Source organism: Paenibacillus sp. P46E (genome assembly GCF_001909095.1).
Classification (GTDB): domain Bacteria; phylum Bacillota; class Bacilli; order Paenibacillales; family Paenibacillaceae; genus Paenibacillus_AQ; species Paenibacillus_AQ helianthi.
The window spans coordinates 1-57,671 of record NZ_LVYZ01000036.1; the positions used below are offsets into that span (position 1 = coordinate 1).

The 57,671-nt window shown below is 48.2% G+C and carries 44 protein-coding genes and 1 pseudogene (1 of these 45 running past the window's edge); 24 read left to right on the plus strand and 21 right to left on the minus strand.

The features are described 5' to 3' along the window. The first annotated feature begins 55 nt into the window (after positions 1-55). Both A3849_RS11990 and A3849_RS11995 read left to right on the plus strand, forming a co-directional pair. Positions 56-2,221, plus strand: coding sequence for a glycoside hydrolase family 3 N-terminal domain-containing protein (locus A3849_RS11990; RefSeq protein ID WP_074111634.1), 2,166 nt, complete (start codon positions 56-58; stop codon positions 2,219-2,221). 52 nt (positions 2,222-2,273) lie between these two features. Then, positions 2,274-5,660 (plus strand): GH36-type glycosyl hydrolase domain-containing protein, encoded by a 3,387-nt coding sequence (locus A3849_RS11995; RefSeq protein ID WP_074111635.1) that lies wholly within the window; start codon positions 2,274-2,276, stop codon positions 5,658-5,660. A gap of 124 nt (positions 5,661-5,784) precedes the next feature. Here the strand turns inward: A3849_RS11995 and A3849_RS12000 are convergent, their stop codons facing one another. Then, a complete protein-coding gene (locus A3849_RS12000) occupies positions 5,785-5,994 on the minus strand; it encodes a hypothetical protein (protein ID WP_074111636.1) in 210 nt (69 codons plus the stop codon). Further along, positions 5,994-7,010 (minus strand): tryptophan--tRNA ligase, encoded by a 1,017-nt coding sequence (gene trpS, locus A3849_RS12005; protein WP_074111637.1) that lies wholly within the window; start codon positions 7,008-7,010, stop codon positions 5,994-5,996. The genes A3849_RS12000 and trpS overlap by 1 nt, the downstream gene beginning before the upstream one ends. A 576-nt stretch (positions 7,011-7,586) precedes the next feature. Between trpS and A3849_RS33960 the strand changes: the two are divergent. Further along, positions 7,587-7,784, plus strand: a pseudogene (locus A3849_RS33960) (hypothetical protein); the annotation flags it as partial. Here the strand turns inward: A3849_RS33960 and A3849_RS12015 are convergent. Beyond that, entirely contained in the window at positions 7,740-9,005 is a 1,266-nt protein-coding gene (locus A3849_RS12015; RefSeq protein ID WP_074111639.1) for an MFS transporter, read from the minus strand. The pseudogene A3849_RS33960 and the gene A3849_RS12015 sit on opposite strands and share 45 nt — an antisense overlap. A 49-nt stretch (positions 9,006-9,054) precedes the next feature. Beyond that, complete coding sequence (locus A3849_RS12020) at positions 9,055-9,966, minus strand: LacI family DNA-binding transcriptional regulator (RefSeq protein WP_074111640.1); 912 nt, start codon at positions 9,964-9,966, stop codon at positions 9,055-9,057. Between the two features lie 199 nt (positions 9,967-10,165). Here A3849_RS12020 and A3849_RS12025 point away from each other — a divergent pair, with 199 nt between their 5' ends. The 7 genes from A3849_RS12025 to aroA are packed head-to-tail and all read left to right on the plus strand — an operon-like array spanning position 10,166 to position 18,747. After that, on the plus strand, positions 10,166-11,308 hold the full coding sequence (locus A3849_RS12025) for a DUF1611 domain-containing protein (protein WP_074111641.1): 1,143 nt from the start codon (positions 10,166-10,168) through the stop codon (positions 11,306-11,308). Positions 11,309-11,328: 20 nt separating this feature from the next. Beyond that, positions 11,329-12,468, plus strand: coding sequence for a DUF1611 domain-containing protein (locus A3849_RS12030; RefSeq protein WP_074111718.1), 1,140 nt, complete (start codon positions 11,329-11,331; stop codon positions 12,466-12,468). Positions 12,469-12,470: 2 nt separating this feature from the next. After that, entirely contained in the window at positions 12,471-14,483 is a 2,013-nt protein-coding gene (locus tag A3849_RS12035) for an alpha-amylase family glycosyl hydrolase (RefSeq protein ID WP_074111642.1), read from the plus strand. A gap of 45 nt (positions 14,484-14,528) precedes the next feature. After that, positions 14,529-14,963, plus strand: a complete 435-nt coding sequence (locus A3849_RS12040) for a hypothetical protein (protein ID WP_074111643.1) — start codon at positions 14,529-14,531, stop codon at positions 14,961-14,963. Between the two features lie 21 nt (positions 14,964-14,984). Then, positions 14,985-16,163, plus strand: a complete 1,179-nt coding sequence (locus A3849_RS12045; RefSeq protein WP_074111644.1) for a glycosyltransferase family 4 protein — start codon at positions 14,985-14,987, stop codon at positions 16,161-16,163. Between the two features lie 18 nt (positions 16,164-16,181). Further along, positions 16,182-17,420 carry a Coenzyme F420 hydrogenase/dehydrogenase, beta subunit C-terminal domain gene (locus tag A3849_RS12050; protein WP_074111645.1) on the plus strand — a complete coding sequence of 413 codons (1,239 nt, stop codon included), beginning with the start codon at positions 16,182-16,184 and terminating at the stop codon, positions 17,418-17,420. Continuing rightward, positions 17,377-18,747 (plus strand): 3-phosphoshikimate 1-carboxyvinyltransferase, encoded by a 1,371-nt coding sequence (gene aroA, locus A3849_RS12055; protein ID WP_256700745.1) that lies wholly within the window; start codon positions 17,377-17,379, stop codon positions 18,745-18,747. Before A3849_RS12050 ends, aroA begins: the two co-directional genes overlap by 44 nt. A gap of 78 nt (positions 18,748-18,825) precedes the next feature. On the opposite strand, the gene A3849_RS12060 is transcribed toward aroA, so the two are convergent. The 5 genes from A3849_RS12060 to A3849_RS12080 form a co-directional block, all read right to left on the minus strand. After that, positions 18,826-20,133, minus strand: coding sequence for a DUF5050 domain-containing protein (locus tag A3849_RS12060; RefSeq protein WP_074111646.1), 1,308 nt, complete (start codon positions 20,131-20,133; stop codon positions 18,826-18,828). A 216-nt stretch (positions 20,134-20,349) separates the two neighbouring features. Continuing rightward, positions 20,350-21,402 (minus strand): suppressor of fused domain protein, encoded by a 1,053-nt coding sequence (locus A3849_RS12065; RefSeq protein WP_074111647.1) that lies wholly within the window; start codon positions 21,400-21,402, stop codon positions 20,350-20,352. A 67-nt stretch (positions 21,403-21,469) separates the two neighbouring features. Continuing rightward, the gene (locus A3849_RS12070) at positions 21,470-22,609 is read right to left on the minus strand and encodes a toxic anion resistance protein (RefSeq protein WP_074111648.1); all 1,140 of its coding nucleotides are present in this window, start codon (positions 22,607-22,609) and stop codon (positions 21,470-21,472) included. A gap of 96 nt (positions 22,610-22,705) precedes the next feature. After that, complete coding sequence (locus tag A3849_RS12075; protein ID WP_074111649.1) at positions 22,706-24,394, minus strand: vWA domain-containing protein; 1,689 nt, start codon at positions 24,392-24,394, stop codon at positions 22,706-22,708. A gap of 14 nt (positions 24,395-24,408) precedes the next feature. Next, positions 24,409-25,191: a hypothetical protein gene (locus tag A3849_RS12080; RefSeq protein ID WP_256700746.1), complete on the minus strand. Its 783-nt coding sequence runs from the start codon at positions 25,189-25,191 to the stop codon at positions 24,409-24,411. A 330-nt stretch (positions 25,192-25,521) separates the two neighbouring features. Between A3849_RS12080 and A3849_RS12085 the strand changes: the two genes are divergently transcribed. The 4 genes from A3849_RS12085 (at position 25,522) to A3849_RS12100 (ending at position 29,174) form a co-directional block, all read left to right on the plus strand. Continuing rightward, positions 25,522-26,484, plus strand: coding sequence for an EamA family transporter (locus A3849_RS12085; RefSeq protein WP_178382665.1), 963 nt, complete (start codon positions 25,522-25,524; stop codon positions 26,482-26,484). 136 nt (positions 26,485-26,620) lie between these two features. Continuing rightward, entirely contained in the window at positions 26,621-27,400 is a 780-nt protein-coding gene (locus tag A3849_RS33315; RefSeq protein ID WP_083613470.1) for a hypothetical protein, read from the plus strand. 303 nt (positions 27,401-27,703) lie between these two features. Then, positions 27,704-28,438: a helix-turn-helix transcriptional regulator gene (locus A3849_RS12095; protein WP_074111650.1), complete on the plus strand. Its 735-nt coding sequence runs from the start codon at positions 27,704-27,706 to the stop codon at positions 28,436-28,438. Positions 28,439-28,532: 94 nt separating this feature from the next. After that, entirely contained in the window at positions 28,533-29,174 is a 642-nt protein-coding gene (locus A3849_RS12100; RefSeq protein ID WP_256700747.1) for a hypothetical protein, read from the plus strand. Positions 29,175-29,238: 64 nt separating this feature from the next. Here the strand turns inward: A3849_RS12100 and A3849_RS12105 are convergent, their stop codons facing one another. Continuing rightward, positions 29,239-29,616 (minus strand): PilZ domain-containing protein, encoded by a 378-nt coding sequence (locus A3849_RS12105; RefSeq protein WP_074111651.1) that lies wholly within the window; start codon positions 29,614-29,616, stop codon positions 29,239-29,241. Between the two features lie 242 nt (positions 29,617-29,858). On the opposite strand from A3849_RS12105, the gene A3849_RS12110 reads away from it, so the two are divergent. Continuing rightward, complete coding sequence (locus tag A3849_RS12110) at positions 29,859-31,448, plus strand: ABC transporter substrate-binding protein (RefSeq protein ID WP_306010702.1); 1,590 nt, start codon at positions 29,859-29,861, stop codon at positions 31,446-31,448. A gap of 140 nt (positions 31,449-31,588) precedes the next feature. Here A3849_RS12110 and A3849_RS12115 read toward each other — a convergent pair whose 3' ends face one another. The 5 genes from A3849_RS12115 to A3849_RS12135 are packed head-to-tail and all read right to left on the minus strand — an operon-like array spanning position 31,589 to position 35,816. Then, complete coding sequence (locus tag A3849_RS12115; RefSeq protein ID WP_074111652.1) at positions 31,589-32,506, minus strand: MBL fold metallo-hydrolase; 918 nt, start codon at positions 32,504-32,506, stop codon at positions 31,589-31,591. A gap of 15 nt (positions 32,507-32,521) precedes the next feature. After that, positions 32,522-33,547 (minus strand): ABC transporter substrate-binding protein, encoded by a 1,026-nt coding sequence (locus A3849_RS12120; RefSeq protein ID WP_074111653.1) that lies wholly within the window; start codon positions 33,545-33,547, stop codon positions 32,522-32,524. Positions 33,548-33,584: 37 nt separating this feature from the next. Continuing rightward, on the minus strand, positions 33,585-34,349 hold the full coding sequence (locus A3849_RS12125; protein ID WP_256700748.1) for an ABC transporter permease: 765 nt from the start codon (positions 34,347-34,349) through the stop codon (positions 33,585-33,587). Beyond that, a complete protein-coding gene (locus tag A3849_RS12130; protein WP_074111654.1) occupies positions 34,333-35,121 on the minus strand; it encodes an ABC transporter ATP-binding protein in 789 nt (262 codons plus the stop codon). Before A3849_RS12130 ends, A3849_RS12125 begins: the two co-directional genes overlap by 17 nt. Positions 35,122-35,150: 29 nt before the next feature. Beyond that, complete coding sequence (locus A3849_RS12135) at positions 35,151-35,816, minus strand: Crp/Fnr family transcriptional regulator (RefSeq protein ID WP_074111655.1); 666 nt, start codon at positions 35,814-35,816, stop codon at positions 35,151-35,153. Between the two features lie 218 nt (positions 35,817-36,034). Here A3849_RS12135 and A3849_RS12140 point away from each other — a divergent pair, with 218 nt between their 5' ends. From A3849_RS12140 to A3849_RS12170, 7 genes are all read left to right on the plus strand, one after another. Next, entirely contained in the window at positions 36,035-36,661 is a 627-nt protein-coding gene (locus tag A3849_RS12140) for a TetR/AcrR family transcriptional regulator (protein ID WP_074111726.1), read from the plus strand. A gap of 20 nt (positions 36,662-36,681) precedes the next feature. Further along, the gene (locus A3849_RS12145; protein WP_074111656.1) at positions 36,682-37,503 is read left to right on the plus strand and encodes a substrate-binding periplasmic protein; all 822 of its coding nucleotides are present in this window, start codon (positions 36,682-36,684) and stop codon (positions 37,501-37,503) included. A gap of 42 nt (positions 37,504-37,545) precedes the next feature. Beyond that, positions 37,546-38,190, plus strand: coding sequence for an amino acid ABC transporter permease (locus A3849_RS12150; protein ID WP_074111657.1), 645 nt, complete (start codon positions 37,546-37,548; stop codon positions 38,188-38,190). A gap of 19 nt (positions 38,191-38,209) precedes the next feature. Continuing rightward, positions 38,210-38,956: an amino acid ABC transporter ATP-binding protein gene (locus A3849_RS12155; RefSeq protein ID WP_074111658.1), complete on the plus strand. Its 747-nt coding sequence runs from the start codon at positions 38,210-38,212 to the stop codon at positions 38,954-38,956. 17 nt (positions 38,957-38,973) lie between these two features. Beyond that, a complete protein-coding gene (locus A3849_RS12160) occupies positions 38,974-39,408 on the plus strand; it encodes an OsmC family protein (protein WP_054940383.1) in 435 nt (144 codons plus the stop codon). A 319-nt stretch (positions 39,409-39,727) separates the two neighbouring features. Next, positions 39,728-41,791, plus strand: coding sequence for a methyl-accepting chemotaxis protein (locus A3849_RS12165; protein ID WP_074111659.1), 2,064 nt, complete (start codon positions 39,728-39,730; stop codon positions 41,789-41,791). A gap of 277 nt (positions 41,792-42,068) precedes the next feature. Beyond that, entirely contained in the window at positions 42,069-43,982 is a 1,914-nt protein-coding gene (locus A3849_RS12170) for a serine hydrolase domain-containing protein (protein ID WP_143191794.1), read from the plus strand. 277 nt (positions 43,983-44,259) lie between these two features. Here the strand turns inward: A3849_RS12170 and A3849_RS12175 are convergent, their stop codons facing one another. The 5 genes from A3849_RS12175 to A3849_RS12195 form a co-directional block, all read right to left on the minus strand. Next, a complete protein-coding gene (locus tag A3849_RS12175; protein WP_218619231.1) occupies positions 44,260-45,075 on the minus strand; it encodes a DUF975 family protein in 816 nt (271 codons plus the stop codon). 96 nt (positions 45,076-45,171) lie between these two features. Continuing rightward, positions 45,172-45,786 (minus strand): (2Fe-2S)-binding protein, encoded by a 615-nt coding sequence (locus A3849_RS12180; protein ID WP_083613471.1) that lies wholly within the window; start codon positions 45,784-45,786, stop codon positions 45,172-45,174. 342 nt (positions 45,787-46,128) lie between these two features. After that, the gene (locus A3849_RS12185) at positions 46,129-47,100 is read right to left on the minus strand and encodes an AraC family transcriptional regulator (protein ID WP_074111663.1); all 972 of its coding nucleotides are present in this window, start codon (positions 47,098-47,100) and stop codon (positions 46,129-46,131) included. Positions 47,101-47,524: 424 nt separating this feature from the next. Continuing rightward, positions 47,525-49,801 carry a preprotein translocase subunit SecA gene (locus A3849_RS12190; RefSeq protein WP_074111664.1) on the minus strand — a complete coding sequence of 759 codons (2,277 nt, stop codon included), beginning with the start codon at positions 49,799-49,801 and terminating at the stop codon, positions 47,525-47,527. A 1,418-nt stretch (positions 49,802-51,219) separates the two neighbouring features. Next, positions 51,220-55,026 (minus strand): endo-1,4-beta-xylanase, encoded by a 3,807-nt coding sequence (locus A3849_RS12195; protein WP_074111665.1) that lies wholly within the window; start codon positions 55,024-55,026, stop codon positions 51,220-51,222. A 787-nt stretch (positions 55,027-55,813) separates the two neighbouring features. On the opposite strand from A3849_RS12195, the gene A3849_RS12200 reads away from it, so the two are divergent. Further along, complete coding sequence (locus A3849_RS12200) at positions 55,814-56,728, plus strand: hypothetical protein (protein WP_074111666.1); 915 nt, start codon at positions 55,814-55,816, stop codon at positions 56,726-56,728. Between the two features lie 141 nt (positions 56,729-56,869). After that, on the plus strand, positions 56,870-57,418 hold the full coding sequence (locus A3849_RS12205) for a hypothetical protein (RefSeq protein WP_143191795.1): 549 nt from the start codon (positions 56,870-56,872) through the stop codon (positions 57,416-57,418). A gap of 158 nt (positions 57,419-57,576) precedes the next feature. Here A3849_RS12205 and A3849_RS12210 read toward each other — a convergent pair whose 3' ends face one another. Further along, positions 57,577-57,671 carry the end of a sulfurtransferase gene (locus A3849_RS12210; RefSeq protein WP_074111668.1) on the minus strand. The gene runs 793 nt beyond the window's last position, so only the last 95 of its 888 coding nucleotides appear in the window; its start codon lies beyond the right edge, outside the window — the gene reads right to left on this strand; its stop codon occupies positions 57,577-57,579.

The following is a 57,671-nucleotide window of genomic DNA, read 5'->3' on the forward strand; positions in this document are numbered from 1 at the left end:
TTATAAAAGGTGAAATACAAAAGAAACGTTTCGTTTCATTGGGGGGTAAGGAGCTTTGACTGAACATCTGTATAACAAATATGTGCAACATATGACCCTTGAAGAAAAAATAGCCCAACTGCTTCAGCTGGCAGCTCCTTTTTATGATGAACCGGGTGATGATTCAGAGATTACCGGCCCTATGGAAGAGCTCGGAATTGATTCCAACACCAAACGGGCTGCCGGTTCGGTACTGGGTATTGCAGGCGCGGAGAAAATGATGGCAGTTCAGAAGGAACACCTGGCCGGCAACAGATTGGGTATTCCACTGCTGTTCATGGCAGATATTGTCCATGGCTTCAAAACGATATTCCCTATTCCGCTGGCGATCGGCTGTTCCTGGGATCTTAAGCTTGCTGAACAAAGTGCTGAGGTTGCTGCACGTGAGGCAGCCGTATCTGGTCTGCATGTGACCTTTGCCCCGATGGTCGATTTGGTTCGTGACGCCCGCTGGGGCCGTGTGATGGAATCTACCGGGGAAGATACCTATCTGAATGCTGAGTTTGGGAAGGCATTTGTCCAAGGCTTCCAAGGAGACAATCTAAAGGATGACAAGTCCCGTGTAGCGGCATGTGTGAAGCACTTTGCAGCATACGGACTGGCCGAAGGCGGCCGTGATTATAACACTGTGGATCTTTCAGAACGTCAGCTGCGTGAATATTATCTTCCCGCCTACAAAGCGGCCATCGACGCAGGCGCCGAAATGGTTATGACTTCTTTTAATATTGTAAATGGCATTCCGGCCACAGCTAACCAGAGATTAATGCGTGGTCTGCTGCGTGACGAATGGGGATTCGAAGGGGTCGTGATCTCCGATTGGGCGGCGATTAAGGAAGTTATTGCCCATGGAGCAGCGGAAGATGACAAAGAAGCTGCTTTCAAGGCAATTCATAGCAGTGTTGATATTGATATGATGACCACAAGCTATGTGAATCATTTGCCGGAGCTTGTGGCTGAAGGGCTTGTCGATGAAGCCATGATTGACGAAGCCGTACTCCGGATTCTGAACCTGAAGGAGAAGCTGGGCTTGTTCGAGAACCCAATGCGCGGAGCTGACCCTGAGCTGGAACAGCAAATTGTGTTCAGTCAGGAGCATCGGTTGGTCTCCCGGAGACTGGCGGAGAAGTCGAGTGTATTGCTCAAGAATGAGAATGTTCTACCGCTTCAGGCTGACCAGCGGGTTGCCTTGATTGGTCCGTTCGCTGACAGCGGTGATATTCTTGGCTGGTGGTCCTGGACGGGGTCTAAGGAACTTGCGGTGAAGCTTGGTGAGTCCATGCAAAAGGTAAGCAGTGATCCCGGCAATGTGGTAATCGCGAAGGGATGCGGTATCGATACTCTCTCCGAGTCTGATCTTACTGAAGCGGTGAACGCTGCATCGGCAGCCGAGGTTATTGTACTGGCTCTTGGCGAAGCCTCGGACATGAGCGGAGAGGGGGGCAGCCGCAGTGATATCCGGCTTCCGGAGGCTCAGCTTGCGCTGGTCCGCGAGATGAAGAAGCTTGGGAAACCGCTGGCTGTTGTTCTTTTCAACGGGCGGCCACTTGATCTGCACGGAATCTTTGATGTGGCAGATGCGGTGCTGGAAGCCTGGTTCCCGGGCAGTGAAGGCGGCGCGGCGCTGGCGGATATTCTGTACGGCAAGGTGAACCCTTCCGGAAGATTGTCTATGTCTTTCCCTTATTCTGTCGGACAAATTCCTGTATACTACAATGCTTACAGTACAGGCCGGCCGAAACCTGAGGAAGAAACAGACAACCGTTATATTTCTCAATATATTGATATTCCCAATGAACCGCTGCTGCCGTTCGGTTATGGCCTAAGCTATACAACCTTTGCCTATGCAGATTTCTCTCTGTCGTCGGATACCATGACAGTAAGCCGTCCACTGGAGGCCAAGGTGACTGTAACGAATACGGGCAGCCAGGCCGGAACGGAAACCGTTCAGCTCTACATCCGTGATATGTCCGGTGAGACTGTGCGTCCGGTCAAGGAGCTTAAGGATTTCAGACAGGTGCAGCTGTCCCCGGGAGAGAGCAGAGAGATTGTTTTCCATATCGAGGAATCCCAGCTTCGCTATCACCACAGTGATTTGTCCTATACCAGTGATCCCGGCCGATTTACTGTATATGTCGGCGCCAGCAGTCGTGACACTCAGTCCGCAATGTTCCGGTTGGTATAATGTGTACATCGATAGCGGCATCTTACCTAATCAGATAAGGAAGTGAAATGAAATGACAATTGAATCTAGCACCAGGCTGTCGTTACAAAAGGGTAATTTAGCCTTTACATTTCTGGAGAGTGGTGATCTTTACCAGGCTCTGGGCGGCAAAATGATGATTAATCAGCTCCTGTCGAACAGCGTCGACGGTGCGCCGGGCAATTTATATGCAAGGCTTCATACTTCGAACGGAATTCAGGCATTTCCGCTGCTTGGCGTGAAATCAGCCAGCCGTTTCCGTAAGGACGGAGACCGCTTGGTATGGCAAGGCGATATTCCAGCAGAGCAGGTTGGACCAGGAGTAGAAGATGCTATACATTATCAGGTAGTCTTTTCCATGACAGATCTGGGAGCCTGGTTCTGGGATGTCTCCATCGAAGGCAGTGGCGTTCTTCTGGACGTGATCTATACTCAGGATGTGGGTATTGCGTCTCCTGGAGCTGTTACAAGCAATGAGGCTTATCTGTCCCAATATATCGATCATGCCGTATTTGAAAGTAAAGAGAACGGGTATATTGTATGCTCCCGCCAGAACCAGCCACAGGCCGGACAGTTCCCTTATCTTCAGCAGGGTTTGCTTGAAGGTGCTACGGGATATTCGACCGACGGCTTTCAATTCTTCGGTTTATCCTACAAGGAAACCGATCAGCCCGAGGCATTGTCCCAGGACAAGCTTGCCAATGAGATTTATCAGTATGAATTTGCCTACACAGCGCTGCAGTCAGCAAAAGTTCAGCTGGAAGGGGAAGTACGCTTCACGTTCTATGGACTGTTCCAGGAGGATCATCCGGCAGCAATTACGGAGCTTGAGTATAAAGAGACAGTCCAAAAGGCCTGGCAGCAGATACAGTCTCAGGGAAGCGTGTCTGCAGATGGAGAGTGGCTGAACGAGGTATCGGTTAAATCTCAGATCGGTGAACCATTGCAGACCCTTCCTTTGACAGGGGCTGAGCTCGATTTGCTGTTCCCTCATAAGTTCCAGGAGGAACGTGAGGATGGCAAATTGCTGGCTTTCTTTACTGACGGCTACGAGCACGTGGTGCTTAAGGATAAGGAGATGCTTGTCGAACGTCCGCATGGACAGATCCTAATGAGCGGTGATAATGCCCGGCTGAATCCTGAGGTAATGACTACAACCTCCTATATGTATGGTATTTTTAATTCCCAGGTAGTCGTCGGCAATACCAACTTTAATAAAATGATGTCCAATGCCCGCAGCGCATTAAACATCTACAAGACCTCGGGGCAACGTATTTATGTCTTTTCTGAAGGTCAATATCATCTGCTAACGATGCCTTCGCTGTTCGAAATCGGTTTTAACTATGTACGCTGGTATTATAAAACGGCCGGGGATACCCTGGTGATTACCAATTACACTACCATGAATGAGCCGGAGGTTAGACTGCAGGTCCGTTCTGCTGGCGGTATCGCTTACCGTTTCCTGATCACGAACCAGATCACCATGAATGTGGCTGAGTATGAGGTTCCCTATGAAGTGTCTCAGGACACAGCAGATGGAACGCTGACCTTCCGGGCAGCGAAGTCAGGCACCAGTGCGAAGGTATACCCTGAACTGGCTTACCGGATGCATCTGGACGGTGCGGCTTACGAGTTGGGCGATGAGTCCATCCTGGTAGAAGGCCGGGTTCAAGGCAGTGCATCCCTTGTGGTGATGGAGCTGCAAGAGAGTGCTGAATGGACCTTAACTCTGCAGGGACTGCTGGATGGCAAGGCTCGTCCACTCAGCTCCACTTCGGTTGAGACCGAGGCTAACCGGTACCGCGAGTTTTTGTCTGGAGTCATGAATGGGTTCAAGCTGACGGAAAAGGGGGGTACCGAAGGGGAGTTGTTCAAGGTAAATGCGCTGGCCTGGTGGTACACCCACAACATGCTGGTTCATTATTCCGTACCTCACGGTCTGGAACAATATGGCGGCGCTGCATGGGGAACCCGCGATGTCTGTCAGGGTCCGGTGGAATATTTCCTGGCCACCCACAAGTATGAACAGGTTAGAGAAATTCTGCTTACCGTGTTCGCCCATCAGTATGAGGATGATGGCAGCTGGCCGCAATGGTTCATGTTCGATAAATATACACATATTCAGCAGGAGGAAAGCCACGGGGATATTATTGTCTGGCCGCTGAAGGTGCTTGGCGATTATCTGCGGGCGACCCGGGATTACGAAGTTCTGGATGTGCAGCTTCCGTATACACGCAGACATCATTTTGACTTTACAGAAGGAACGGCTTCACTGCGGGAGCATGCGGTCAAGGAACTGGATTATATCAAGACGAATTTCCTGCATGATACGTTCCTCTCCTCCTATGGTGACGGGGATTGGGATGACACCTTGCAGCCGGCCAATGCTCAGCTGAAGCAGTACATGGTTAGCAGCTGGACCGTTGCATTAACGTATCAGACAGTGCTTGGACTATCTGGAGTACTGGCTGAAGTCGATGGTGCATGGTCCGGGGAGCTGAAGGAACTGGCGGAAGGAATCAAAGGTGACTTCAACCGCTATATGCTGGGAACCGATGTGATCCCGGGCTTCCTTTACTTCGAAGATCCTACCCATGCCAAGCTGTTGCTGCATCCCGAAGACAAGGAGACCGGCATCCAGTACCGGCTGCTGCCGATGACTAGAAGCATGATTGGCGAGTTGCTGACTCCTGAACAGACGGAGGAGCATTACAAGCTGATTCAAGAGCAATTCCTATGTCCGGATGGTGTGCGTCTCATGAATCACCCGGCACAATATGCCGGTGGTGTCAGTCTGCACTTCAAACGGGCAGAGCAGGCGGCGAATTTCGGCCGTGAGATTGGTCTGCAGTATGTCCATGCGCATATCCGTTTTGTTGAGGCGATGGCGAAGATCGGCAAACGGGATCAGGTATGGAAAGGATTGGCCGTCATTAACCCGATCGGTATCCGTGATGCGGTGCCAAATGCGGAACTGCGTCAGAGCAACTCCTATTTCAGCAGCTCGGACGGAAAATTCTCCAACCGGTATGAAGCACAGGAGCGTTTTGCAGAACTGCGTGACGGCTCGGTTCCGGTCAAAGGCGGATGGAGAATCTACTCCAGCGGTCCTGGGATCTACATGAATCAGCTGATCTCGAACGTGCTGGGTATCCGCGAAGAAGGCGGCGATCTGATCATTGATCCAGTATTGCCGGATGAACTGGATGGAACCCGTTTGGACTTCGACTACGGCGGCAAATCTGCTACGTTTGTCTACCATTGCGCACAAGGTGAACTAGTGTCGATTAAGGTAAATGGCCAGGAAGTTCCGGCAGAACGGCTGGCGAATCCGTACCGCCTGGGCGGACTGCGGATCAAGCGGGCTGATTTTGACCGGCTACGCAGCGCAGAAGGCACGCTAGTAGACATTTATATGTAAGCTTCATAGGAACAATATGCAATGCATTTTAAAAGCGGTCAGTGATGCTTGTATCCGTAACAGGATGACAAGAGGTCACTGGCCGCTTATTTTTTACATATAAGGATTTATATGTTTCACGCCATCAATCATCCTTCAGCTTGAAGAAGGGACTGCTTCTCAAACAATGAATGCAAGGATACGATTCAGTCGAACGATAAGAAGGTACCGCTTTTGCGAGATCGAAGTATTGCTCCGCATCCTGGGTTCTAAGGCTAGGAGTCTCAAGGGTAATCAGCTCGAAGTCGCAGTTGTTATCTAGCAAAAATACGGCAAGTTCCGGTAAACTCAGCATTAGTGCATCCCTCTTTCCATGGCGGAGAGGCCGAAATAATCAAGGCTCATCGCTTCACGGACTTCCTTCATCGTCGCACTGGCGATCCCCCGGGTGTACTTCGTTCCGGTTATTAGAATATCATCCACCAGGTGTGGCCGTGAGGCGTAAAAGGCCCGGCGCTCCCGCATGGGTGCAATCAGCTGCTCTAATGTCAATGTGACGCGTTCTTTGCAAGCTGTGCATCCCATGATCCCACGTTCACAGCCTTCGCGTATTTCCGTAAGCAGATCCGGCTCAAAAGCTTTATGATAAGCATAAATGGGGCAAATCTCCGGGTGTCCGGGATCATTTTTATGCACACGGGCGGGGTCTGTGACCGCTCTTTTTATTTTGTAGGCGATATCCTCCGCAGAAGAATCAAGTTCGATTGCATTGCCCAGACTTTTACTCATCTTAGCATTTCCGTCTGTACCAACAAGTCTCGGTGTATTGCTGATCATCGCTTGAGGTTCTACAAGTATTGGGTGATACAACTCATTGAACCGGCGCACAATCTTGCGGGCCAGCTCCAGATGCGGAAGCTGATCGTCACCAACAGGAATAATCGTTGCTTTGCAAATGGCAATATCAGCGGCCTGACTGACCGGGTACCCCAGAAATCCGTAATACAGCTCGTCTAGTCCGCGTCCTTTGGATTCAGCCTTAATGGTTGGATTGTGGCGCAGCGCATTGACGGATACGAACATGGAGAAATATACAGTGAGTTCAGCAATCTCTGGAATCATGGATTGAATGAAAATCGTAGACTTCTCCGGATCAATCCCTACGGATAAATAATCCAGAGTCATCTCGCGGATGTTGGTGCGAATTAGTTCCTGTTGTTCGAAATGGGTGGTCAGCGCCTGTACATCGGCCAGAAATACAAAGGATTCATACTGATCCTGTAAGAGCACCCGGTTCTGCAGACTGCCGGCATAATGGCCAAGGTGGAGCTTTCCGGTTACCCGGTCTCCTGTCAACACACGTTCTGTCATAAGTGAACATCCTCCTAAAATGGTTGTATACATATTTGTGAAGCTTGTGAAATTGAATTGTGAGCCGCCACCACCAGCCATCCTCCATGGCCATCACCCCCTTAAAAAACAAAATAACCCCGTCCGATAAGGACGAAGTTGTCGTTGTACCACCTTAATTGACTGCTCAGCCGCACTAAAGGTGCAGACTTTACAGTCTTCTCATTACGGTGCGGAGATGCTGTAACCCCTCATCCCGAGACCGTTCCCCTGATAACGGCGGGATTCCCGGCATTTCCCTACTGCACCCTCTAAGGATGGTTCGGAAAAGCAACTCCAAAGGCCATTCGACCATATCCTGGACACCGGTTCACAGCAACCACCGGCTCTCTGCAAGTCCACTGAGGAAATGTCTACTTACCCTTTTTCTGCGTTGTTTATTGTATATGGGGAATATTACCTTATGGTAGTTGGATTCGTCAAGCAGAGATGAAAAACAATAAGTTTGATTATGGATTATTCGAACATTATTAGTGGATAAGGAGGCAAATGATTAAGTTGTTATGGGATGGTGAATGAGAAGGTCATAACCGATTTTTTGGCAAAGTGATTGGAAACATTATATCGCTGCTTTTTATGTGGTACGCCTTCCATTTGGATTCACTGGTGATGCGGAATTTGACCGAGTTTATTCAAATCGTCTCGCTGCAGGACGAAAAAAGAACACCTACCTATCGGCGCAATATCACCTTATCTATAACTCCGGATGACCTTGAGCTTAGTAGAAGCATATAAAGCGAACAGGAGCAGCAGCAATCCAATGGAACCCATGACTGGACCGGGAGTGAAATGATCCGAGAGGTAGGAGACAATGGTCAGACCGATCGACGGAGCTACACTCATAACGGACCCCAGCACGCCGAAGACTCTGCCCTGAAGCTCTTCCGAAATTTCCAGCCGTAGAACGGTATTGATTAGCAGTGTGCAGAACGAGAATATGAATCCAATCAACAGAATGACAGGAATAGCTGCAGCCGCAGAAGGGACGAAGGATAACAGGATGTACATTGGGCCTAGACATAGCAGGCCGATCATAATCAATAAACCCCGCCGTTTGATTCGGGAACCGAGTATCATAATCAGGCCTGAGCCAATCATATAACCGAGCGGAATACAGGCTTCCATGAGTCCGAACTGGAACGGGCTGGACTTCCATACGTTGACGGCCATGACCTGGGTCAGCATCAGCGAAGGCATGAAGAATAACGTGAGCGTCGGAAGCATAATGATGACTGCCTTGGCAAAAGGAAACTTCCAGATATACCGCATACCTTCTCCAAGATCCTGAATAAATTTCTTCTTCTCTTGGTGCTCATGATTAACGCGAGTCGGCATCGGCAGGGAACGGACAGCAAGAACGAGAAGGAAGGAGACGAGAAATGTGAATCCATCGAATAAAATGGCGTCTGACGCACCAAAGGTTGCGACAAAGATTCCTCCTGCCGAAAAGCCTACCGTCCGGCAAATGTTCTCCGACAGATTAAGCATTCCAACGGCTTGCTGGACATGCTCTTTGCCAACAACGGTGATAATGGAAGACTGGTAGGCAGGAGACTGGAACAGGGCCGACACGGTGGTGAGCGCTGTAAGCACAGCCACAATAATGAAGGAAGAGGAAGGGACGGAGATGACCAAGGCGAGCACGATTACCAGCATGCAACTGATCAGATCTGTAATCAGCATAATCTTTCTACGGTTGGTCCGATCCGCGAACGTTCCTCCAATAGATCCGAGCAGTGAACTCAGCAATAGGTTAATGATCGTCAGTACAGCCATTAATTTGGCGCTGCCGGTGGTCTGGAGCACCCAAAGACTTAGAGCAATGCTATGAAAGGTATTGCCAAACAGAGAAATGGAAAAGGAACAGAGCAGCAGTAGAAATTTTTTGTTGGCCCAAAGTCCCGGGTAAGAGGGTGCAGCCGCAACCGCCTGTCTAGCCAAAACCGGATCGGACATAGTATTCTCCCCTTTCAACTTAAGCGTTTAAGTGAATCCGTAAAAAAAATTAGTCGACAAAATAGCAGTTATTGTCTTGCTCAGAATAGTCGGAATCGTGCAAAAGTTTAAGCATGAGTTCAAATGCGACTTCTGCCTTATCCCCTTGGAAGAGAAGCTTCTCCACGCTTTCACCCAGCATTTGCGGAGAATTACAGGTACAGATTACAGTCAGGTGCTCGAAGCCGCCTGTCTTCTCGACGTGGCTGCCAATGAATTCATTGATCACAATCGCCTGCTTGAAGCGGTGGTGATCCATTGCTGGACTCAAATCCTTTAGTTCGCGGATCTCGAAGACCGCCTCATCAGGCAGAGGAACAATGCTACGGATATAACGGGTTAGCAGCGAGTTGTTGAAGCTCTCCATAATCAAACAGACCTGCGACAGATCCTCCGGCAGAGCCTCTTCAAGCGCCGAGCGGTAATTGAACACCACCTGCTTGAACAGCTTATCTTCAATCATGCTGTCAATCAGAATCAGGGGAATACCCTCGACAAAGTGTCTGGAGATCGAGTAGAAGGATGCGTCCAGCACATCAATGAGAAACACGGCTTCCAGCTTGCGCTCGACAATAATGTCCAGCGAAGGGTTAGCTTCATCCAGTGAGTAGAGCAGCGTATGATAGCCGGCTGCTGTAAGCCGCTGCTCCAAGGCATGAATAAAGGCGAGCTGGGCATGAAGCTTCCAATAAGGCATATGCTCGGATTTGTGGACCAATACGCCTACGAGACCAGTTTTTTGGTTTGCAAGTGAGCGGGCTGCCAGATTCGGAATATAGCGAAGTTCTTCGGCCAGTTGCATAATCTGGCGCCGTGTTTTCTCAGGAATGGTCTGATTATCCACACGATTCAGCACATAGCTTACGGTAGCAACGGATACGTTAGCCCTGATGGCGATGTCCTTCATAGTTGTTTTTTTCAACAATCAAATCTCCTATTAGTCAATTTTCTAAAGATTAACATTAGAGCGGGTCAAGAGTCAATTCCGGATACGGAATGTCATGAAAATACTTTTATTTCTTTGTATTGATATAATATGTAAAATATTGTAGTATCAGCTTAATCGGTTAAGTCTATCGATTTTTGTCTATCATTTTCTCTATCATAGGAGGCGGTTATGCATGGACAATGTGGTGTTGTATCCCTTCAATAAGATCACGCAAGGGATGGTCAGATTCAGGGATTTGACGGATTTCAGGGTAGTGGCGGTTGTCGATTTTGTCCTGCATAAGGGTAAAGATGCTGCGGAGCTGGTTACAGGCAGAGCGGCGGGTATTCCGATTACGGACAACATCGAAGAGGTGCTTGAGGCTGCTGATACCTTGATTTTGAATGATCCGGGAACTTCGTTTGGCAATAACGAAAGCATATATGGCGAGCATAATCTCACTCAGCTGTGGAGAATGTTGGTTATCCGTGCCCATGAGCGAAAGCTGCGGATTATCAGTGTGCATGAAATTATTGACGGCCCCACCCTGGAATGGCTACTTAAGAATGGAATTACCATTGAGGTGGAGCCGCAAATCCCCGCAAGTCTGGAGCACCGGCTTCAAGCCGAATATGTATTTCCTTCCCCTGGTGATGAAGTAGCCACTTACTTATCTTATTTTGATGTAGACGCGCAGATAACCGCTTATAACCAGAATATTTGCAAGGTAGGGATATTCGCAACAAGAGGCTGCCTGGGAAAGTTTACTGCCCAAATGTCATTATTCAGAGAACTTAAGCAGGCTGGTGAGAAGGTCAAGGCGATTATAACCGAGCCTACTGCTTCACTGTTCAACCAACCGGGCGGGGATATTATGAAATTTATTGCCCGCAGGCCGCTGAATCAATACCCGTATTACATTCATGCAGCTGTCAGGGAGGCGGAGAGTGAAGGCTATGATTATGTGCTTTTGTCAGGGCAAGGTTCCCTGCTGCCGAATGAGAACTTCGTGATTGCAGCGACCAAGGTTTCTTATTTACGGGCTTTCCGGCCGGATCTGACGATCCTGATTGCGGGGTATGATGATGATGAGCAGATCAGAGACAGTCTCGATATTCTTCGCATATACGGCAATGCCGGCCGACCTTTCGCCATTCTGATCCCAGATAAATACGAAGTTGATTTTGGAGAATACATCTGGAAGACCCCTGAAGAAATCGAACGACGCAAGGAAGAGATCCGCAGCCGCTTTGAAGCCGAGCATGTCGAATCTGTGCTGGATATTGGCAGACTAGCCGCCAAGCTGTCCCAGTATAAGAAGACTGTCAGATTATGAACCGGGCGGAGGCAGCGAATATGAAGAGAGTCGTGCTGTATCCATTCAATAAAATAACGCAGGGTCTGGTTCGCTTTCGTGACCTGCTGGACGTGGAGATTGTGTCGGTGATCGACTTCGTACAGGAAGACGGACAAGATGCTGGAGAACAGGTAGACGGGAAACACGCGGGGATACTCATTCATAGGTCTATGGAAGAAGGACTGAATGGTGCGGACACTCTGATCCTAAACGATCCGGGCACTACTTTTGGCGGGAATAAGGGTGTATTCGCCGAGCATGATCTGGCCGGATTATGGCGCGAATTGGTCATGTACGCTTCAGACCGGGGCATAAAGATGGTTAGTGTGCATGAAATCTATGACCGGGATACGCTGAGCTGGATGGCCGAGCAGCAATTAAAGATCGAAGTGGTTCACAGTCCACGGGAGCATCTTCTTCAAGAGATAGACGAGCGTTACTCTACGTGCAAAACGGATATTGAGCGCTATCTGGAACAGTTCGAGCAGGAGGCGTTGATGTTTTCCCGCCCCCGGACGATTAAGAGGGTTGGGATTTTTGCCACCCGGGGATGCATAGGCAAGTTTACCGTACAAATGAATCTCTATCGGAAATTTCTGGCGCGGGGCATTCCGGTGACAGCCTTCATCACGGAACCAACCGGTTTCCTCTTCCGGCAGCCCGAAGGAGATATCTTCAAATTTCTGGCACACCGTCCGCTTCAGCAGTATCCGTATTATATAGATTCCGTTATTCATCAGGCTGAGCGCAGTGGGAGCGAGTGGATCATCATGGCGGGGCAAAGCTCCATCCTTCCTACTATGAATATTGCATTCAACTCTCTGAGATACGCGATGCTACGGACCTTTGACCCGGAGTTTGTACTACTGATTGCCGGTTATGATGATGACGAGCATATTCACGATGCGATTGAAATACTAAGAATCTACTCCAGGCGGCCACTTGCCCTATTGCTTCCAGATAAGATGGAGACCTCTTACGGGCAATATGAGATTTATCCCCAGGAACAACGAACCGCCCGCAAGCTTGAACTGGAACGGAAATTCCAAACTCATGTACTTTTTATTGAACAGGTGGAAGAAACCATGAACCTCATACTTGAAGCAGCGAATGCCGTCTCGGCCGGTTCAGGGATGTAATTATGCTGAATCCGGGCGAATGCATCTATCAGATTATCACCGACCGATTCTGCGAAGGCAATCCTGGCAACCGTCCACCGGCTGAGCTATTCAGTCCCGATTCAAGCAATCCGCGGAAATATCTTGGCGGCGATTGGGAAGGAATTATCTCCAGGATTGAGGACGGATATCTCACGGGAATGGGCATCTCTGCGATTCTGATCTCACAGCCGGCAGAGAACATTCATGTCTGCATGGGCGATGAAGCAGGCACGGCTTCCTATCATGGCTATTGGCCCAGAGATTTCCTCAGGCACAACCCTTATTTTGGTTCACTGGACACCTTCAGAGCTCTGGTGAACACTGCGCATGAGCATGGACTGAAGATCATCATTGATTTTACGCCCAATCATACATCACCGGCACTGGAACTGCAGCCTGCTTACATGGAGAATGGCGCATTGTACCGCGCTGGAGAGCTTGTGGCTGCATACTCGGGAGATATGGAGCGTGTGTTCCTGCATAATGGCGGCACTTCTTTCCTGAATGCCGAGGATTCGCTGTACCGCAACCTGTATGACCTTGCCGGACTGGATCAGATGAATCCTCAGGCAGATGAGCTTTTACGCGAAGGTATTGCTTACTGGCTGGATCAAGGGGTCGACGGGGTCCGAATTGACGCAGCCAAACATATTCCTCCAGGCTGGCTAACCTCATTCACTGGTTTCATTCATGCCAGAAAACCGGCGTATCTCTTCGGGGAATGGTTCCTGGAAGCACATGGAAGATCGCAGGATAATGCTGCGTTTGCCAATAACAGCGGGATGAGCCTGCTGCATTTCATGTTCACTCATTCGATGCGGGAGAGCTTTCACGGCGTAAGGGGTTTCGAAGCGTTCGCTGATATGCTGTGTGAATCATCTGGATGCTATAAGCATTTGTTCGATCAGCTTATTTTTCTGGATAATCATGATATGAGCCGGTTTACACAGGACTCGGACCCTTCGCTTACAGATCTGGCGCTTGTGCTGCTGTTGACTTCCGCAGGCCTGCCGGTCGTGTACTATGGAACCGAGCAGTACATGAGTGGAGGGGATGACCCGCTTAACCGTGCCATGATGAGTTCCTTCAGCAGAGAGACACCCGCCTACCGGATTATAGCGGAGCTTAATCGTCTAAGGGTAAGTAACCTTGCGATTGGTTATGGTAGTACGGAGCTGCTACATGTGAACACCAGGGTACTGGCATTTGAGCGTAGATACAGGGAAGATGTTGTTCTGGTCCTCCTCAATCTGGAAGAGAAAGAACATGTTCTGCCGCCACTGGTGACGTCCCTTCCGCAAGGCCCGTATTCCAGCATCCTGAGAGACGTGTTTGCAGATTGTGAAGTGGCTCCAGGAGCTGAAGGGGAGATACAGAATATGGTGATGGCTCCGCGGTCTGCTTATGTCTATGCGTATGAGTCTGATTCGGAGGAGACGGCATCCTTGCACTTCTACCCTAAAGCGGCGGCGCCGGGAAGCGAGCTAATTATTCAGGGAAGACATTTGGGTGACTCAGGCAGTCTGACGGTTGGCGGGTATGCAGCAACTGTTATTTCCTGGAATCCCGATAGGATCATTGCCAAGGTTCCGGCGATACCAGCGGGCACACATCACATACAAGGGCTGAGGAACGGGGAGACGGAGTTTCTGCTGACGGAAGAGCTGACCGTATGGACAGGAAAGCTGGTTACGGTAAGGCTGGTGGTCAAGAATATACTCACCGAATATGATTCACAGGTCTTTGTGACAGGGAATGTGTACGAGCTTGGAGCATGGGAAGTGGACAGGGCCGCAGGACCATTCTATAACCATATCGTCTATCGGTACCCCACCTGGTACTGTGACATTAGTCTGCCAGCGGATTGCGTGATCGAATGCAAATTTCTGCTAAGAAGTGAATCCGGTATCGTGCGGTGGGAGCAGGGAGTGGCCCATAGCTTGCATACGCCACCGGAGGGGGTATCCGAAATGATTGTGGAGTGGCAGGAGTAATGGCCGCCAAGAATTCATCCAATTGTACAAAAGGAGATGATGCGTTTGGATGAGAGATTGCAGTTTGATGGAGCGCGCCTGGTCTTCCAGACTACGCTGGGCGAAGACACAAGGAGCATGATTGCCTGGCATTTTAAAAGTGGATGGCATGAGCTGCAGCAGGCTGTCCGCCTTACCTCCCTCTCTGCCGACAATAAATTTGCACAGTTTCTGTTTCAGGTGGATAGGCCGCTTGGACAAGCGCTGGACATGCAAATTCCCAGGCCGGGAAACCGCTACTATTACGCAGATTTGGGGATAATCAAAAAAGTGCAAACGTTTGTACCGATTTTGAGGTCAAATATTTTATATATTTCTGAAGACCTCTTGACCGAGTCTGTGGACTGGCTATCCTTTCAAAGAGATCATTCCTCACCCCCGCTGCTGGAGCAAAATACATGGTGGGAATTCTTCACAGGTTATTCACTTATTGCACACTGAGAGATTTGGAGGGGGCAACCTATGCAATCAAGCGTATCTGTCTTAATCCTGTCCTGGGAGTATCCGCCTTTGGTGATTGGAGGGATTGCCCCTCATGTCTATGAATTATCCAGGCATTTGCAGGCTGATCAGACGGCAGTCCATGTAGTCACCAATACTGCGCCCGGGCGGCCTGTGCTGGAGGTGGAGAACGGCGTACACGTGCACCGTGTGAATTCTTATGAGAATTTGACTGACTTCGAGGATTGGGTGCTTCAATTCAATCTGGCGATTGTGGATTACGTGACAGCTCAGCTAAGCGGGAACATCAGGTTCGACCTAATTCACGCGCATGATTGGCTGGTCGGTTATGCGGCTCTTCTATTGCGCCAGCGCCTTCACCTGCCGCTTGTTACGACGATCCATGCTACAGAACACGGAAGAAATCAGGGATTATTCACGCCGCAGCAGCAAACGATCCATACCATCGAACACGAACTGGTCTCCTCGTCTGACAAGGTTATTGTATGCAGTCTGCACATGCAAAATGAAGTCTGCGCCGTGCATACCCTGGACAAGCAAAAGACAGAGGTGATTCCCAACGGTATTGATCTCTGTTCACTTGAGCTCATGCCTGCCCATTCTTTCAGAAGAGAACATTATGCGCAGGATGGCGGAAAGATTGTCTTGTTCATTGGAAGGCTGGTCAAGGAAAAAGGGGTGCAGGTACTGTTGCAAAGTATGCATGAGGTGATTCGGGAATTCCCGCACTGTACATGCATTATCGCAGGCCGGGGCCCCATGCTGGCCGAACTTGAAGCAAGTGCGGCCGAGCTTGGTACAAGCATCCGGTTCACTGGCTTTGTGGATAGTCTGGAGAAAAGCTATCTGCTGGAGATTGCTGATGTTTGTGTATTTCCCAGTTTGTATGAGCCCTTCGGTATTGTAGCGCTTGAAGCGATGGGAAGCGGTACCCCGGTAATTGCGTCAGATATCGGAGGACTTGCAGAGATTGTGGAGCACGGGCGGACCGGGCTCATCAGCATTCCTGATGAGCCCCATATGCTTGCGGGCCGGATTCTGTATCTTCTCCGTAATCCTGAGGAGGGGGACCGGCTTGCGGAGGCAGCCCTGCGGGAAGTCCGGCTGCGGTATGACTGGCACCCTATTGCTGAGAGAACCAGAGAAGTCTATTCCGCGCTGAGCGGCGTGAGATTATGAAGAAGGCAAGGTGCTGAGATGACATCTTTTTTCACCCTCAAAGAAGAGATTCTTGATCTATCGCTCTGTACTTCCTGTGGATTATGCGCCTCAGTATGCCCTCAAGGCCTGCTGGCAATGAACGGGGATTCCGTTCCGCTTCCCGTATTTCAAGGCATGGAGAGCCAAGCAGTGGACACCTGCGGAAGCTGCAATCTCTGCTCGGAAGTGTGCCCGGGGTATGACACAGGTGTGATGGAATCCGAGCGCCGCATTTTCGGCCGCAACCGATCCGAGCTTGAACGCTGGACCGGTATTTACCTGTCCACCTATCAATTATCGGCTGCGGACCCGGAGATCCTGGGCCGGGCAGCAGCCGGCGGGGCGGCGACGATCCTGGCGATCACGGCGCTGGAGGAGAACTTAGCCGATGCGGTGATTGTGGTAGGGAGAGATCAAGAACGTCCCTGGGTGCCGAAGGCATACCTTGCCGATTCGGTGGACCGGATTATCGAATGCGCACAGACCAGCTACTGCATTACGCCGAATCTGGATCTGTTAAAGGACGGCAGATATGACAAGATAGGCATTATAGGTGTGCCGTGCCAGATTCAAGGAATCAACAAGCTGCTGAATCTTCCGGAGCATCTGCCTTCCTCTATGCTGGCTGGCAAGGTAGCGTTCACGATTGAGCTTGGATGTGCTTCTAATACCTCCCTTGGCGGTACTGAACATCTGATTACAGAGATCCTCGGCATCGATTTGGCTGATGTTGTCTTTATGCGCTACAGGGAAGGGCAATATCCTGGACAATTCGTGGTCAGGACAAGGCAGGGTCAGGAGCATTATCTCCCCTTCTATAGGCTGGTGGAGGAGTTCAAGAAGTTCAAGACCTTTCGCTGCCTGGCTTGCCCGGATTGGTGGTCAGGTGTTGCCGATATCTCGATTTCGGATGGGGACCCCAATATTTTTGATTCCAGCAAGGCCGGAGTATCCGCCAAGGCTTCATCCACGGTTATGGTGCGTACGAGGACGGGAGCTGATCTACTTGCGCTTGCGCTGCGCCGGAACGCGGTGGAACTAGTCGATTATATCTTCGAGAACAACCTTGGACTGGAGCGTAAAAGGCAGCGTTACCGCAGCTACGCGGCGAAGGGCGACCGGCGGATTCCGCTGGCTCCCGGAAGAGATATGGACTATTCGCAAATACTCTCGGATGACGAGGTGATCAGAATTGGAATTGGTACAGAACAGGGTCGAGCTACCGGCCAAGTGTGACTTGCGAATCAGAGCGAAGCGGGATGTAGGCTCTTTGGTGTTCCATTCGATTCCCGGAGACAAATCCATCTCTCAGCGGGCCATTGTCCTGAACGCTATCGCCGAAGGCAGAGGCACTGTACAGGGTGTGCTGCGTTCCCGTGACATTCAGAGCTGCATCGCTATTTTGCGCCAATTAGGTGTAACGTTTGCATGGAATGGTGATGACCTGTCAGTCTATGGGAGAGGGCTGCGGGGCTTGCAGGTACCAGAGGGCAGACTTGAGGTTGGGAATACGGCCACATCGGCCCGGCTGATCCTGTCTGTGCTGGCAGGACAGCCCTTTGCAGCGGAACTTGGCGGGAACGCACTGCTATCGGCAAGGCCGATGGATTGGGTGGTTCAGCCTTTGATGGACATGGGGGCCTCTATTGAATATCTTGGTGTAAAGGGCTGTCTGCCTTTGCGGGTTCAGGGAGCATCGCCATTGTCTCCGATAGACATGGAAGCCACCGTATTCAGCGCACAGGAAAAGTCAGCTCTGCTATTCGCGGGATTGTTCGCGGATGGGATCACGCGTTATCGGCAAAGCTGCCAAAGCCGTGATCATACCGAACGCCTGATGCGATATTTCGGCATTGATATTCAGGCCGAGGGCGATCTTACTTCCCTGAGGGGAGGTAGTTACTTTTCCGCCAAGGATGTGATTGTTCCAGGCGACCTGTCCTCAGCGGCTTTTCTGCTGGCAGCATACGCTATTCGGGGAATGGAGCACAAAGGCAGCCTGGCGATTAAACGAGTGGGTGTCAATCCGACCCGGATGGGGTTCTTCCACCTGCTTAGGGAGATGGGACTTCACTTGATGCTGCAAAAGGAAGAGGATCTACTATCCGGGGAGCCCATTGCAGATATCTATTGTATACCTGGAGCCCGGTTGTCTCCTGTCCTTGCTGAAGGTAACGAGCGGATACAGAGCTTGATTGACGAGGTTCCTTTGTTGGCTGCGGTATCGGCGTTCGCAGAAGGGAACACTGTAATAAGGAACTGCCGGGAATTACGAGACAAGGATACGAACCGGATTCAGACTACTGCGGGGGTACTAAGAGCTTTTGGCATAGAAACCTCATGTGGTGAAGACGATATGGTCATTCATGGCGGCAAGCGTCCATCACCTGCTATTGTAGACAGCTCAGGTGATCACCGGATCGCCATGACCGCCGCTGTTCTCGCCAGCAGTATGGATGAGCCTTCGATTATCCGCAACTGCAGCTGTATCGACGTATCCTACCCGGGTTTTGTAGAGGACCTTTCGCAGCTAGCTCATATTGATATTTTGCGTTCAGAATGATAATCGGTACTTTTTGCTGAAAAAGCCCACAGCACTGCATGATGCAGTACTGTGGGCTTCTGTGACTTTCGAGTAATATTATTTAGTGGTAACTGTATAGATTTCTGACACAGGTCCGTCGGTGAGCTTCAGCTTCGTTTTACCGTCAGCGCTCATTTTATAGAGGCTCTGATTATCCTCAGCGTTATAATAGTAGATTCCTGATACATCGTTAAAGATGGAGCTATTATCCCAAGTTACGCCATTTAATTTGGTTAAGGATAGATCCGCATTTACAGCATAAGCCCCGCCGCTTGCATAAAATATGATTTGTCCGGCGGCTGTACCATTCTTCAGGTTATAGACATTTGTCACCTGGCTTAGGGCAAGTGTTTTTGTACTGGTTACTTTACCGTTGGCGATAGTACTGATGTAGCCTTTACCATTGCTTCCGACGTATGCCAGCTTGTTTCCGCCCATATCGGCAAGGCTGACAACCCCGCTTTGATTGAGCTGAAACGATTTCCCGTTTTTATCTATCGCATAGCTTTTGCTCTTGGAATACACGTAATCATCATTATCGTCTACTGTAACCCCTTTGTTATAGACATAATAATCATTGGACCAGAAGCCTGAATAGGTTGCATTCGCATCCAGCGGGCTTTTGGCGTTGGCTGCCTTGGGGTTTCCGCCATTCACCGGAAGAGTGTACAGAACCATGGAGTTCAGAGAATAATACGTTTCCGCAGGTTTGATATCTACCATTACAGAAACCGTAGAAGGACTCGAATGGATATAGGAATAAGATGGAATGGCACCTTGAGCGATATACTGTACATTTCCACTGCCGTCCCGGGACTTCGAGGCTGCCCAGGTGTTTGTGCCGTTCTTCAAAACATTGTAGTAAATGCGGCCATTCTCCACGGAGAAGCCTGGGAATTCTGTATCTGCGTTATTCGCAATTTGCTTGATCTGGGTATCATCAGCCGCATCAGCCAACGATCGGTAGATCACGCCATTGTCATCCATGAAATAGATGAAGTCACCTTCGATTTGGTAAAATAAAATATCCTTGTCGCCGGCAAAGTTGCTGATCAGCGCACCTGGTTCGGTCAGAGACAAACGCTGCAGCTTGCTAGTGTCCTCATTATCAAAGAAATACAAATACTTGCTGGTTGCGTTCAGATAGGACCCCTCGAAATACTCAGAGATCATCTGAGCGCTACCCCCGGCAGTAGGTACACGATATAAGGCCCCGTCTTCCGAGCTATAGTAAGCATACCCATTCTCCGCTGCCGCTGCGGATGCGTGTGGAGTCAGCTTTCCTACCCCTAGAGCAGAGCTGATCAATACACCTGCAAGCAGGATGCACCCCAATCTTTTAGCTAACCTCTGAATCTTCTTCATTTGACGACTCCTCTGTAGATGAAATGGTATGAGTAAAAAACTATACCTTACTAAGATATCGGATTAAACGAAGGAAAATATATGAAGCAAAAGAACCATTATTATCCTCTTGAAACATGAGCTGAATGAATATAGTAAGGGCTAAATGGCATGTATAAATGTGCAAATAACAAAAATCCCATAACTGAAAGTAACTGCCTATAGGGTTGTGAATGATTATCCAATGGTTTTTACAACAATTCCTTCATGGTCGGTGATATGAGTAGGTACGATACGCACTGCAAACTCCGGCCAGTCTGTGAGACGATACAGCCCTGCTACCGGACGGAGAATTTCTGATATGGCTTCCGAGACAGCCTCATCCAGCTTAAGGACAACATTATCATTCTGAATTTCGATGCTGCGAGTGACGCTTGTCTCGAAGCTGACCGTAACCTCAGGACCGGCCAAAGTTAAGATTCGTCCTTTTAGGAGTCTCCCATGCAGCAGCTTGCCTACGATCTCGGCCTGCTTAGCTCCCAGCTGCAGAGTCTGGATGGAATCGTCTTCCGGGTTCTCCCAAGCTAATTGATCGACGTATAGTGCACCGGTATTGGAGCCTTCGCTTTCACTACCCAGCCTTACGGCTTCGGCGATTGCAGGGAGCTTGAGGAGTGAATTCCGATGTAGATCAGTTATATATAGCGGAATGTGCTCTGACATTTCCATCAACACGCCCAGAGTATTCCAGACCTGCATTGCCGACAGTTCATCATTCGTGATCCCCACAAGCTGGAGGAATTCTACCCTGCCATTAGGAGTGTCTATTCCTGGAAGCAGAGGGTCTGTAATAAAAGCCAATGCTGACAGCGCCGTCTCCGACTCAAGGGCAATCGGCCCATTCGCATCCATATAATCCCCGGAACGGAACACATTCCCGCTGTTAAACACATAACGGCCCAGATTCTGCAGCAGATTCAATGCCCAAGCCGGAGGCTCATCTTCAGCAGCGGATTTGAATAACCGGAAGGTCAATTCGAAGCCATATCCGCTGTACCCGGGATCTTCCGTTTCTTTTTCATACAGCTCCGAAAATCCGTAGGTTACAAAATGCCAATGTGGCAGGGGTTCACGTACTTCGTAAACACTGATTCCATTCAGCGGATCTGGTCCGCCAAGCATGTAGGGTATGGCGGTTCCGTAATGCTTCTGCTCCTGTTCTCCATAGAGCTGCTCCAGAGCTTCATCTATGGCTTCCCAGCCATCTGCGTTCAATTCTTCTTCGCTCATATGTTTTCCCTCCCAGAATGTGGTCGGGAACTAGTTTATCATGATAGATTGGCAGACTCAAATCGGCTTATAACCCAAGCGAATTGCCCTTCTCCAGACGCTGGATCTGCTGCTCGCCATGATCGGCGAGTTCGCGGAACTGATGGATGGTCTCCCGCATTCTCGGCAGTGCCTCCTGCTTGTAGGTGCTAATGGAGTCCAGGGCGGACAACACGTCGGTAAAGGCCTGTTTCAGTGTGTCCGGGGAGATGGTGGTTTCCATCGATTGTTTCTGAATCGCTGCACCTTGATCTTTAAGCATTTTTGAGGTGCCGCTGATCAGGTTGTCTGTCGTTTGATTCAGCAGCTCAATTTTTTTGAGCACGATTTTTTGATTATATAGTGCGCTTGCGACGGTGACGGAAATTTTGAGTGCAGATACGGTTACGTTTCGGGCTCTGTCAACCCCCCGGATCAGTTCTTTATTATTTCTGATGACTACTTCAATAGCCATGATGCCTTGCTGATTGACTACCTGCATCTGCTGCAGATCCATGACCCGCTGACGGAGAGGGAAGAGGACTTCCTCGGTGATGAACCTGATTTTGTCCCCGGACTCACTTCGCACCTTGGCAGCTTCAATCTGATGTTCGATTTCCTGGTCCATGAGCATGCCGAGCTGAATTTCCTTTTGCAGCTTTTTGGTGAGCTCCCGCAGGGTCTGCTGTTCAATCTCAAGGGTGGTGTTGTCGTTCTTCAAAATGGATTTGCCTTTATCCAGGGATTGGATGATATCGGAAATGACAGCGTCTGCTTTCTGGTACTTGGCGAAATACGTACGCAGGGGATTGAAGAATTTGCCCAGAATCCCGTTCTTAGCAAAATCGACAGCGCTCGGATCCAGATCCTTTAACTGCAAATGGAGCTCCGTTAATCCCTTGGCGACCTGGCCGCCTTCATCACCAGTTTTGGACAGATTGCCTACGGACACTTGAAGCAGGGAGTTTTTATCGGAAGAGGATCGCATGGTATTCATTCCGAACGTGTCGATCGATTGCAGCACGGACCTCCGTTTTTCCAGAGAATCTATATCCAGGCCGAGAATACTTGCTACATTGCTCGCGGCCAACTCCTTCAGCTGCGAAACCTCTGCAGGTTCCGGCTGTACTTGTTCTTCAATAACCGCTTTGAGCGTATCCGTACTCGGGATTTCCATGGTAAATGACATAACTAGCCCCCTAAAAGTTTTTTGAAGCTGTACTTCTTCCAATACTCTGCGCAATTTTACTTGCTTCGTATGTTTATGCTCGAATGGTAAGCCGGGCTACATTTGTACGTTGAGCAGATTGCCGATTTTGTACACAACATCATCCGTATCCGCATTGATATTTGCTGCCTCATTAATGCTGGAGATGCTCTCCAGCGCCTTGATGTTCGCATTGTAGCCTATGGTGTAGACCGGGATTTTATAAGTCTCGATTAAGCCTCTTATCTCATCCAGTGAATGCCCTTCATTCGTTTCACCGTCACTGAGGACGAAGATCACCGGCTTAATATCGGGATTTGAGGCAATATGGTCCTGAAGCATTTTCATGGCGACAATAATTCCGTCGAACGTAGCGGTGCCCCCGGTAGCCTGCAGGCTTTTAATGGCCCCTACGAACATGGACTGCTGATTGGTGTCATATTTGGCGATGGGCAGATCAATAGTCACTTCGCTGGAGTAGGAGACAAAGCCAATGCTGTTGTCTTTACCCAGGAATTTCTGTCCTTTGAGCAGCGACTCCTTCAGATGATTGAGTGGTTCCCCGGCCATGCTTCCTGACACATCCGCAACGAATACTGCTGCAATCGGTTTGCTGCCGTCCTTTTTCTCTTTCCAGAGCTTCTGGGCTGATGAGAGGAGGCTGCCTTCAATAGGGGCAAGTTCAGAGACGTACTCATTCAGGCCGTTGAAGCCTTTGTCCGAAGCCAGCTGTTGATATCGGTCCTGCTCAGTGAATTCGGCGAATTTCTTGATAATGTCCAGCTTCTCCTTGGGTAAATTCCCAAGCGCATAGAGCGGACTGTCATGACGTACACCAAACGGAGTGAAGACATAACCGCTTTTCAGATCAGGTGCATTCACATAGGTTTGATACTCTAGAACAAAAGCATCCAGTGCTCCTGTTTTAGCCGCATCCCGCATTTGCAGTGTGGTCGAGGCGATGAACGGAACATTGGCCTGGAACCGCTCAAAGCCCTGCACTGCCTTATCACTTAGCAGATCGGAACTGTCAAAGGTGCTGAGTGCGGTTACCAGGAAGTTCAGTCCGGTGGAGCTGGCGAACGGATCGGTGTAGCCCATGGACAGCTCATTTGCTGCGATAGCATCCGTTATGGTTTTGACATTCAGCGAGCCGTACTTGCCTACCAGTTCGTCATATTTTTTCTTGTTGGTTACCACGCCCGCCACATTGCCGGTTATACGTTTTGAGATAAGCACGGTAGGGGTTCCGTTTGCTTTGACCATCTCGCCCCATAGTTCGTTGGAAGGGGTAAAAGCATCGGGAATATACTTGCCGGACCGTATATAGTCAGTGGCCGTGCCTGAGGCGATATTACGGATCTTCACAGAAGCCTGCTTACCGCCGATCATGATCTTCGCATCATTGAAGGCTGTAGCAACTTCATTCAGCCACCCGTCATTTCCAGTCCCGGATTTCTCGGTGGAAGAGAAGATTTCCACGAAGCTATCCGTTGTATTCACTACGGAAACAGGGAATTTGGAGATATCGGGCAGGGAATCGCCGATCTCTGCGGGGTCCAGGTCGATTTGCCCCTTTACGGTATCTGCGACTGTTACATTAATATTGCTGTATAGTTTGTTCAGCTTTTTACCGGCGTCTTCCGCCGAGATCTCCTTATCGGATTTGCCCAAATTTGCGGTCAGCGTGATTCCGAAGTAGACTATTGCAAATACGCATGCAGCAATAACAGCGAGTATGATCCCTTTTTTACCTTTCCCGGCCATGTGCATCTTCCTTTCTAATTCTGATAAAGCTTGGTCTGCCCGATCAGGGCGTTAAGCTCCTTCATACAAGGCATTTCATCAACTGCTCTATAGTCCGTATTATCCAGCAGTGAAATTTCCAGGAGCAGCTGATCCAGCTTAAGCAGAATCTCCTCATTTGCACCCAGATAGCCAGCCACATGGGCAAAATATTCGTGATACAGCTCGTTTTTTCTCTGCACCAGCGTATCGGAGAAGGGCTTCGGCCTTTGCCGGCTGGTGAACTGTTTGAATTCAGCGGCATCGAACACACTAAGCTTATTCAGAATCCCCCGCACATTCAGGTAGAGTAGCTTTTCAACCTCAACAATGACGGACTGGAACTTTCGAAAGCTTAATTCTGTGGGCTCAAACCGTTCCCCTAATACATTCATCAATGTGAATTTTTTTTTGTCGATCCGCTCCAATTGATCAAGGGCAAGCAGAACATCGTTTTGGAGAGCCTTCACATTCCGGTAGCGGCTCAACCCAGCGATGTAGTCATCCCGGGTTTGCAAATTGCGCACAGAGTGAGTGGCCGGAGTCTTGAAGAGGAGGGTATAGCTCCCGTACAGCACAACAAGCAAACTAATGAATAACAGAGTAACGCCTGAAGCGGTCTCAAGCGTACTTCCGCCGACAATTTGAAGACCAAGCAGACCAGGAGAAAGTACAGCTATATTCGACAGCGCAATTCCGGCAATGAGTCCGATCAGTTTGACGGGTCCAGAACGGTTCAGAATGTACACCTCCTGTGCAGGTATATTTTTACAAGACACCTATGGATTCATTTTATCAGAGAAAAGAAGGTTTAGCTCCTAAATAGTACCAATCGGAACCTCAGTCATTTGAATCCTTAAATTTTAAGAATTAAGGGTTGACAGCAACTTACTTGCCATGTAACATATGAACAGTCGTTATGCGTATAATTACATACTGTTCTCGTATAACCTCGCAGCCTTATGGCATCAACAGGGCGAGGGTTTCTACAGGAAGCCTACTCTTCCTAACTACGATGGCAAGGATCATGCTACTATGTTCCTCGTCCCCGGAGTTAGGTTTATTTGCGTATTGCGGCCGATTTAATAGATTCAGGAGGCATATATGACATGAAAGATTTGAAATATTTGTTATCGGTATTAATTGGGGCTATGAGCTACGGGATTCTATCCACGATCGTCGTATTGGCTTACGGAGAGGGGTACCAGCTTGGGGAAGTAGTCGGTACACAGCTGCTGACCGGCTGCATTCTTGCCTGGCTGTTGGCATTATATACAAAGGTTAGACAGACGCGTAAACAACGCAGCCAAGGCATCCAGCCAGCTGAAGCTCGGCAGGCATCGCCTGCACTTACCTGGAAGCAGCGGCTGCTGCTCATGATGGCTGGTGCGCCAACCGTGGTAACAGGATTAGTCTATTACCAGTCCCTGCGCTATATTCCAGCTTCGCTGGCCATTATCCTGCTGTTCCAGTTCACCTGGATCAGTGTACTGATCCAGGCTGTCAGTAAGCGCCAGCGGCCCGACAAGGTAACCCTGCTGACGCTGTTGCTCCTCTTTGGCGGAACGCTGCTTGCAGCAGGAATTATAGATCAGGGTGCAGCGCATTTCAACGCTCTTGGGCTTACTCTTGGCCTGTTATCAGCTGTAAGTTATTCCATGTTCATCATATTCAGCGGTAAAGCAGTTCCTTCTGCACATCCGGCGTACCGGAGCGCATGGATGGTTACCGGAGGCTTACTGCTATTGTTCGTTATTTTCCCGCCGTACTTCCTTTTCAACGGACTTTTGTGGGGACAGCTGCTGGTGTTTGGATTTTTATTGGGTTTGTTCGGAGCCTTCATTCCGCCGGTATTATTTGCGGTTGGTGTTCCGCATATCGGGGGCGGCATGGCAGGCATTCTCGGGGCTGCCGAGCTTCCGGTTGCGGTATTGCTCTCTTCATTCGTGCTGCATGAGCAGGTAAGCGGATTGCAATGGACCGGGGTTGTCCTGGTACTCCTTGGGGTTGTACTCCCTGAGCTGTATAAGCTGCGGTGGGGGATGGCCGACACGGCAGCTTCACAGGTCTAGCTAGCTGCCGTCTAGATAAACCGCATGAACAGCGCGTACCGGGATCAGATGGTACGCGCTATTTTTTTGGATGAAACTAATGGTTGATGAACGGAGCATGGAAATGAGAGGATGGAGATAACGGGGGGAAGTACATATGAATGGTGAGTTACATCAGATGTTATTAATTACAGCGCTGGGAAATGGGAATTTAATTAGTGGTGCGGATGCCTCTAATACTGAATTAGAGCATACGGAATTCATAGAAGTGCGATTCATTGAGGAGGGAGGAGGGAAAGTCTGGAGCTGGCCCGAGTGGCTTGCAGAGCTGAAGAATAACGGCTGCCGGCGTCTTATGTTAAACGGTATGCCTTCGGCAAATTCCTGGGACACGGGTATTCTTAACAGCAATGGGATGCCCAATGGAGTGACCTCCCTTGGAACAACAGGTGAATCCTTGTGGAAGGCTGATTGGCATATGGATCAGTATGGCTCACGGACGAAGTGGAAAGTTACCTATACGGAACAGAAGCTTTACGATGGACAGAGAGGTGATCGCGAATTCCTTCCATTATCTGTTTGGTCAGAGAAGCTGGACGTGGCGCTAAGGCAGATTGGAGATTTGGCCAATTCAATAGAGGAAAGTTTTTGGAGTGTCCATTTCTTTGAGCCTGCTATGAGTGTTCTGAGAGGAACAGGTACAGCTGCGCAGCTGTCTTTTCACTTACCGGATATTTATAAGGATCAGGCGCGAATGCTGCTGAATACAGTCTACAAAGCCTGGGTATTCGGTGGCATGGGTTCCTGGAATGACAGTCCTCCATATTCTGCCTATCAGCATGACCGGGAGGAGGAGTTCAATGCCATATCGGCACGGTTATACGAAACCCTGGTACAATGTGCGCGGGGAGCCGTGAATTCTGTGGTGCTGCTCTGAATCAATTTAACCCATTCCTGAACGAATTACTGAAAAAATAGTATAAAAGTAACAACTATCGAATTATTGAAGACTTCAAGAACTATTTGTATGTGTTTGTTGACCCCGTAGATAGGGTGGGAAACCCATTTATAGTTGAGATAACTCTTTTATTTAAGCCCAATGTGCCAAAAGTCGTATATTCAAAGATTCAGAAGTAAGGAACATCATTTTGTGAAATTCAATTTTTCTTTCATTTATTCCGATAAGGGTAAAGGATCCTCCAGAATCTGGATGTTCTTATGTGGAAGGAGAAATGTTGGAATGATTACAACCATCGATACATCTGGCCAGCTTGAAAAAGAAGACTACTTGTTATCGAATACGCAGCAAATTACCCGAAAAGATACCTCCGATCAACTGTTAATTGAAGTTTTTCAGCACTGCATATTCAATATTAAGGATCATCTTACCGGACCCTATTTATTTCTGCTTACGGATAAGGAGGGAGTTCTGCTCGCGATGGATTACAGTCGTAATCTGGAGAGTGTAGTAAGCAAATCTCCTATCCGTATAGGGATGTTTTTTACTGAAAAATGCTGCGGGGTCAATGCGATTTCAGAGGCCATTGCGCAGGGCTGTCCCGTGTATTTACCGCCTGAGGATCATGAGAGTCCTTTTTTTAATAATTGGCATTGCTTTTCGGTGCCTCTAGTTGTTGGTCATGAAATTATTGGTTATCTGGATGTCTCAACGATTAATGCGGCTATGAAAAGCGAACTGATCGCGATTGCCAAGCTGATTCCGGCAGATATGCTGATCAGTTACCAAGTTCAGCTTGCAAGCCAGGCTGCTGGGCAGCTTCCGGCACAACTGAGTGAACGTCAACTAAAAGTACTCAAGCTCATTTCTCAAGGACTAACCGGTAAAGCAATTGCCTCAAAATTAAAGATAAAAGAATGTACTGTGAATCATCATAAGAAAATTATTTTTGATAAGTTGGGGGTCCAATCCAGCTCGGAAGCTGTTTCTGTCGCGACACGGATGTTATTGTTTTAGCCATAGCCTATAGTTTTATATAGGTGGTAAAGATAACATTACATGTTAAACTTTTCTGGTGTACAAAAAAAGAGAGAAACATCAGGAGGGTATTATGAAGAAAAAAGTTGGATTATTATCAATGGTAATGGTGTTAATGCTGATGATGGTTACAGCATGCGGAGGAAAAGACAAGGAAGTTAGCTTAGGTGTGACTGAGAGCGGTACATACACAAATGACTATTTCGGGTTGTCCCTTAACTTTCCCAAAGAATGGGTCTTCCAGAACGCAGACCAGATGATGAAGCTTATGGAAGCCGGTCAGGAGGTGGTTGCCGGTGGAAATGAAGCCAAGAATAAAATGCTGGATCTGGCAAAGACCAAAACGCTGAACCTGCTGATGGCTTCGGAATTTCCATTAGATTCAGGTAAAAGCGGGCCTTCCGCTATCGCAGTTGCCGAGAAGGTAAGTATGCTCCAAGGTATTAAGACAGGGAAGGACTATCTGGAATCTTCCAAAAAATTGATGACAGACAGCAAACTTCCGTATGAATTTGAAGACATCAAGACTGTTAAAGTCGGCGGGAAAGATATGGACCTGATGAAGGCTTCTATTAATACTGGAGCTGCTGTAGTCACACAAGAGTATTACAGCACGATTATTGACGGGTATGCATTTAACCTCATTCTTAGCTACGTAGACGAGAAGTCAAAAGCTGAAACGGATAAAATATTGGAATCTGTATCGTTTAAATAAGGATCAAAAAGGGGCTGACCCAAGCCGTGAAATGGCTTTTGGGTCAGCCCCTTTTTTGTATCTCTCAACGAACCAATATTTTACCCTCGCCGGCCAGTGTGCGCAGCATTTTTGGAAGGCGATCCTTGTCCGCTTCAGGGATGTCCAATTGAATACCGTAGTGAAAGGTGTCAGACTCCTCCTTATACCATTTTAATGATCCTTCTATGTACATAGATTCAGAGGAGAGGGCCATCTCCATGCCTACACGTACCAGGTTTGCGTCCGGATTGACATTCAAAGGAATCGACAACCGGCATCCCGAACGGCTAATGTCATACAGTACGGCACTTACGGGTTTGGGGGGGACTGGAATTCCGTTAATGGTAAGAATATGCAGATCAAATGTAGCAGGTTCTTTTAGAGTGTAGCGAAAGGGTTCAGTTCTGCGGTTACTGTTCATATACTCCTCCATACTTTTCCATGTGTATTCTAAATTTATCGACATAGAAGCAGGATTAGTGAAGAGCTAGGAGCTTGTTCACCCCAGTAGAATTCGTAATAGTGTTGTTGGTTTTCAGCCTTCAGACGAGAAGTCGTTGCAAAAGTATGTATAATCGTTGACGGCCTGCATTCTACGAAGAGAAATTTTTCTTTATACTGTGTATGTAAACGATTACAAATACTGATGGGGGGCATAATCTGTTGAATAAAAAAAGAGGAATGACACTGCTGTCCGGAGTGATAATGTTGTCGCTGCTAAGTGCGTGTGGGAACAATAATGGTAACGGCGGAGGGAACGCGGCGGAGCCGCAAGCTTCAGCTGCCGCAACTCAGGCGGCGGGAGACAATACGAAAGCTGCTGGAGATTCCAGCACAGTAGATACCTCCCAGCCCGTCACACTGAAAATGATCTTTGTGGGGCCTAAGCCGGTCGACTACGATACGGTATTCGGGGAGATTAACAAGAAGCTGAAGGAAAAAATCAACGCTACCGTAGAAGGCGAGTTCTTGGACTGGTCAGACTGGGCGCAGAAATATCCGCTTAAGCTTGCGGCCAACGAGGATTTTGACCTCATTTACGCTGCGAACTGGGCAGGCTACAACGATCAGGCTCTCAAAGGAGGCTTCCTGGAACTGACCGACGAAATGCTGCAGAAGTACACTCCGATGACTTGGAAAGCGATGCCGGAGGTCAGCTGGGGCCAAGCGAAGGTGAACGGCAAGCTCTACATGGTGCCTCAGAACCGCGGAGAAACGGTCGAGAAGCTGATTCTATACCGGGAGGACCTTCGCAAGAAATACAACCTGCCGGAGATTAACAGCCCGGAAGCCTATGCTAACTACCTCAAGACCATCGCTGAGAAGGAGAAGGGAGTCACTCCGTTTGTACCGGAGACCGGAGACTGGAAGCTTCATAATCTGGACCGGGTGCTCCTGAAGCAGCAGAACGAATGGAATATGCTTGACTTTGATCTGCCGATTGGCTTCAAGCTCGACGATCCTACTGGTAAAGTGTTCAATGTATACGAAACGCCGGAGTTCAAGGACCTGGTCTACTATTATAAAGATCTGGCCGATAACAATGCCTGGTCGAAGAGTGCTTTGAACAGCAAGCTGGATCATCAGCAGGAGTTCCGGGCAGGCAAGGCAGCGTCAATTACACACAATCTGGGTACGCTTGGCGCCTTGATGACCGATATGCGGGAAAAGAAGTCACCTTATGAATTGGCGCTGGCTGACGTTACGCCGGACAAGAAAAAATCGGTAGCTGTCTCTACGCAGAACGGAATCGCCATTCACGCGACCTCCAAGAATCCCGAACGGGCATTGATGATGGTCGATTTGCTGCAGAACGACAAGGAACTGCATGATCTGATTATGAACGGTATTCCATCCGTTCATTACAATCCAGTCGGAGATGACAAGTACACGAACGCTGAAAAGAACGCCAACTATACCGGTTTTTCCAACTGGGGCTTTAACTCTCCGCTGAACCGGGACAACGCTTCCTTCCCGGAAGAAGCTAACGCGTTAACCGACAAGTGGGAAGGGGAGGTTTATCACTATCCTCTGGAAACCTTTGCGTTTAATAACAGCAATGTAAAAACAGAAGTTGCGAATGTCGGCAATGTGATGCTCCAATACGGTATTCCGCTGGAGTATGGAACAGTGAAGGATGTAGACAAGGGGCTGGCCACTCTACAAAAGCAGGTTAAGGCTGCTGGAATTGACAAAATAATTGCGGAAGTACAGCGTCAGATCGATGAATTTTTGGCCAAATCGGGAAAATGATCTTTATAGGTACAAAGTAAACCGTTCCCGTCTATTCTAATACTGAAAGCACAAAGAGCCCTCGTAGTCAGCGGGCTCTTTGTTTAATATTTCCCTTCTCCTTACAAAAGCTGTAACATGACCGCGAATTAAATGTTATATCACAATTCAAATTCCATTAAATCACGCCCCATGGTAATGGGACCTTTATAGATCTCCTGCATGCCTATACTATACTCAGCTTCGGCTTCTGCCGTTTCTGCCGGCGCAGGGATGTGATGGGTGAGCACGAGGTGCTTAACCGCAGCCTGCCGGGCCATTTCAGCTACTTCATGTGTCGTGGAGTGATATTTGGCAGGGTTGGACAGGGAGGCTGCTTGATCCGGGAATTTCTCAATCAAGGCATCCAGCCATTTCTTGTTATAGGATTCATGGATTAGCAGATCCGCTCCCCGGCTATATTTAACCATGTTGTCAACGGGAATGGTGTCACCGGAAATGACCACCGCCTTCCCGTTATATTCAAACTTATAGGCGATCGCCGGATAGACGGGTCTATGATCGACTTCAAAGGCAGTAATCTTAATGCCCTTCTGCTCATAAATAACGCCTTCGTTACTTTCAAAATAGTGAATATTAGCACCTTCATCAGCAGAGAGGTTATAGTTAATTCGCAAATTGACATCAAAATCGAAGCCCAAGCGCATTTTGCTGATAATCTCTTGCGTGGTGGAAGGCCCGTATACATTCATTGGTGTTGAGCGCCCCGGAAATACCTGATGGGCATTGACATGGGTGCGCCAGCTGGAGATGAATACATCGAAGAATCCCGAGTTATGATCGCTGTGATGGTGGGTGAAGAAAATGTCTGAAATCCGCTGCGGCATAACTCCCGCCTTAAGTAGCTGATCTACAGTAGCACCACCGCAATCCACCAGGAAGGTTTGATCACCGGCTAGAACGACAACACCTGCTTTGGCCCGGCCCTGAAATGCCCGTGGTGTGCCTGTGCCGAGTAAAATAACTTTTAAGTTCTCATGAAAGCTTGGTAATTGTCTGGTCTGATCTTGTATTTGCATGTAGGTTGTACCTCCTTATCTGTCCTTTTTCACTTCATCCAATAGCGATAAATCGATAAACTTGCTTAAGTCGAGCTTATCCTCAGAAATATCCTTGATATATCCAGCGTCAAAAGACACCTTTGCCATGCTCTCGATGACCTCCAGATTAACCTCATCCGTTAGATTCAGATGCTTTAAGGCCCCTTTTATTAATTTGACATCCATACCCTTACCGCTGAGCTCCTTGAGTTCTGCGCTGATTAATTCATAGGCCTCTTCAGGATGTGAATGAATAAAGTCAATTCCTTTCAGATTGGCCTCTATTGCTTGTTTGGCCAGATCACGATGCGTTTGAATAAATTTGTCGCTGGCCACTAGCAGGGTTAAAGGATAGTTGCCGTCATTGGGCGGGATTTTGTCCCAATCGACCAAGACCTCGCCAGTGCCTTCTTCTACCAGTTGTATTCCCCAAGGTTCTGGAATTAAGGTAGCATCGACTTCTTTTTGCCGCATGGCAACCAATGTGTCTGCCGGAGCACGGGTGATAATCTGTACGCCGGAGGTATCCGTCGTTACCTTCAAGCCTTCTTGTTTTAAAAGCAAACGCAACGAGATTTCATTGGTGCTGCCTTTGGTGGGAACAGCTACGGTTTTGCCCACTAAGTCCTTCACGGAATGGATGCCGGAATCTTTGCGGGCAATGAAGACCGCACCTCCATTATTCGAACCGGAAATGATCCGAAAGTTCTCACTCTTCAGAAATTGGTTGATTGCAGGACCTGGACCCACAAAGCCCAGATCAATCTGGTGGGTTGCGATGGCGGTGGAGAAGTCGGAGCCGTTGTCAAAGGCCGTGACTTCAATCTTAACATTAGCCCCGAAGGCATCCTGGAAATAACCGTTCTTCAAGGCGATAAATCCCGGGGCATGGGTCACATTTTTTAAAAGCCCAATATGCACCGTCAGATTATCTGTTGCTGAAGTGTTCCCGCCATTATTTCCGCAAGCTGAAAGGACCAGAGTGAATACTAGTAACAAGACGATCGTTAATTTTCTCATGATTGTTCCCCTTTACCTTGGAGTGGATGATTTCAACTTATCTTTTGGCTGAATCTAAGCCGTAGCGGAGCATAATGCGATCTTCCAGTCTTTTGAAGCACAAATGATCCGACAGGGTGCCGATCACGGCGATGATAATGACAACACACAGGATGGTTGCTGTATCGCCAATGCTGCGGCTGTCCTGCAGTGTCTGGCCCAGTCCCAGTCCTCTTGCAATAAGCTCACCAGCGGTAAGTGCGCGCCAGGCAAATGCCCAAGCTACACGAACCCCGGTGATGAGATGAGGAAATGCTGCGGGAAGCATCACTTGAAAAAACATCCGAAATCCGCTGCCCGTACCCATCATCCGTGCCGCTCGTAAGTGGATGGTGGAAATATTCATAATACCGGTTCGGCTGGCCATAGACATGGTCCAGGTGGCGCCGATGGTGGTGATGAAAATGACGGAGGTATCGTTAAGTCCGAACCAGATGATGGCAAACGGCAGCCAGGCAATACTGGGAACGGTCTGCAGCGCAACAACCAGGAACCCAAAGGTTTCATCGAAATAACGAAAACGGGCGAACAAGAATCCCAACAGTGTACCGATTCCAATCGCAAGCACAAACGAAATCAACAAGCGGCGAAGACTGGAAAAGGTGGCCTCCAACAAATTCCCCTTCGTAAATCCATCGTAAAAGGCTTGATAAGTCTGTATGGGAGAGGGGAATTTCCAGCCCCATTGAAACATCCGGTAGCCCAGCTCCCAAGCAATCACTAGAATAATCAGAAATACTATTCTTCTAAATGCTGTATTCATGATCAATCTCTCCTTGGACGATCTTATCCAGTTCATCAGTCAGAACTGCCAGAATTCTAGTTTCGAGAGAATGAATCAAGGGATCCTCCAGCGCATGAGGGCGGGCGGCCTGAACGGAGAACTCCTGCCTAATACGGCCCGGCTGTGTAGACATGACAAGCACACGTTCAGACAGAAGTATAGCCTCGCGAATATTGTGAGTGATGAACAAGATGGTTTTCCGTGTTTTCTGCCAGATCTCCTCCAGATCCTTTTGCAAAATATAGCGGGTCTGCTCATCTAAGGCGGCAAAGGGCTCATCCATTAATAAAATCTCCGGGTCCATGACCAGCGCTCTGGCAATGGCAACCCGTTGCTTCATCCCGCCGGAGAGCTCATGGGGATAACGTTCCACGAACTTACTTAAATGCACGGCTTTAATCTGCTCATAGGCCAGCTCATAACGGTCTTTTTTGGATAAGCCCCGCTGCTTTAATCCAAAGGCAACATTGTCGAGGACGGTTAACCAGGGAAATAGTCCATGCTCTTGAAAGACGACAACGCGGTCGGGGCCCGGAGACGTAATGCTCTGCCCGTTGACAGTAATTGAACCTTCATACGAAGTTTCAAACCCGGCGATGAGATTTAATAAGGTGGATTTGCCGCAGCCGGAGGGACCCAGCAAGGATACAAATTGCCCGCGTTCCACTTGGAAGGATACCTGATCCAGTACCGTGTAAGGTTCTCCTTTCCGCTGCTTGAATACTTTGCTGACATTGTTGATTTCGATCACGTGCTCACCTTCCTGACCCAAGCGCTTCATTAAATATCTGTGAAAAAGCGGTTTGGATGATAAATGATAATTTTCTTATGGTTGTAGTCAATAAGTGCTTTCTCACGCCATTTATTCAAGGTCTCGGTGACCGTCTGTCTGCTGCAGCCAATAACATAAGAAATCTCTTCATGACTGAGCTGCAGTTGCAAATGGATCTGCTCATCTTTCCGAGTGCCCATCTGGAATATTAACCAGGCCAATCTCCATGCCACAGGCCGGCTGATTAACGTCTCAACCATGTTTTGGGTCTGCAATAGCCGATGGGCGCCGATAACCGCTAAAGAGTATGCAAACTCAGCGTTGCTCTTGGCTAAATCCAGAAAAATCTGCCCGTCTAAAGTGATCATCTGACAGTCTACCAGGCACTTGGCATATCGTTTGCGTTGAAGGTTCGCCAGCAGCTCCGCATTTCCGAAGATCTCACCGGCATAACGAAGAAAGAGGGTAATGCCTTGACCTTCCTGGGAGGACTGTGAGATTTTCACTAAGCCTGTGTCTACATAAAAGACCGCATTGGCGGGATCATTCTCTAAAAAAATGTATTCGTTTTTCTTATAGGATTTTGGGGTTCCGTATTCTTGAAAGACACGAAGAAGGACCTCCTTAATCTGCTGCTTCTCTAATAAATCTCTGGGATTGTCAATTGAATTCATAAATAGGTCACCTCTTATCGGCAGAGTCTATAGGATAATAAATCACAGTAATCATATGCGATATATGTATATTAGCATAGTTCACTCGTAAAAAATGTCGTATAGCTGACAATAGGAAGAAATATCAAGAATCTATTGACAATAACACAGTTATCCTATAGGATTTAAAAAAGACAACTGACTGACGAATCAATCGGGGGGAGGAAGATGGATTGCCCATAGATGACAACAACGGAAACATAGATCGCAGAACTCAGCTGATACAAATCGCTCTGGAGAAGTTTGCCAGGCTGGGATATCATCAGACGAAAATATCGGACATTGTTCAGGAAGCGGGTGTAGCGCAAGGAACCTTTTACTGGCACTTTAAGAGCAAGGAAGCCATTGCGCTGGAGATTATAGAAACGGGCAAGGAACAGCTGCTGCAAGTGATTGCCCAAGGTTATCGTCAAGATCCGGGAGATATAACGGATATGGTAAAAGCTTCAGAAGCACTGTTCACCCGGTTATTCAATTTCGCCGCAGAGAACCGTCATCTTATGGAGATCCTCCTGATGGGAAATGGAGCCGATCAAACGATAAGGAAGCGTATATCGGCTACCCGGAATGCAATGGAGCAAGCTTTTCGCCGCAATATAGAAAGAGCGATAGAGCTGCAAATGCTGCCTGAGGGTATAGAGGTTGAGCTTCGCGCTGCTCTTTTGATGAGTATGTGTGACGGCTTGCTCTCACGCTGGTTATTTGGCTCTGAAGACATTCATTCTAAGGTTGCAGAGGCCTCGGCACAGCAATTAGCGAGTGAATTGGCCAATTTTGAATTTTACGGATTGTTGGGAAAACTATAGATAAAGGGAGAGAAACAATAATGATAAAACGTAAATTTGCTATGGTTACAATAACAGCGCTGGCTGTGTTCGGTCTGGTTCTAAGCGCTTGCGGCGGGAAATCAGATTCGGGAACTACGGCATCGAATGAACTGGAACAAATTAAAAAAGCAGGCGTGATCAAGGTCGGTACAATGGGAACCTATCCGCCGTATACCTTTTTGAATGATAAGAAAGAAGTAGACGGTTTTGACCCTGATATCGCCAAGGAAATTGCCAAACGTCTTGGAGTAACAGCAGAATTCACAACTCAGGATTTCTCCGGGCTGATCCCAAGTCTGCAAGCGAAGAAATTCGACATCGTGATTAGCCAGGTTACGATAACTGATGAACGTAAGAAGCAAATTGATTTCACGGATTCTTACATCACCAACAATGTCAAAATCATCGTCAATACCAAAAATACTGATATCACGAAGCTGGAAGACTTCAAAGGGAAAACGATTGGAGTGGGGCTCGGAACGAACGATGAAACCTATCTTCGTACCGAAGTGCTGCCAAAAGTAGGTGATTTCAAGATCAAGACGTATGATGATGTCATTACCTCACTGAAGGATCTGGATGCAGGACGGATTGATGCGACCATTAATAATCTGTATGCCTTGAAGCCGATTGTGGATGAGAATGGCTTTCAGATTAAAGCGGTGGGCGAACCGATCAAATCCGATATGGCGGGTGTAGCTCTCCGCAAGGATAATGTAGAGCTTCGGGATGCCATGAATAAAGCCTTGGCAGATATGAAGGCAGACGGCACATACGACACTCTTTTTCAGAAATGGTTCAATGAGACACCTGCAAAATAAATGTTGGAACGTGCGCCCTATGGCGGGAAGGGGGTAGTATCTATGCAACTCGTATTCGACAATCTGCCCTTCTTGCTGAAGGGCGCCGGTTACACGTTACTGTTGACGATTGTCTCTATGTTCTTCGGTTTGATCATCGGACTCGTGGTGGCCATCGCCCGTCTCAAAGGGAATCCGCCGATTCGGTGGATTGCCCGTTTCTATGTATCGGTCATCCGCGGGACACCGCTCCTAGTACAGATTGTTATTATTTATTATGGGCTTGTAGATTATGGGATTACGCTTGGTTCCCTGACAGCAGCCTATATTGCGCTCAGTGTAAATGCCGGGGCTTACTTGTCTGAGACGTTCCGTGGAGCCATTCTGTCGGTTCCGAAGGGACAACTAGAGGCTGCTTATTCAACCGGAATGACGCCATGGCAGGCGATGCGCAGAATTGTGCTGCCGCAGGCCATGCGTATTGCTATTCCACCTATGGGAAATACGTTCATTGGTATGCTGAAGGAGACTTCACTCGTTTCAGTAATCACGGTCAGCGAACTTCTGCGTCAAGCACAGCTCCTCATTGCCCAGTATTATCAATATATGCCTTTTTATCTGGGGATCGGTGTGATGTATTGGATTATGAGCACAGGGCTGTCCTTCATCCTGGAGAGGTTCGAACGCAGATTGGCCAAAGCTTATTGAACATGGAGATGACGTTAACATGATAAAGACTACAGGCTTATCGAAGCATTTTCAGGATCATGAAGTGCTGAAGGGCATTAATATACAGGTAGCAGCACAGGATATTGTCGTTGTCCTGGGACCGAGCGGTTCAGGCAAAAGCACATTGCTTCGCTGCTTAAATGGTCTGGAGGATATCTCAGGCGGCAGCTTTGAAGTAAATGGGATTGTGGTAGATGCCACTGCGCCCAGACGTTTGCGTCAGCAGGCCACCCGGAATATCCGCAAGCAGAGCGGGATGGTGTTCCAGCAATTTAATCTATATCCGCACAAAACAGCTCTTGGCAATGTGATCGAGGGTCTGATCACCGTGAAGAAGCTGCCGAAGGAACAGGCTGTAGCAATAGGTCGGAAGCTTCTGGACCGCGTTGGACTGGCAGATCGTGAAGAATACTATCCTTCCCGGCTCTCCGGCGGTCAGCAACAAAGAGTGGCGATTGCCCGTTCTTTGGCTATGGAACCTGCAGTAATGTTATTCGATGAACCTACATCTGCGCTTGATCCTGAACTTGTGGGTGAGGTGCTGAGCGTGATGCGTGAGCTGGCTCAGGAGGGAATGACAATGCTGGTCGTGTCACATGAGATGAAGTTTGCCCGTGAAGTGGCGACCAAAATCATTTTAATGGCAGATGGTAACATTATTGAAGAGGCGGCTCCGCAGCGGTTTTTTGAAGATCCCCAAGAGGAACGGACTCGCAGATTCTTGCGTCAAATCAACGAAATTTAAGGAAGAAGGTAAACATATTGAAAGTGTCGACCATTTGGAAAGGTAAACGGATGTTTGATTCAACAGGTCCTTCCGGCTATTCCGTGGGGATGGATGCAACTCCTAAATATGGCGGTAACGGCGAAGGCATGACTCCGATGGAATTACTGCTAGCCGGGCTCGGAGGCTGCATGGGCATCGATATCACGATGATTCTCGATCGGTTCCTGCCAGAAATCACCCGACTTGAGATTGAAGCAGATGGAACCCGCAAGGAAGCGAATCCTTCCGGTTTTACTGCAATTGATCTGTTTTTTCATATTGATGGGAATGTCCCCGATTACCGGCTCTGGAAAGCCATCCTGATGGCTGAGGAGAAGTACTGTGCCGTCTCAGATTCACTCAAGGCAGAGATTCACCCCCATCTAATCCTCAATGGTGTAGAAGTAGAGAAACCGGAGAAAACAAGCTAAGGCTAGGATTGGACTGAACCATTCATATCAAAAATCAAGTTATCGTTAAGCGGCCTTGTTCCTGAATTTTAAGGGACTAAGGCCTTTTTATTTTGTCTATAACCGTTCATTATTGTAAAAGGCGTCTAGCATTCCACCACCTAAACAATAGAAATACACCCGGAAAAATATAACGAACTGCAAAATATGATTTTTAAACTGTAAACCTTAAAATTTGACATCAAAATAATTATTATCGAAATCTACTCTATCGAACAATCGACAAATATCCGAAATATTATTATGAGCTAATTACACAAAAGTGAAATGGGGGGGTCTAATGTCACAGCAAATAAAGAACAGACGATTCAATTTATCAAGTATTGCAAATACTTTATCAATTGTTCTCTTAGTTATTATCGTTGTCGTCTTTTCCATCTTGGGTACATTTGTGTTTTCTAGTACTCGAAGCATACTTGTGAAGAACCAGGAGTCCATGCTTCAGACTAAAACACAGGCTATCGTAAGCCAATTCGATGCTCTATTTAAGGAAAAGGGTTCACTTGTCAAGCAGATGTCAACGAATGATATATTTAAACAATATCTCGAAACTACGGAATCTCCTGGAATGGCCAAAACTTCTCCGCATGCCGCTGAAGTAACAAAGACCTTGGCAGCCATTGTAAAGGAAGAGCCCGCTTTTGCAGATGCCTGGGTAGCAGGTACTAACGGCAAAGGCTTCTACATCCTGAACGACGGCAGTGTATCGGAGCCTACCTTTAATATTGAACAACGCCCGTATTACAAACCGGCAACCGCAGCAAACGGCTTGTATTACTCCGATCCTTACAATGATATTGTTACGGGTGTTTTGTTGATGGGCATTTTTTACCCGATTAAGGATAACAATAATGCGATAATCGGTTTTGTGGTAGTTGATATAGCGTTTAAGGATATTCCTTCTATCATGCAAAGCTATAAGCTTGGCAGCACAGGTTATTCCATTCTCGCCACAAAAACTGGAGATATTATGTATCACCCTGATAAGACTAAAATATTAAAGGAAAAGATTAACGAGAGCCCGGGTGATCTGGGGAGGATCGGAAAGAAAATGTTAGCTGGCGAATCCGGAGTAGAATTGATTAACGACAATGGAGAGAGCCGTTACATCGGGTACGCCACAAGTAAAGATACTGGGTGGTCCGTAGGGTTGACCATTACAAAGCATGAAGTACTCTCAGAATTAGTGAAATTCACATGGCTTACCATTATCGGGTTCACTGCAGCTGCGTTCCTGCTCATTTTATTTTCATATATCACACTCCGTTATCTGCTCAGATCCATACCTATACTTCTCGCCAAAATCAAGCGGGTGGAAAACGGGGATTTGACTGTTGAGTTCGATGCTAATTCTAAAAATGAAATTGGACAAATTTCTATCGGAATCTTCAATATGGTCCGGAAAATTCAAAATATGATTCAGATGGTTGGCGCCTCCGCAGAGGTATTAAATCAGTCTTCCAAGGATCTGCAATCTATATCTTCCCGAACGGCTGTGACAATGAACGATATGGCTATGGCCATTACTGAGATTGCCAACGCAACCAATTATCAGTCAATCGAAACGGATACGATTCTTCACAAGACAGGGTCATTATCCGGTCAAATCGACGAAATCACGAATGATACCAAAGCCATAGAAGGGATGGTGCAAGCTTCTGCAGACCAAAGCGGACTAGGATTAGACGTTTTGGATCAGCTATCCAGATGGGCAGAAGAAAATCACAACTCCACACAGGCGATTTCGTCTGCGATTCAAGATATTGATCTTAGCCGTAATGAGATATCGGGCATCGTAGACACGGTACATCAAATTGCCACACAAACCAATCTGTTAGCACTTAATGCGTCTATCGAAGCAGCACGTGCAGGAGAACAGGGGCGCGGGTTTGCTGTTGTGGCAGGAGAGGTCCGGAAGTTGGCGGAACAGACTGCACGGGCTACACAGGAGATCGCCAGAAAGGTTCATGATATCGCTGAGAAAACCACGGCATCCGTTGAACACACAACGCAGGGCCTTGAAATAGCTGGAGAAACCGCGAAATCCGTAGAAGCTACGAAGCAGGTGTTCCTCAGTATTAACAAGGATTTAGAAGGCTTGAAATTACGCATGATTCAAATCAGCGATAACACTTCCAATGTTCATACCCACAAGGAAGAAATTCTACAGGCACTGGAAGTGATTTCTTCGACTACAGAAGAGAATTCTGCTTCGACGGAAGAGGTTAGTGCAAGCACTCAGGAACAACTGGACAGCATACAGCATGTTGCAGCACTATCCCAGCAACTCAGCCTTTTGTCGAAAAAGCTACAGGATGAATTGAATCAGTTCCAGGTCGAATAGCACACGTAAATAAAAGTCCATTGTTATCATTACGAATCGAGTAAACTTAAAGGGAATTTTTTTATAGCCAGAAGTGTATATCTGTAGAAATAGTAATTAGAGCAAAACGGGCGGCGGTTCTCCGGTAACGGGGACCGCTGTTTGGTATGTGGAGAAATTATGTAGCGTCGAGATCCCCCCCTAAATTAACTTTTGACAAAATTATACGGTTATGTGTGAGGATTCTTGATAGAATAGGAGAGCTGCAGGAATTTACTCAACTAAAGGAGAGGTCTTATTGTTAAGAAGAGGATTTATACTTGTGTTCTCAATACTATTATTTATGTTCAGCAGTATCTCAGCATTTACGGCGGGAAAAGTTAGCGGGGAAGCAGGGACAACAACCCCTTCCGGGATTCCACTGGCCGATGTGGAAGCTTTTGTCGACAATTATGTAAAAGAGTACATAGGACAACAATCCGTAGGCGCGTCTGTTGTTATGGTGAAGGATGGCCAGGTGGTTCTGTCCAAGGGTTACGGCTACGCCGACGTGGAACAGCAGATCCCTGTCTCGCCGGATACGGTAATGGAGTGGGGCTCGATCAGTAAACTTACTGTATGGACGTCCGTGATGCAGCTGGAGGAACAAGGTAAAATTGACCTGAATGAAGATATTCGTAACTATTTACCTGAGAATTTCCTAACCAGGCTGAAATATGATGATCCCATAACAATGCTTAATCTCATGAACCACAATGCCGGATTCGAAGAGTATATGTTCGATATGGCCTATCAATCCCCTGGCGAAGTGCGGTCGCTGGAAGAAGGACTGCAGCTTGCCCAGCCTGCACAGATATACAGACCTGGTGAGGCTGTAGCCTATTCGAATTATGGTAACTCACTGGCTGCGTATATAGTAGAGAGAATCAGCGGTCAGCCTTACCGTGAATACGTTCAGCAGCATATTTTCGATCCCCTTGGCATGAAGGATTCCATTGCATATTCTGTTGTAGAGGAGCGCCCGGAGCTGCTGAAGCATAAAGCTAAGGGTTATTTCTTTGAGGGAAAAGGTTCCTTTAAGCAGGGATCATGGAATTATATGTCCATGTACCCCAATGGCGGCAATAACGGCACTGCGGAGGATCTGGCTAAGTTTGCGATGGCGTTCCTGCCTGCAGCCGGAGAGCAATCCCCTCTGTTCGAGAAGCCCGGGACCCTGGGCAAGATGCTGACCCAAAGTTATACCTCAGCTGAAGGAATGCCGGGTAATGCGCATGGATTCTGGGAATATCCCGGACGGCACCGGACACTCGGCCACGGCGGGAATACGATTGCCTTTGCCACGAATCTGCAGATCGTGCCTGAAGACCGGTTCGCGATCGTAATTATGACCAATCAGGCCAGCGAATCCAATATTGTTCATGGTCTGACCAAAGCAATCGTGGGTACGCGTGAGCAAGCGGATGCAGTTGACCTGCCGGACGCGTCAGAGGTTCAAGGTGAGTTCGTGGCTGCGCGCCGCCCTGGACATGGCTTCATGAATCTATTCCCCTATCTCACGCTGATGAAGCTTGAGCCGCAGGGAGCGGATCAGCTCCGTGTGTCACTTGCAGGCATGAACGGAAGCTATAAGCAGGTTCAGCCATATCTCTATGAGAAAGTAAGCGGAGACTCGGCGCTCGATGCCTGGCCCATGCTGCATGTAACAGTCAATGATGGTAAGGTAAAGGCGATCTCGGTGTATACGACTGATTATTTGCCATTGCCTGCCGATAAATCAATGCCGGTGCTGCTCTTGAGTGCAGCGCTTGCGGTTCTGGTTGTCGTCTATTTTATTATCGCCCCGTTTGTATTGCTGGTTCAGACGATCTTGAACAAGCGGAGAGCCAGAACATATGATGCTACTCGTGCTGCCAGCCGCAAGCTGGTGGTTGTCCTAACCTTATCGGGAACCGGCATTGTGGTGAACAATCTGGTTCTGGCATTGAGGATGCTCAGCAATAATGAGCGTGCCTATACCGAAGTGTATCCGCATATTTTGGTTAACTATGGTCTGACTGGACTGGCGATATTGTTCTTGGCGGCACTTTTTGTATTGAAGAAGAAAAAGCGGTCTGCTTCAACTGCTCGTGACATGTGGTCGGCTATTCTTCCTGGGGCGATGACGGTTGTTCTGGTGAGCCTGCTCGTATTCTGGCAATTCTACAGTTAAGCTTGCAGCTCTGACTGCACCCCGTCAAGTAGTCAGCGTAAATAATAGATCCTTAAGCTGCCTTAGTCCTGAATTCAATGGGACTGAGGTTTTTTAATATTGCTGGTTTAACGGAGGAATTGGTCGAACGGTGCGCTTTCCGCCGAGAGGGACTTTTGATGAGATTGCGAAATTCATACCAGTCTGTACATCTGTACAATCCCAGCACCAAAAGCCCGTGCCAAGCGCGGGCTCTTCATGTTGTCTATTCATCAGCAGCAAGCTAGCGGATACGATTCTAAAAATAGGGTGTTGGTGCTAGCCGGAGTTCATATTCTGTTGTTATTTTATATGTAAGCGCAGTATGGCGTAAATCCAAGTAAAGCTCTGCCTTCGTGGCATAGATGTAGGGCTGAACGAAAATGACACCGATGCCGAGTGCCAGCAGGCCAAGCAGAATCCATCCAAGAAAGCTCAGATCAAGCACAAACATGCGGAACTTATGTCCCTGTGTCATTTGCTTGCTTAATTCTACTGCACGGTTATATCCGATATTCGGATTGTCTGCAAGGATGTAAGGTACCTGACTATATGCATAGGCTTTTACTATTCCTGGAATGATCAGTAACAGGAACCATAAGAAATTCAAAAAATCCCTCCAAAGCATAGTTAGAACTATAGCCCAATACCGTTCCTTATCAAACGCATAGCCGATATTGCCCATACGGACTTCACCCTCAGCGGCCTGCTTGAAGTAACGCAATGAACCTACTGTGAGAGGAGAACCGATCAGGATATGAAATGCAATTCCAATTACTGCAAATATGCCAACAATGAATAATGCGATAACAAGGAAGGGGCCTAAAAACCCCCAATCCATGTCATGAACGGAGTTCGACCATTCTGAACGAAATGACGAGGAACCCATTCTTTGAGTTAAGCTTGGGATACCCATGCCTTCTCCAAGCAAAACCAGTATTAAGCTCACCACAAAAGCCTTCCAATACGAGGTTCGGAGCACATCCTTAGCCCTTCGCTTTATTTCCTTACGATCCCACATCAAAACATCTCCCTTTGCTTTGCATTTTGTTCTTCGACTTACAATAGATACCATAGATTATGCCAAAAAGAAACAGTTAAATGCCATTCGCACAAAATAAACCACATGAGCAGCGGTCTCATCCTATAGACTATTTGCCAGTAGCTCTGTTTACTCCGGTGGCAGTATAGGACAGCTGCTGCAGTATCCATGATCCGGTCTAAGCTGATAGGCCAGACAGCAGGTGGTCTTAATAGATATAGTGTTGTGTGGAGGGTTGCGGTCGGTTCTGAATCTGGGCAAGATGCGGAACGGATTGCGGGGAAGTCCGAGTGCCTCCGGTTCAAGTTCCCAGGTCATAGCTTTGAATTGCTCGATGATAAGGTTGCGGGTGCTGTCACCTGTTGCATTCAGGGCTTCCTCTTCCATATAGGTATATAGCTGATTATAAATATGCTTCCATAGCATTACTGCTTTAGTCTGTGCGGCTTTGGCAAGAGCAAGAATAATCGGTCTGATATCATTTCTATAGAACAAACTAAGCTCATCTATTAATTCTTTCCCTGAAACATTTTTGTGGCAGAAGCCGTCCCGATTTGCATGGACATGAAAGGAGAATACAGGGAACCCCTCAGTGCGGATGAGCTGTACAGACATGTTGCTCAGACACAAGGTATGAGCCATCGGGTGTGCAGCGGTGAGTAGAGCAGACTTTGCCCCGCAAATTCCTGCGTACCAGCTGCAAAAGATGGCGGCTGCTAGACGCTTGTCATCTGTTCCGAGCATGGAAGTATATGTTTGAGTAAATGCTCAGCATTTGCAGGCAGGCTTAATTCGGTAAGCGAAAAAGTAACCACTGCATTCTCCTCAGCTTCCGAATAGATGAAGAAACGTTCTCCCAATAGTATTTTTCTTGTTGAGGCATTTTCCGATGAATCTTAATTGCGTCCGCCAATCCATTTGGAGCCAGGACACGAGACAAGTGGGGGCAAGCTCTTGAAGCTGCTGATGAATGTCCGGACTTAGCGATTGCTCCAGTCCCAGAATAAAATCAGGATGGAGGAGGGCGAGCTGCTGTATTCTGATTTTCTCATCTTGGGCAAAAGGAAGTACCGCACCAGGCTCATATTAACGGCGGTAATATTCAGTCCAAGGATGGTCAGCCGGAGCTGCACAGGGAATAATATTCAGGGTAAGCAATACCCCAATCAGGCTGCTATGGTAAGCAACAATTTTCAGCTTGGCGTTTCGCATGAATGTTGCCGGAGCTACACCGGTAATTTGCTTGAATTTGCGTCGAAAATAAGGGATGTCCCTATAACCGACGTAAGCGGCAATATCCTTCAATTCATAATTCGTTTGCGGCAGCATAAGGCTCCTTGTTTGTCTGATCCGGTATTCGGTCAGATATTCAATCGCGCTGAGTCCATATTTCTGTTTGAACAGTCTGATGAAATGCCTTTCGCTGGTGCCTGCCTCGCCTGCCAGCTGACGGATGGAGAGTTCTTCACGGTAATGTTGCTCAATATATGTCTTGACCCGCTCCATCACAGCGTCTGTATTGCTCAGCTCCAGCTGGCCGACATCGCTCAGCAGACTATACAGCAGCTCATAGAATCCGCTCTGGGCATACAGCCGCCGCAAGGGATTCATGTTTTCCATGGAAGCGGCGATGGCCTCACAGTGTTTGCTGTAAGTTATAGTTGATGCAATCGCTGCTTCTCCTATCCAGGGGAAGGGGATATGAAGCTCTGATGAGCTTGACTGTTCCTGATCTTCAGGCAGATCACTCTGACCAAATACATCAAACCGAAGAAGGTATAACCTCTGGTCTCCTGAACCCTCTAGGCGGGCTTCGATCAATTGCCCTGGCAGGCAAACAAACACAAATCCTGCTCTGAGTTCAGCATATTTTCCATCTACCGTTATCCAACCTCGGCCAAATATTGGAATGAAGAGTAAATGCGATTCAAGAAATTGCAGCCGAAGTGACCACTCTCCCTTGGGACTATCGTTCTGTGTGATGCTTCGAAGCCTGAACCACATTTGGTCAATCTGTCCGAATCTTCCTGTAGGCGGTATTACATCCTTACTGATCATTCACTGTCACCACTTCTGATATACAGCTGCTCGTAAATACATGCATCTGATGCCCCGAGCCACTGGGATAAGAGATCCTTTTCCCGGTTGAAGCCAACAATTCTCTGAACAGAATATTTGCTGTTTACCGATGAGAGATTCATGCTGAATACTACTTTCCATTCTAATTTGAAACAAACACGGGACACTTATATCTATTCGTATTTTATATTATTTTTTAATCCGTAACTAACTAAAAGCTCTTGTTAAGCATTGAAGAGAGATTCAACTAAGGGACGAAGCTGTGCGTTAGATGGTTCGTAATAATTGAATACATCACCAAGCGGCTTAGATGCATTGGCGAAGTATTATTTCTGCCCCAAGTTAACACGGAGTCAACGTTTTGCTTCGGAAAACATTTTCTGTTCTGAGAATAGTTCAGTCTTCAATATTTGGACAGCTTGAATACCGGCTTCATAATCATACGGATCCAATAAGCAAATACAGTCGTTCCGGTCCATGAGCTGCGCTTATTCTGTAGGTATTGATCGTTGATAATATAAGTCCTCGTGGAGGCAGGGCTCTTCAAACCGAGCTTTTCCCACTCCGCCGGGTCATTCGAACCTCCGAGCCTTTCAAGCATTTTTTCCGACGCACTATTTACTTTAAAAGGAATTTGCTCGTAGGCTTCTGTGATTTGCGCATGAAATTCGTCGATCGGATTTCGGCTGGCAAGGCTCTCCAAATGGATGCTCTCGCGAAGGTAAGAAATGTACGCAAGATGTTCAGCCCAGAACTCGTCGATATAAAAAAGTCTGACTCGCTGCTCCGAAGGACTCATCGGTTTCTCACCTTTCAGAATTCGGAGCCGCTCCTCGTATAGAAGCCGCCTCTGATCCTCCACCATATCTGAATAGCAGTTCAATTCCTTGTGGATATCGAAGTTTTGACCCATAACAATACGCTGAATACTTGTGATCTTGCTGCTGAGTAATGGTTCTTCAAGAGCCTTATCCTGCTTTGGATCGCGAACCGCTTTATGGATGCCGAAGCGAAGCAGTAACTCGTCCTCCATGCTTACATAAAAAACAGAAGCTCCCGGGTCACCTTGTCGACCGGAACGCCCGCGCAACTGGTCGTCGATCCGCACACTTTCGTTCACATGGGTGCCAATCACATATAACCCGCCCAGCTTAGCGACTAGTTCTGCTTGCGCGGGGTCGCCACCGCCGAGCCGGATGTCCACGCCGCGTCCCGCCATATTTGTAGACACCGTCACTGTGCCGATTTCTCCCGCTTTGGCGATGATGTAGGCTTCTTCTGCGTCGTTTTTCGCATTGAGAACATGGCAAGGTACACCGGCAGCCACTAGCGCCTCAGCAAGTATGGCAGACTCTTCGACGCTTGACGTACCAATGAGAATTGGACGTCCCGTTCGATGGACGGATGAGATTTCTTGTACGAGTGCCTTAAGCTTGGCTTCTTTATGGGTATAGATCCTGTGCGGATAGTCGATCCGGATGTTTGGCCGGTTCGGCGGGATTTGTACGACCTGCAGCGCATAAACATCTTCGAAGTCCATTGCGGAAGCATGTGCGGTTGCCGTCATCCCGCAAATCTGCGGATACAGGCTGATGAAGTGTTGAATGGTGATCGTCCCGAGGATTTTTCCGCTGGTTGTGGAGTACAGCCCCTCTTTGGCCGTAAGCGCTGCTTGCAGCCCGTCCGGCAAATACCTGTTCTCCGCCACACGGCCGGTGTATTCTTCAATTAGCTCGATTTTGCCGTCCCGGACGATATAATCGATGTCTATTTTTAATATGGATTCCGCATGCAACGCGCAATTTAATGACGTCAGCAAGTGACTGTTGTGGCTATCGTACAAATTGCCGCATCCCAGCAGTGATTCCGCTTCCGCAGCGCCTGCTTCATTCAAGTAAACATTCCGCTGGAACTCGTCGAAGTCGTAATGCTCTGCTTGCTTGAGCTGCCGAGCCACTTCTGCGAAACGAAAGCCGTCGCTCCTGGAAGAGGCCGAATCGCCGCTGATGACTAGCGGCACCCGCGCTTCGTCGAGAAGCAGCGAATCCGCTTCGTCGACGATGACGTAGTGGAAAGGACGATGCACGGTATAGTCTTCGCTTAGAGCAATTGTATCGCGCAAGTAATCGAATCCCGCTGCTTTAGCCGTAACATATGTTATATCCTTGGCGTATGCTTCCCGTTTCTCGTACAGGCTCATACCTGCTTGAACAGAGCTTACCGTTAACCCGAGGAAACGATAGACCGGGCCCATCCACTCCGCATCCCGCTTAGCCAAATAATCGTTTAAAGTTAGCACATGAACGCCTTTTCCAGTCAGTGCATTTAGATATACAGGCATAACAGCTGAGAGTGTTTTTCCTTCACCAGTATGCTGCTCGATCAGAAATCTCTCATGTAGAGCAATGGCAGCCATAATCTGGACATCGTAAGGCTGTAATCCGAGCTTTCTCTTCGCTGCCTCGCAGACTAACGCATAAGCATCGACAAGCAGCTCATCCAAGGGTGTACCTGACCGCGCTTCTTTTTGCAGCCGGAGGGATTCCTCTTGGAGTCGCCCGTCATCCCAGGCTTCCATATTCCGTTTCCTAATGAGCTCCGTTTTGTCCCGATAGACCTTTAGCTTATTCTGGGTATCACGGTCTTTGAATTTTCGCATGAACTTGACGGCTATATTCATATGAATTTGATCTCCCCTCGGTCGACATACGCTTAGTTTTGAACAACATTTACGCTGATCTGTTGCTTGCCAGCAAACGCCAACTTTTTGAAAACCATGTGGTTGAAAGTAATGGCGAATGGAGTTGTCATTTCCAGTTATTGGTTGGTAGGATTGTAGCTTATGTATTGCACAATGTAAATAATATTTTGCATTTTGGAAGCTTCATAGAATCAAATAGTAGAGTGTGAATTGTTGAATGAGCATCGCTGGAAGTTTTGCTTCAAATCCACATACCGGTCATCGATCCATAGAACGTGCTGGTCTGTTATTATACGGTTGAAGGGGTAGCATAAAGCTGGTCTTGGAGGTGTGACCGGAAGAGAGGATTTAATGCGGGATCATCTTTCTCCGCTTGTGGTTGAATCCGCATTGGCTTGACATTTCGCAGGGTGTTCTCCAGCACAAAAAGCCCACGCAGGACGCGGGCACTTCATGTTAACTATTCCCCGTAGCCACCGGATTCTCCTCATAACTAATCCAGTCGCTCCAACTCCCTACATATAGATTCAAATTCAAATACAATAATACCCAGTCATCGCGGTGCAAGCTTTAATTTCTTGATCCATGAGCTATTCCACTCTAAAAAAAATTTCGCTTTACGCCAGAAGAAGGCTGTTGATTTAGGTGACGCATGGACTTAATTGCCTTATCCGGGAAAGGATTTCTGGCAAACCCACTAGAGAACTGGTTGCTGGACCTTTGGGTCAGCACCGGATCGGAAGCAAATAAAAAGCTCACTACTTGGGGAGTCGGTGGAAAAAAATGTACCTGTTGAAAGGGACTGTTGATTATGGAAATGCTGTTGTAACAACACAAGAGGTTTACAGCACAATGATTGATGAGTATGCATTCAATTTCATTGTTACATACACAAATGATGAGTCAAAGGCTGAAACGGATTAGATTTTGGAATCTGTATCTTTTAAATAAGAGAGGATGAAAATCAGTAAAGAGTTAAAGTTATCACTTACATACTTAATAAACGTCCCGATGGGGCAAAGGCTCCGTCATCCACCCTTGAGAGATAGAACGAATGAATGTAAAGGCGTAGACCCATTGTGACATGGGAGGGTAAACCCCAAGGGCGAATGTGGAGATTCACTATGCGATCATAATCAACTATCCACAGTTTTGGAATGAAACCATGCTAAGCTCTATTCCCGCCTACGCTCTTACAGAAAATCGTGGTGCAGACTACGTTCTCTACTAGTACCTCGCAAACTGTCAAGGTTGAAAAACTAAGAAAAAGCGGGTAAACAGGCGAAAACATCACTTTATAGTGGGAGAGATGTGTAGAGATGATGAGGGACTTTAATAAAAGAAGCCTTCCCCCCGCGGCAATGGGGAGGAAGGCTTCTTTGTTGCGATGTCTGAACTTACATTAATTTAAACAATCCGTAAATGATAACTGCTGCTTGAGCGCGCGTTGCGTTGCTGGCAGGGGCAAATGTCCCGTCCACCATGCCGCTCACAATTCCGGCTTGTTGCAATGCTTTAATTGCTTGTGCTGCATAGACCGAAATGCTTGAATCATCGGCAAACTTGATTTCATTAACGGTATTTTGCAGCTTGATATTTGCCTTCGCTGCGGCACGATACAGCATAGCGGCCATTTCCTGCCTGCTGATTGCATCGTTGATGCCGAAAGATCCGTCCGCTTTTCCGTTGACGATACCGAGCTGTTGAGCCGAAGCAATTGCTTGATAATTCCAGGTGCCTTCATTCACATCTGTAAAGGTGCTGTTTGTCTTATCGCTGTTCAGATCAAGCGCATTCATCAGCATTTGGATGAACTCGGCTCTGGTAACCTGATTGTTCGGCGCGAAAGCTCCAGTTTCAACTCCTGCAACAATACCTCGCGCTTCGAGAGCTTGGATGCTTTCCACCGCCCAAGGTACATTGTTCACGTCTTTGAATGCGGAAGCATTGGCCTTGGCGACGTATTTGCTGAAGTGCTTCGGAGTAAATTCGACTTTGCCCGTCGCTGTTTTGTACTTCCCATTTTTGACGATTTCCAGCTTGCCGTTATCATCGATGTTATAGACGACGACATTGTTTGGATTTTCACCCGGCTTCAGGGTGTAACCCATGCTGACTTTAACGTCATTTCCGGTGAATTTCGAAATTTTCGTGCCGATGATGCTTAAGTTGAAATTGTAGACGGTATTTCCGCCTACTTGGCTCCTTGCTGCGTCGGACAGCGACGCCGGGTCTATGACGGCCACGGACAATTGAACGTTGCCTGTACCGCTCGCGTCGTTGCGCTTCAGCAATTTCGGATCGATTGTAACAGTAGCCAAACCAGTGTCGATGACGATCCATTGGATCTGATCCGAAAGCGCTTGAACTTGATCTGCCGGCAAGTTGACTTGAACTTCTTTAACGCCGGCAGCGGGTTGTACTTGAATCGTCACGGATTTGTCTGTTGATTGACTGACTCCTTGATGGAAATCACTCGAACTGATGGTTACGGAAGCTGTACCGTTGCTGTCCGGCTGAGCCTTTGCAGTGATATGATTTTTATCAACTGTGATGTTAGATCCCTGCGTCGTGGGCGTAGTCGTGGTCGTAGGCGTAGGCGTAGGTGTAGGCGTAGGCGTCGCAGCTTTGACTGTTACAACGCTTGTTGCTGTAAACCTGCTATCAACAGTCGTTGCGGTAATCGTTGCAGTTCCTGCTTTGACAGGAGTAACAACCCCATGGGTGTCCACAGTCGCAACGCTCTTCTCGCTGGAGCTCCACGTCACAGCTTTGTTCGAAGCGTTGTTCGGTAGAACTGTTGCCGTCAATGTTGCAGCGGTGCCCCCTGCTGTCAGGGATAAGGTCGATTGGTCAAGCATAACCCCGGTTACCGATGTCGTAGTGGGAGTCGGTGCGGCCGCAAGTTCCAATGTGCCAATCTGGAATAGATCCTGATAAGAAGTCCCGCTAGCGTCGTTCCAAGCGTACGCGCCAATGCGCGCACCGTTCATCGCTTCGTTCACCTGAGTGTCAAAGCCGATCTGAGTGCCAATCGCGGGCGAAATTTGGATAAACGGAATCTTCATCTCGACATTGTAGGAGTACGTATCCTCGTTGACCGTCGCAGAGGTCATCTTCGTTGCAATACCCTGATTATCCGTCATGCCTGCGTCTACCGACGCAAAGCCGTCATACCGAACGCGGTAATGTCCGGAAGCGTTCGAGTACATGGCGCTGGAGCCGTTCGTCAGGTCAACAACCACTTCGACTGAATCCTGTTCCCAAGGGTTTGCGTTCCCCTTGTCCAACGGTTCGGACGGATCTTTGGTCACCTGCGCGAGTACGTACAGGTTCGCGTTGTCCCACAACATGCGAGCGGTAGCGGCCGGCATGTGAGCATCCGCCTTCGTGTTACCTGCTTGCGTTACATTGATATTGATAGGCGTTGTCGAATTCCAAATGTCGTCTATTTTGCCGTCGATGTTGGGCGTTCCCTTCGCGGCTGTTGAGGTTTTGCCCCCAGCAGGCTTTGTCGGAGCGTGGTAATTCGCAAGGTAATTAGCCGGGTCAACCACAGCGTAAAACGCGTCTTTCGGGTACAGGTTGCCGTCGAACAGCAACGGGCTGCCTTCAGACAACCAGCTGTTGGTGTCTGTCAGCCCCCAGATGGAGATGCGCTGCACCGTGTCCTTGAAGTTGGGATCGGTATAAACCTGCATCAACCGCGCGTACTGTGCGGCTTGGGCTTTTACCTGCTCGGTTGTTTGCTGTTTGTTCGTTCCTGCGGAGATGTCCAGCTCGCTGATTGAAACTTTGACGCCGATATTCTTGAACATCTGTATCGTCTTTCTCTGATTGTTAGGGTTGGTGCCGAGGCCGTTATGCTCTTGCAAGCCGACACCCTGTATGAGCTGCTTGCCAGGGTGATCCAAGGCCCAACGGTCATTAATGTCTTTCACCATGTCGCGAACTGCTGCGGCCTTATTCTGGTCATCCATGCTATAGTCGTTGTAGTACAACAGAACGTTGTAATTCGGCTCCGCCGCACGGGCGTACTTGAACGCCTGTTCGACGTAGTTCGCGTCCGTCGCCTTCAGCCACGGGGTGGATTTCAGGTAGCTGTGCCAGTCTGTCGGACTAAGAGAGCTGTCACGGACGGTGCCCCCCATCGCTTCGTTAACGACGTCCCACGAGATGATGTTCTGCGTGCTCGCGTTGAACTTGTCGTCAAAATGCGTTAGTACAGAGTTAATGTACGCGTTCATGTTCACATACGCCCCATCCGCGGTCAGACCTGGGTTGGATGGAGTCGAGTCGGAGCTGGAGAGCTTATCGTTGTTCAGCCATGGAATCGATTGCCCTTCCCAGACGAGCGTATGCCCATGTATTTTTAGGCCATTGTCGATCGCGCTCTGAAGCTCTGTGTCCGCTTCGGTAAAGCTCAGATCCGCGACGTTATGCGTAGAGGCACTGGTGCCGATCAGCGAAGCTGGCTTCATCGCGTTCTCAGGCGTCACAACGCCGAACTGGGCTTTCAGGACGGGCATGATTGAATCTTGCATGTAATATGGGCCGATGATATTGCCCATCAAATAATCCGGGTACGTATCCTTAATGCTTGGTAAGGTGAGTACATCCGGGTTAATCGTTGGTGTTGGTGCAGCACTAATATTATTTACAGTAGTTAATGTAGCCGCTCCACTTGATGTAAAGAGACCAACCGTCTGGTCGTCAAAGTTGGCTGTGTAAACAACAGTGCCACTCTCGTCTTTAATAACAAAGTTGTCGATGTAGTAAGTTATATTCTTGGCATCCGAATTTCCGCTATCACCTTTTTTAACATACTGGATATTGGGTCCACTTGTGTCTGTATAAGTATACGTCGCTGAGTAGGAATTCCAAGCTGGGCTTGCCGCGCTTAAAGCTCCTGAGTCTTTAATCCAGTTGTAGCCGCTAGTTTGTAGAATAATGCCTGCCACATCTTGGTCAGGGGTGTATAAATCATATGAGAAGGTATAGGTTGTACCGGCAATGAGATTTAAGCCGCTTGCTCCTGTAGGTATTTGCACGCCATCCCACTGTTTCCCGCCTGTGGTTTGAACTTTTAAGACATAATTTCCGTTCGTACTTGCCGCACTTGCCTTTTGCGCGATCCCAAACTGCGGCAAAAACAATGCAACCGCAAGCACTAACATCAAAATCTGCTTAATCCGTTTGTTCATCGTGTTACTTCCCCTCCCAAAATAAATATTATATAGCCTCCCGGCATTCGCCGAGGCTTGCGGCACAAGGGTTTTCTTGTACCACCACCCTGTCGATAAATTTGGCAACCTAGTAAAAGCGTTTACATTTTTACTGAAATATGTCCTCCTTTCGAGAAATAACAACTCAATAATAATGTAAATGAAAGCGCTTTACAGTACATAAATTAAAGAAGGAACCACTAGATTTTATAGCTCAACTTTCGGTGCGACCAAGCTAGGTTGTGGAGTATAGCAGGTAGAAATCCTGTTTGGAAAGGCTAAAGACAAGCCACCAATAGCGAGTCTTGGACGGTTGGAAGCAATTTCAGACATTACGCGTAGACAGCCAGAAAGTAGGCCTGAAAGTGATAGAGCCTCGAAAAGAGTAAACCGGAGGGGTCGACGTTTTCGAAAGTACGGAAGACAATATTTATCCATGCGTTAACGGCGAGCATGGATAAGCTCTCCAGGGGTCGTAGAGCCAGGCATGCTTTACAATGAATTCACAGCAACTTGGGAGAACCTGTCCGGTCTCTCGGTGGAGAATATGACAAACTAATCCAGTCGCTCCAGCTCCCCGCATATAACCGTACGTTGTTGAACCCTGTCTTCATAAGTGCCATGTCCTGGATTCTATTCGGGGGGATCTGCTAGGACAAATCACCAGGCTGCCTATATGATCCATGTCCTGATGGGTGATAATAAGCCCAATAAACGATATAATCTCCGTAAAGCTCCATTCTAGATAGAAAAGGTGAATCACGATATGAATCCATTTACTAGAAAAGTCAAAGTGCCTTACATCAGATTCCGCAAAGCCAACACCCTCCGAAATGACTCAACCCAGCATGACTGGCAGCACTGGGCGGGCTACCGGGATCAGATTCAGCAAGTTCTGGAGCAAACGCTGGAACATAACCGCTGCGGGCGCGGGCATATTTTACTGCTTGGGGCCGGGAACGGAAACGATGTGCCCATTTCGTACATCGAGTCAATATTTGAGCGGATCACAATCGTCGATATCGATGAAAAAGCGCTGGACCGCTTTCTGGCCAAGTCGGCGCACCCGGAAAAATACCAATGTGCTATCATTGATTTGACCGGAGTAGGAACGGAAGTGTCATCCCCGGATGACTTGAAAGCAAAGGTTGACCAATTGTTGCCCAACGTGGATTTCTCTCCGCTGCACCCTCCTTTTGATGTGGTCATGAATTTATGCTTCACGACGCAGCTCATCTCCGCCTTCTTTTACCGGAAGAAAAACAAGGTTACCCATACGCCAGAATTCAGCGCTCAGCTGGATCGGCTGCTAGAACGGATCCATATCAATATCTTTCAATCTTTGCGAGGCCTCCTGGCACCCGAAGGTTTGATTGTCCATTTAACCGATACTTTGCTGCTGCAGCACATCAAAACAACCGGCTATACCAGCCCGGCTGCTTTTAAGACTTTGGAGCTGACGGGAGGGAATCACCGGGAAAACTTGGACCTGATATACGGGCATCTGCCGGAGATGGCAAAACAAGGCTTGTGCCTGCCGGGGGCGTTTGTCCACGTTCATCCGCAAATTATGCGGTTGTATAAAGTTGAATTAAGGTTTTCGCTGCTGTGGGAGTTCGTCCATGACGAATATGAAGACAGGGATTACTTTGTGAGCGCGCATGTGCTGACCAAGCTGTAGCGGAAGGTAACCGACCCGGCCTTTAGCTGGGACTGACAAATGGGGGACGGATCCTGGGGGAAGCGGCCTTGGCACTCAGTGAAAATTGTGCTTGCGTTTATTTACAACTTGGATACAATTCGGCTTCAAGATGGATACAACATGCGTCACCCCCAATGGATCGCAGCTTCAATCGCCACAAGCATACTTTTCACAGGAATATCGGCTCAGCCGTCCTCGGCAGCCGGTAATACGGAAAGACAGGCAGCGTCTGTCGCTTCGAATTCCGCCGCAGCCTCCCAAAAGCTGAACTTCACGGTGAGCGATGTGCCTTATTCGTCCGCTGAGTACAAAAAGATCATTCAAGCCTTTGCTTCTTTCGACGGATTCGAAACCGCCTACGTGCCTACCCGGATGATCACAGGCGATTCCTTCTCAAGAGTAGGCGTTGCCGGTGACAGCGTTACCTTTTTCTTTAAATACATGAGAGTTTCTGTGTCCCCGCGCGATTATTCCCACAGCTATAAAGGCACTGTAGTCACATTGCCTGAATCCAATAATGTGAAGGGTAAATGGTACAAAGTAAACGGTACCGACATGCTGACGTTCCCTTTGAAGGACCGGTACGTTACCATCTTTGCTCCTTATCATTCGTTAAGCAAAACCAAGCTCGAGCATGTCGCCGTAGATGTTAGCAGATACGCGCCTTGAGTCTGTGCCGCAATTGGAATATGCGCAAATAGCTGGAAAAGCACAGGGAATCCGTGTTTTTTGAAAACAAGTTGCACCGCCAGTGTAGCGGTAATCAGCACAAAAAGCCCGCGTCGGGCGAGAACCCGGCGCGGGCTTTTGCATGCTTATGCCATTGTTCATTCCTCTCCCGTAGCCACCGGATTCTCCTCATAACTAATCCAGTCGCTCCAACTGCCAGCATACAGCCGCACATTCTTAAATCCGGCCTTCT

Excerpts from the sequence above, each read along its gene's own strand:
- A3849_RS12155 (WP_074111658.1), top strand. The coding sequence starts at position 38,210 with ATGATAAAGACTACAGGCTTATCGAAGCATTTTCAGGATCATGAAGTG.
- A3849_RS33315 (WP_083613470.1), top strand. The coding sequence starts at position 26,621 with ATGAATGGTGAGTTACATCAGATGTTATTAATTACAGCGCTGGGAAAT.
- A3849_RS12200 (WP_074111666.1), top strand. The coding sequence starts at position 55,814 with ATGAATCCATTTACTAGAAAAGTCAAAGTGCCTTACATCAGATTCCGC.
- A3849_RS12105 (WP_074111651.1), bottom strand. The coding sequence starts at position 29,616 with ATGAACAGTAACCGCAGAACTGAACCCTTTCGCTACACTCTAAAAGAA.
- A3849_RS12070 (WP_074111648.1), bottom strand. The coding sequence starts at position 22,609 with ATGTCATTTACCATGGAAATCCCGAGTACGGATACGCTCAAAGCGGTT.
- A3849_RS12165 (WP_074111659.1), top strand. The coding sequence starts at position 39,728 with ATGTCACAGCAAATAAAGAACAGACGATTCAATTTATCAAGTATTGCA.
- A3849_RS12135 (WP_074111655.1), bottom strand. The coding sequence starts at position 35,816 with ATGAATTCAATTGACAATCCCAGAGATTTATTAGAGAAGCAGCAGATT.
- A3849_RS12095 (WP_074111650.1), top strand. The coding sequence starts at position 27,704 with ATGATTACAACCATCGATACATCTGGCCAGCTTGAAAAAGAAGACTAC.
- A3849_RS12145 (WP_074111656.1), top strand. The coding sequence starts at position 36,682 with ATGATAAAACGTAAATTTGCTATGGTTACAATAACAGCGCTGGCTGTG.
- A3849_RS12050 (WP_074111645.1), top strand. The coding sequence starts at position 16,182 with ATGACATCTTTTTTCACCCTCAAAGAAGAGATTCTTGATCTATCGCTC.
- A3849_RS12075 (WP_074111649.1), bottom strand. The coding sequence starts at position 24,394 with ATGGCCGGGAAAGGTAAAAAAGGGATCATACTCGCTGTTATTGCTGCA.
- A3849_RS12045 (WP_074111644.1), top strand. The coding sequence starts at position 14,985 with ATGCAATCAAGCGTATCTGTCTTAATCCTGTCCTGGGAGTATCCGCCT.
- A3849_RS12195 (WP_074111665.1), bottom strand. The coding sequence starts at position 55,026 with ATGAACAAACGGATTAAGCAGATTTTGATGTTAGTGCTTGCGGTTGCA.
- A3849_RS12065 (WP_074111647.1), bottom strand. The coding sequence starts at position 21,402 with ATGAGCGAAGAAGAATTGAACGCAGATGGCTGGGAAGCCATAGATGAA.
- A3849_RS12125 (WP_256700748.1), bottom strand. The coding sequence starts at position 34,349 with ATGAATACAGCATTTAGAAGAATAGTATTTCTGATTATTCTAGTGATT.
- A3849_RS12120 (WP_074111653.1), bottom strand. The coding sequence starts at position 33,547 with ATGAGAAAATTAACGATCGTCTTGTTACTAGTATTCACTCTGGTCCTT.
- A3849_RS12100 (WP_256700747.1), top strand. The coding sequence starts at position 28,533 with ATGAAGAAAAAAGTTGGATTATTATCAATGGTAATGGTGTTAATGCTG.
- A3849_RS12115 (WP_074111652.1), bottom strand. The coding sequence starts at position 32,506 with ATGCAAATACAAGATCAGACCAGACAATTACCAAGCTTTCATGAGAAC.
- A3849_RS12060 (WP_074111646.1), bottom strand. The coding sequence starts at position 20,133 with ATGAAGAAGATTCAGAGGTTAGCTAAAAGATTGGGGTGCATCCTGCTT.
- A3849_RS12185 (WP_074111663.1), bottom strand. The coding sequence starts at position 47,100 with ATGATCAGTAAGGATGTAATACCGCCTACAGGAAGATTCGGACAGATT.
- A3849_RS12150 (WP_074111657.1), top strand. The coding sequence starts at position 37,546 with ATGCAACTCGTATTCGACAATCTGCCCTTCTTGCTGAAGGGCGCCGGT.
- A3849_RS12035 (WP_074111642.1), top strand. The coding sequence starts at position 12,471 with ATGCTGAATCCGGGCGAATGCATCTATCAGATTATCACCGACCGATTC.
- A3849_RS12030 (WP_074111718.1), top strand. The coding sequence starts at position 11,329 with ATGAAGAGAGTCGTGCTGTATCCATTCAATAAAATAACGCAGGGTCTG.
- A3849_RS11995 (WP_074111635.1), top strand. The coding sequence starts at position 2,274 with ATGACAATTGAATCTAGCACCAGGCTGTCGTTACAAAAGGGTAATTTA.
- A3849_RS12190 (WP_074111664.1), bottom strand. The coding sequence starts at position 49,801 with ATGAATATAGCCGTCAAGTTCATGCGAAAATTCAAAGACCGTGATACC.
- A3849_RS12205 (WP_143191795.1), top strand. The coding sequence starts at position 56,870 with ATGCGTCACCCCCAATGGATCGCAGCTTCAATCGCCACAAGCATACTT.
- A3849_RS12000 (WP_074111636.1), bottom strand. The coding sequence starts at position 5,994 with ATGCTGAGTTTACCGGAACTTGCCGTATTTTTGCTAGATAACAACTGC.
- A3849_RS12175 (WP_218619231.1), bottom strand. The coding sequence starts at position 45,075 with ATGGTATCTATTGTAAGTCGAAGAACAAAATGCAAAGCAAAGGGAGAT.
- trpS (WP_074111637.1), bottom strand. The coding sequence starts at position 7,010 with ATGACAGAACGTGTGTTGACAGGAGACCGGGTAACCGGAAAGCTCCAC.
- A3849_RS12085 (WP_178382665.1), top strand. The coding sequence starts at position 25,522 with ATGAAAGATTTGAAATATTTGTTATCGGTATTAATTGGGGCTATGAGC.
- A3849_RS12015 (WP_074111639.1), bottom strand. The coding sequence starts at position 9,005 with ATGTCCGATCCGGTTTTGGCTAGACAGGCGGTTGCGGCTGCACCCTCT.
- A3849_RS12025 (WP_074111641.1), top strand. The coding sequence starts at position 10,166 with ATGGACAATGTGGTGTTGTATCCCTTCAATAAGATCACGCAAGGGATG.
- A3849_RS12180 (WP_083613471.1), bottom strand. The coding sequence starts at position 45,786 with ATGCTCGGAACAGATGACAAGCGTCTAGCAGCCGCCATCTTTTGCAGC.